This window comes from Chitinophaga oryziterrae (assembly GCF_009758125.1).
Taxonomy (GTDB): Bacteria; Bacteroidota; Bacteroidia; order Chitinophagales; family Chitinophagaceae; genus Chitinophaga; species Chitinophaga oryziterrae.
Genome location: NZ_WRXO01000008.1, coordinates 288,357 through 346,027 on the forward strand (window position 1 = coordinate 288,357; position 57,671 = coordinate 346,027).

Sequence of the window (57,671 nt, forward strand, 5' to 3'; positions counted from 1 at the left end):
GATTGTTCTTCTTAAGACGCAGATAGTCTGAGAACTGGGTGATAGCCGTGCGGTAATCACCTAGTATTTTAGAACGCTGTGCGGCAAAGAAAATACTGTCTGCCCTTTGTTCCAGGAGTGCCGGATCTTTGATGTAGATACGGGGCGGGGTAAAAGCGGTCGTTTTCCTGGGTGTGCGGCATGAAAAGAGAACGGTAAAAAGCAACAGGGGCATGGAAATACGCATCACGCATCTAAAGTATGACCTGGCTCTGTTGTTTCCCTCTATTCTCCTTATTCTCATATTTAAGATTTTCCTGTGTGTCCAAACCCGCCGGTGCCGCGTTCTGTATCGGTAAGCAGCTCTACTGTTTCCAGGCGGGCCTGCACAAATGGTGCGATGATCATCTGTGCAATTCTTTCTCCGGGTGCGATGGCCTGGGGTTCGTTGGACAAATTAATCATAATGATCTTGATCTCTCCCCTATAATCGGCATCAATTGTGCCAGGCGTATTCAAAAGGGTGAGTCCCTGTTTGATAGCCAGGCCACTGCGGGGTCTTATCTGCGCTTCATACCCCGAAGGCAGTTCTATGAATAAGCCGGTGGGTACCAATACTCTTTCGAGTGGTTGCAGCGAAATTGCTGTTTCCAGGTTGGCACGCAGGTCCATACCTGCCGCATCTGCCGTGGCATAAGCTGGCAGAGGATTAGCGGATTTATTGATGATTTTTACTGAAATAGCAGCCATGGGGCAAAGATATTCTAATTAGTTAATAGTGTATTTTTCCAGTAGTACGGTAGCATAGGCCACTACTCCCTCTTCCCGGCCAACAAAGCCCAGTTTTTCGGTGGTGGTCGCTTTGATGGAAACATCTTCTATAGTCAGACTAAGAATCCGGGCAATAGTTTCCTGCATCTGTGGCACGTAGGGTTTTATTTTAGGGGCCTCTAAACAAAGGGTACTATCAATATTCACTACCTGGTATCCTTTCTCACCTACCAGCTGCATTGTGCGTTGCAACAGGATTTTGCTGTCTATATCCTTATAAGTATTATCCGTATCTGGAAAATGTAACCCTATATCTCCCAGGGCAAGGGCGCCCAGCATGGCATCGCAGATAGCGTGCAGCAGAACATCTGCGTCACTATGGCCCAGGGCCCCTTTATGATGTGGAACTAAAACTCCCCCTAACCAAAAATCGCGGCCTTCTACCAGTTGATGAAAATCCACTCCCGACCCGATACGCAGTTTGCTCATGATATAATATGTCTATGAAAAATGAAGATAAGCTCTAAATTAAAAATCCTCCGGAAATATCCGGAGGATTTAAACATTTTAAAAAAATATTAACTATTTAATTTTCAGATGTATTACCAGGTAGCGCCACCATCACCCTCGTCCTGATGACCAAGATCGAAGATCAGCGTGAATCGCAGGGTATTGGACAGCGGATTACGCTGGATACCGTTTCCTGAAGGAACAAGGTAAGAGAAGTTCAGTCCGAACATGTTATACTTAACACCCACACCGGCAGTAGCGTATTTACGGTTGCCTTTGTTTTTGTTTTCGTAGAAATAACCGAGCCTGACAGCAAACATATCATTGTAGGTATATTCACCACCGGCAGATACGGTGAATTCCTCTAATTCTTCCTTAAAACCGCCCGGTGCATCACCAAAAGAGGAGAACATACCCTGTAAAGTACCTTTTTCGCGGTATTTACCGAGGCTGTCCGGAGTAGGCACCATCAGTTTATTCACATCGGCGGTGAGCATGATTTTGTTGGTTTCATCCAGACCGAAGGTATAGGCAGTACCTAAACCGAAGTTAGTAGGGATAAAATCTTTATTGGTAGCTGAAGAAGTATAAGAGATCTTGGTACCCATGTTGGTCAGTGCAAGACCTACGTTCCAGGTATTTACAGTCCCATTTTCTTTTTCGTATTCTTTCGTGTAGAAAAAGGAAACGTCTGCTGCAAAAGCAGTACCCGGTTTGATTACACGGCCCCCTACTTCACCACTGGCAAGGTTGGAATAAATGTAACGGCCAGCCAGCGCCAGAGAGAAGTTATCTGATAATTTACGGGAATAACCTGCATCGAATGCAAACTCGCGTGGGTGATAATCGTACGTAGGCTGACCAGAGATATCTGTGAAATTGATAGTACCGAGGGAGAAGTAACGCAGGGACCCGGATACGGCCTGCATTTCATCCATCTGGTAGTAACCAGCTATAGTAGCCAGGAATACGTCATTTACCAGTTCTTTCAGCCATGGGGTATAAGTAACGGACACCGCAGAACGGCTTTTTGCAAAAGGGATCTTGGCCTGGTTCCAGTAGATGGAGTTAGCGTCGGGCGAGGTGGCAACACCTGCATCCCCCATTGCACCTGCACGGGCATCCGGAGAAATACGCAGAAAAGGTACAGCCGTATTGATAGTATTGGTACGTCCATCAACGCTACCGCTGGTGATTTGAGCTACAGCAGAGAAACCAGTTGTAAGGCAACAAATAAGAAAAAGGTTTACAGTTACCTTTCGTATCATGCAATTGTACATGCAGTTGTATTTAGAACGAGATGTAAAAATAGTTCGATTTTTAATATATACAAGATCAGGGGCCTGGTAAGGGACGATGCGCGAAACTAATTTATTCTTTTGATGCATAGGTTATAATAGAATTACTTTTCCACCTAAAATTTGTGCTTTTCCATTCGCTTTTACCATTATGCTATAGATATAGATTCCAGGTGACATTATAGAACCCGCATCATTGGTGCCATCCCAATATGCCCCTAGATAACGGTTACCTGAAGCATTTATTGTATGACGAATAGTTTTTACTTGTTGTCCTTCTATTGTATAAATCCTGACTGTAACGTCCAGTTCCCGGCCTTGCTGATTGTGTGTAAACGTGAAATTTGTCTGATTATGAAAAGGATTGGGAAAGCAACCCGCATGCCAGACTACCATTTCATTGCCGTTTATTACCTTAAAATGCAGGGTGGCGGTTCCTGAATTATTATATGTATCCCAGGCTTTGATTGAAAGTGTATGCATTCCTGCAGGCAATCCATACAGGGGGAAATTCACTTTCCCCGCTTTATAACCATCCAGATCTGCTTCAAAAAAATTATTCAGGATGTAATACTGATCAGGGTCGTTATCCAGGGTTGCTACCATATCATGCCCGATCCCATACCCTGTAGTGTTAAGACCGTGATCATCATACAGATGTAATAACAATACAGGGTTCTCTCCTGTAATGTCTCCATCTCTAAAGTATTCATTGTCAAGGTATGCTTTAATATCCGGTCCCTGCGTATCTTCTGCGGCAGCAGCATCCGTTCCCCCCACCCTGAATGCTGAATATACTCCTCCCGCAGCTGTAACCCCATTGGTACCATAGTAGCTGATACTACCGGGTTCCCCTGCCTGGTAATTAATATCCGCAGGTACGACAAAGGTGAAAGTAAATTTACCTGCCGTGATGGTCTGAGATCCGCGGTAAAGGATATTTTGTTGCTGATAGAATCCTGTTTTATCACTCCCCGCATCGTTGGCCCGTGTATATTGTAAAGCAGGTGCATCATACACGGTAGGATATACGATACCATTATAGGTGTTCTGCGGCATACCCTGTTCGTCTTCCAGGTGACCTGAAACAGTGTACCGACCTAATGCCCTGAGCGTATCTCCGTTTATTGAATCAGTGACTATGTGATATTCAGGGAAGGCCAGTGTCAGCGCCGGGTCTCCGAGCAACTGGAACTTCCTGTTATTGGGAATATCGCTGTACGTGGCGTAAGTGAGGTTTTTCGACCTCATGGCCGCCTCTCCCAGGGTAGGCATACGACCATCTGCTCCCGGTGTCAATAATGCTTGCAGATAATTGGCATTCAGCACTTTATTAGAAGCCGCAAATACCGCGCGGGTGGTAGTCATTAAGGCAATGCCTCCGCCATTTTCCCTTAACAGTATTTGTTCCCCCAGGGAAGTGTAGGCAGGGTTGTCGAAAGGCGCAAAGTCGCAGGTAGCGGTAATGAACAAGGGCAGTTTAGTACCGTTCTTCCAGGTATCCAGCGAGCTTTCATCTAGGACGACTTCTTCCGCCAGGCGGGAATAGCTGCCATGACCTGTATAGTTCCAGATTAAAGTACCGTTGTAAATATCTTCTGCAATGGCGGTATTGACGGCCGGATAGCGGCTGCCACCGGCGTCGGATATTTTAGGATAGGCGTCCAGGTAGATTTTATTTACTCTAGCGGCAGGCCATTGCTGCTGTGCAATGTTGCTCATGTACTCCGCATCTTCCAGATGCAGGTTATTGTCCCCATCGTCTGCCACGAAGGTGATATGCTGTTGCCAGCGGCCGAAATTGGCCGCATCATAATAGTGAATGATCTTGTCTACCAGGATTTCCGCTTCGGAAGCTTTTTGTGCAGGCAGCCGGCCAATGCCAATTTTCAGCAGGTTCTGGCTCCCATTGTCATTGATATCATTATCAAAGAATCCGAAAAAATCATCTGAAGGGTAGGCATTGATAGGATCTGTGGAGATAGTGCTTTGCCAGGCAGGCACCATGTTGGTACTGTGTTTGTAATCATAGGAAGCATCTCCGAATAATAGTAAATACTGAAGGGCTCCTTTATCATAACACATTTTTGCGAAGTCTCTTATGGCGGTAGGGTCTGGTGATCCCGAGGCGAATTCGTTGTAAATATCATTGACAGTGACCACTTTCACGGCCAATCCATCATGCGCGGTATGCCATGCCGCCAGACGAGAGGCAGCTCCCATCAAAGCCGGCGTAGTGACAATCAGCATATTCACATTACTAATGTCGTGCAGGTCCTGGTTTGGTACCATGCCTATAAATGCAGGCTGCCCGAACCCCTGGTTGGAGAAGGCCACGTATTCGTGCAGAGAAGTATTACTGCGCGAGAAAGATAAGGAGTTGCCGTTAAGGCGGGTTTTTACGGCTACAGGCTGTAAAGGGTCGCTGAGGTCCCAGACCTGCGTTTGATCAGTGGCGTTGCTGAGGGTGAACTGAGCAGTTTGCCCGATGCTGCCGGCGTCCCTGAAGAATAGAGGATCCTGTGATATTTGCAGCGGGCAACGAGCCTGCACAGTGATATAGTCCAGCCATCCCTGGCCGTCGCTGTTGCCGGGTGTAAAGCGCAGGGTGACGGGGACATTATTGCCTGCAGGGGTAGCGGAAAAGCTGCCCGACGCAGTGGAGGCAAAGGATTCAAAGATGTTACCGCTAATGGGCGTTAAGGATAATTTCCCGACAGCATTGCCATTCGTTTCTATGGAAAAGCTGGCGGAACTGAGTCCCCTGGCGGCTACGCGGGAACCTATGCTGAGCGATGCGGGTACTGATGGCAGGGAGAAGCTGATGGTACGTACCGGTTGTACGCTACTGAATACTGTTCCCCACCATTGTTTACCACTGCTTAAAAAGTTGATGCTATCGTTTTCGTAGAAGGCGTGGTAATCGAATGTGTTCACGGAAGCTGTGGCAGCAGGTTCGCTGTTATCTGCCGTAATACGTTTTCCGGCAGCAGTACCTATGTTGAGGAAATAATAGGCAGTGTCGCTGTAAAGGTTGGCAGTGTGGGTATAGTTGCCTCCCTGATATGTCCAGCTATGTGGGCCCGGAGCGTAAAAAAGCAGGTAGTCTGCCCCATTTAGCACGCCATCTCCCCCATCTTCAATAATTATTCCTACTTCCGGTATATCATCATAGCGGGAAATTGCGTTATTCTCCGGTAGCATTTGTCCACCGGAGCCAAATAGTCTTATACCTGATGATTGAATGGCGCTGGTACTGATGCCCATGGCGGCTAACCGGGCAACATCTATTTTATAGATCCCCTGTTGGGTAACCGCCAGTTTATACCAGTTTCCTGATGCCAGTACGGAGTGAGGTTTGCCTGTACCATCCTTAGCTATTACCGGTAGTGTCCGGCAACAGATAAAGAGTAAGCAGTTGAGGCAAAAAATTTTCATACCGGCAATTTGAACAAACATAATAAATTTAAAGTATATTTATCTTCAGAAATCGACCAACTCTTTGATTACTTGTGTAAAAGGGGGTATAGGGGGACGAAATAAGTAATATTAACTTAATGTGTAGGCGACCAAAATCTTTTAGAGTTAAAACATTGATTCAAAACAATATACGTTTAATTAACAGGCAAACGCTTACAGATTAATTATTTTTACTATAAAATAAAATATCCTACATTTGCGTTTACCATAAAACATCAAATACTAAAGCTAATTCGCATGCATAGATTAACCTCTGTCTCAATGCTCATAGGCGCCAGTGTCATGTTGTCGATGACTGCCTGCAACAAAAGCGGCAGCGGTGGCAAAAAGGCAAAATCTTCGGCCACTGGCTGGAACTATAACGATCCCAAGATGGGAGGTTTTAGTGTAGCCAAGAGTAAAGATCAACAAACTGGTCCGGGTTTAGTTTTCGTGCAAGGTGGTACCTTTGCAATGGGAGCGACCGAACAAGACGTAATGGCTGACTGGAATAACATTCCAAGACGTATTACGGTATCTTCATTTTACATAGATGAAACGGAAGTTGCGAACGTGCACTATCGTGAATATCTGTACTGGCTCCGCAGAATGTATGGAGAATCTTTCCCTGATGTTTTCCGTAAAGCTTTACCGGATACCCTGGTTTGGCGTAGCGAGCTGGCTTATAACGAGCCTCTGGTAGAATATTACTTCCGTCACCCTGCTTACAATGATTATCCTGTAGTAGGTGTTAACTGGAAACAGGCAGTAGACTATTGTAAATGGCGTTCTAACCGTGTAAACGAAAAGATGCTGATCGACAAAGGTTTACTCGGAAAAACTGATATCAACAATCAGGCAGACGATAACACATTCGATACTAAGTCATATACTGCTGGTTTATACGAAGGTATTCCCGGTAAGATGAGCAAGGAAACCAAGGCACAGTTTAAGAATGCGGATGGTTCTCCCCGTACTGCTCAATTCGAAGATGGTGTAATGTTACCTAACTACCGTCTCCCAACAGAAGCTGAGTGGGAATACGCTGCACTGGGTTACATCGGCCAGAACCCTGGTCCTTCCAAGAAAGAAGGTAAACGTGGTGAAGAGTTGATCATGAACAAACAGGTTTACTCCTGGGGAACCAACACAAGTGGTCTGAGAGATATCCGTCGCGGAGCATGGCAGGGACAATTCCTGGCCAACTTCAAACGTGGTTCCGGTGATAACATGGGTATGGCTGGTGGTCTGAATGACCGTGCTTCCATCCCTGGTCCTATACAGTCTTACTTCCCGAACACTTTTGGTATCTATAACATGTCTGGTAACGTTAGCGAGTGGGTACTTGACGTATATCGTCCGCTGAACCCAATCGATGGTGATGACTTTAACTACTTCCGTGGTAACAAGTTCCAGACTACCTATATGAATGGCGAAAACGAACCTGAAAAGGATAGCCTGGGTCACCTGAAAATGCGTGATGTAACTGATGAAGAAAGTGCCAACCGTTTGAACTACCAGAAAGGTGATGTTATTAACTACTTAGATGGTGATACGCTTTCTATGGTTGAATATGGTTATGGTGTTACTTCACTGGTGAACGACAAATCACACGTTGTTAAAGGTGGTAGCTGGAATGACAGAGCTTACTGGCTGTCTCCTGGTGCACGTCGTTTCATGCAGGAAGATATGGCCACCAACACTGTAGGTTTCCGTTGTGCAATGGACCGTGTAGGTAGCCCTGAAGGTAACAAGTTCAAAACTGGTAACCTGTTCAAGAAACAACGTCAGAAGAGATAATTCACAACTGATTATAATAAAAAAAGGTCCCGGGATAATCCCGGGACCTTTTTTTATTATAATCAGTTGTGAGCAATTTTTTATGATGGAGCTTCGCTCCATCATAAAAAATTAAAGGGGTTTTACAGAGTGAAGCCCTGTAAAACCCCAAAATGCCCTTTTTATTATGACCAGATTTTGAGGATCTCTTCTGTGTGATTCTTTGTATCAGGCTTCTTAATGATCTTGTCTATAATTCCATTCTCATTGATCAGAAAAGTAGTGCGGTAAACGCCATTGTATGTTTTGCCCATCATCTGCTTTTCTCCGAACACACCATACTGGGTTACGATCTCTTTATTATCGTCTGCCAGTAAAGGAAAAGGAAGATCATATTTTTCTGCAAATTTCTGATGACTCTTTTCTCCGTCTACACTCACACCTACAACGGCATAACCTTTCTTCAGCAATGCATCATAGTTATCCCGCAGGTTACAGGCCTGCGCCGTACAACCTGGTGTCATATCCTTCGGATAGAAATACAGGATTACTTTCCTGCCTTTCAGGCTGGTGAGGGTTACGTCCTTTCCGGACTGGTCCTTTCCTTTGAAAACGGGTGCTTTATCTCCTTCTTTTAAATGTGTCATAACTATCTGGTAAAGGTGAATGTTTTGGTACCTGTGTTACCTGCAACATCTGTTACAGTGAGTTTGAGCGTATGAGCACCTGCAGGGCAATGTTCATCAAAAGTATACGTAATGACGTTACTCTTGCGGGAGAACATCAGCCAATGGCCGTCCAGCTCTGCCCTGTAACTTTTAATGCCGCTGTTATCGCTGATAGAGAATACCAGCTTCGCAGCCTTCGACAGGTTGACGCCATTCTTTAAAGCGCTTGTAATCTTAGGCGCAATGGTATCTGCTTCCAGGTGGAAGTTACCGAAATCGCGGAACTTAGCGATAAACCAGCCATTCTCGTAAGTGGTACCTGCAATATCCTCTCCAAGTCCTTCGCGCACCATCACGATCTGACGCTGCAAAGCAGCAGAAACAGGCTTGTTGGGCCTCATGCGCAGTGTAAAATAATTATGCACAGGAATTAACGGGGTATTGAGATGCAGGGTAGCAGAATAAGATTTAGGGGTAGATGGCAATTCTGCATAGTTAAAACAGATCTGATCATACAGGGCTGTTTCTTCCATGAAGAACTCTACCTGGTTGTTCTCAAATATATTGCGGGACTCTGCATACATGGTATTGGCGCACGCAGGCACCGCAGCAGGTTCTCCGCTATGTTGCAGAGAGAACTTCACTGTACTGGTATTTCCATAGGCATCCTTTACCAGCAGTTTTACCGGATGAGGCTTTCCATCGGAAAGGTCAAGCACACCATCTCCCTGCACATCTTTGTAGATATCCAGTTTATTGCCTGGCAGGGAGAACAGCAGTTGCAGGTACGGACCACCGCTCTTCTTTGTTTTATAGTCGATATGAGCATTGATATAACGGGAGTCTTCAAAGGCTATGTTATCCAGTTGGAAGCCACTGTTAGGCACGTCCCTGTCAAACAGTACTACTTCGTAGATACCATACGAGTTAGGCGCAACACCCATGCGGTCGACCGCGTTGATCCCCAGTCCGGCCTGTGCTGCCTTTACAGGGATTACCGCCTGCGTAGTCACATATTCCCCGTTCACCTTTTTCACAGGAACCATCTGCGGCGTCTGATCATAGAGGCTCTTATCCATATCATAGATAGCTATACGGTATACGTCCGGAGCACGGCTATCCGGTATGTCAAAGCCGAATAATAAGGGGTTCAGCGGTTTTTCTGATTCAGTACCCCTGATCTCGAAGTGTACATGCGGTCCCGCAGAACCACCGGTATTACCACTCCAGGCGACAAAGTCGCCCTTCTTTACAGGGAACTTGCCTGCAGGGATTTTTAGATCAGTGGCCCAGCTTTCAGCGGCATACTCCTGTTGTTTCACATATTCTTCCAGGGCCGGAAAAAACCTGTTCAGGTGTCCATACACAGTAGTATACCCATTAGGGTGGGTGATATACAGTACATTACCGTAGCCGACATGTGATACACCAATACGGCTTACATAACCGTCTGCGGCTGCATGCACCGGCAGATTCTCTTTTTGCTGGGTCTTAATATCTATACCTGCATGAAAATGATTGGGGCGAAGTTCCCCGAAATTACCAGCCAGCTGAATGGGGATGTTCAGTGGATTGCGGAAATATCCCTGTGGATAGTTCTTTCCCGGTAATTGTGCATGTAACAGCTGAGGTAATAAAAAGCATAACCCGAATATTCGCTTCATCATGCTGCAAATGTAAGAAGTGCTGGTAAAAAAGCCGATTTTGCCCTTACATTTGTAACAAATGATGAAGAGCAAATTAAGAGAAGTACTGATCCACATTGCCGGATGCGTGACTTTCCTGGCGCTTCCTATTGTTTTTTCACCGGATGCGAACAGTGTGGGCGACTTGTGGAAGTATGCTCCTGCGCTGAAAGATTTTCTGGTGTACCTCGCCCTGATCCTCTTCTTTTATTTCAACTTCTTCTACCTGATACCCGTCTTTTACTTCAAACGGAAATATACCGGGTTCTTCCTTATTTCCTTTTTATGCTTTGCGGTAATCATATTATTGCCCAATTCACTGGTAAACGAGGATAACGGCTTTCATGCCCAAAGATCATCTTACAGACCGGAGCCGCCACCTCCGCCGGATGAAAGATATCCCATGCCTCCCCCACCCCGTATGCCGGAGCAGCAGCAAACCTCAAGATCGATATTACTGGATGTAAGTCACCAGGTATTCCTTTTCCTTGCCGTATTCTTCTTTTCCCTGATCCTGAAAATCAGTAACCGCTGGCGACAATCAGAAAAGGAGAAACTGAATGCGGAGCTTTCTTATCTCAAAGCACAGATCAATCCTCATTTTTTATTCAATACGCTTAACAGCATCTATTCCCTGGCCATTGAGAAATCTGACCAGACACCGGCCGCAATTGTAAAGTTATCCGGCATGATGCGTTATGTCATCAGTGATTCCGGGCATCATCTTGTTTCTCTATCTAAAGAAATTGATTATATCCGAAATTATATTGAATTGCAGAAGATCCGTTTCGGCAATGCAGTGCCTTTATCTTTCAGGGTAAATGGGGTGTATGTGGGAGAACGGATTGCTCCGCTCATCCTTATCTCTTTTGTAGAAAATGCATTCAAACATGGCGTGAATGCCGCAGAAGATTCGGATATCCGGATAGAGATCAATATCACAACACATCAACTGCATTTTACTGCGTTCAATAATAAAGTGACCGTACAGGAAATGCCGGAAGATAAAGGCGGACTGGGGATAGAGAATACCAGGAAACGGCTGGAATTACTATACCCGGGCAGGCATACACTGGAGATCACAGATGATCCTCATTATTTCTCTGTTTCACTGTTATTGCAATTAACATGATGATACAAGCTATTGCGATAGATGATGAAGTACCGGCGCTGAAAGTATTAGAATCCTTTTGCGCAAGGGTGGATTTTATCCATCTGCAGCAAACATTTAATCAACCCGATAAAGCCTTGAAGTATCTCAGTAAATCTCCGGTGGATTTACTGTTCCTCGATATCAACATGCCTTCTATGACAGGTATTGATTTATACAGGTCTATAGGGCAAAAGGCAATGGTCATTTTTACCACTGCGCATAGTGAATATGCTGTGGAAGGATTTAATCTCAATGCGCTGGATTATTTGTTGAAGCCTTTTACTTTTGAACGTTTCCTGCAGGCTGTTGAAAAAGCAAAGTTGTTTCAGCCGCCGCCAACACCGCTTATTTTCAGGATAGATTATGGTTTGGTGAAAGTGAATCCTTCTGATATATTATTTATCGAGGGATTAGATGATTATCTCAAAATACATCTGTTGCAGCAATCCCCTTTAGTAGTGCGCATGACAATGAAGGGTATACTGGAAAAACTACCCGCCAGTGCATTTGTAAGAGTACACAGATCTTTTATTGTGCCGTTAGCACATATAGAGCAGGTGCGTAATAAAATTATTTTAATAGCGGGGAATGAGATACCTGTAGGAAGTAGTTATGAGGCGGGTTTTTTCAGTCAGTTTAAGTTATAAAAAAAGCCGGCTTCTGATGAAGCCGGCCAGGAAGAATTATTTTACTTCTCCTAATTTCTGTCTCTTGGGATAATTGAATAACCAGCTTGTTATTAATGGCACCAGGAAGATAGAAACAGTGAGAATGGACGTAGCCCAATCTGCTTCGTGACTTTCCAGGAATTTAGATGTAGCAGTTTCCGGATAGAAGTGTTCGTATAAAGACAACATCAGTTTTATACCTAATACACCAATTACCAGGAAGGCGGCTGTTTCCAGGAAAGGGAATTTTTCCATCAGTGTTACGAAGCCCTGTGCAACAAAACGCATCGCCAGGATACCAATGAATACGCCGGTCCAGATCAATACGATATTATCACTGAAAGCGACTGCTGCAAATACGTTATCGATAGAAAATGCAAGGTCCATCAGTTCTACCAGTGCTACGGTAGCCCAGAACTGGCCCATCCATCCTATTGTTGCTTTATATAACCAGTTACTGTTTTTATCTACAGCCTCCTCTTCTGATTCACCGGCTTCAGCAGCTTTTGCTTTGGCGGCTCTACCTTTAAAGTAATCAAAGGTGAGATATAAGAGGTATAAACCCCCGATTGGCTTCAACCACCATACTTTTATGAGGAACGATGCGAACAGCAGACAGATGCCACGGAAAAAGTAAGCACCAATGATACCATACTTTAATGCTTTGTTACGTCTCTCTTTAGGTAAGTCCATTACCATTGTTGCCAATACTGCAGCATTATCCACAGACAACAGGCTTTCAATAATGATCAGGTTCCCTACGATCAGTAAAGAGGGAATCGGGTTATTAATGATCTGTTGAATTAATTCGTTCATTTGCTGATATGTTTTTAGTTTTCGGTGTAAATCTAGCCTGTTTCCATCACCAATACAAGCTCAATTATTCTATATCAGCTGTAATTCAGGTTTTAAGACCAATTGCCAGGAGGGGACGGTTTTCTGCAGATGATTGAAAAGATAGATCGCATTCTCCCGGTATTCCTTCATCTGGTGATAGTTATTACCAAGGCAGCAGTCGCCCAGTTCCAATAGAAAAGCGGTTGACTGCAGGGACAACAGGTGTTCAAATTCCTGTGCCGGCGCATGCAGGATATACTTCACTACCCGGGTATTGAACCGGAAAGAGGGGCCTTTTAATATTTCTGCCAGGCTTGGCAGGGAGTTAACGGTATAATAATTCAGTTTGTTTTCGATGTTGGGATGGATATCCATATTATGCAACTGGGCATAATAGAGGAACCAGGCATCATTATCCAGCGCGTAGCCTTCCAGCAGGTTGCGGATAATCAGTTCATGGCTGCCCGTTATACGGATATCATCGGTAAAGATCAGTGTTTTATCCTGCAGGAATTCTTTATCGAGATGATACTTATCGTTGATGATAAGGGCTTTCCTGCTTTGCATGTCCAATGCACCGTAATCAATACTGTATGTTTTGAAACGGTGTATTTTGGAAGTTTCTGCCGGGCTACGGCCATTCATACAAAGAAAGCGGTTCAGTACTTTCGTAAAAGCAAGCGTCAGGAAATAAGACGCGGTGGGTATTGCAGTGTAAGGGCTGGGCAATATCACCAGTTGTTCGCTCTGTAACAGAGCGGTATCGTGCGTGGTGATGAATCCATTGGCAAGGGCTGTTCCAAATGCATCCGCAGCAATGCCATCTCCAAATTTAAAACGGCTGTAGGCAGCCGGATCAAATGAGAATTCACTGGCATCTACGATGCGATGTAGGGCAAATACATCTTTCATAAACAACTTGTTTAAGGGTTAATTAAAGGGCAGTTCCCTCCTGTATGCTTACTCCCGCCGCTGTTCAGTTCGCATATAAGTTACAGAATGCGGTCTCCGGTCTTTATTTAATAGGCATAGTTTTTAAGTATATCCATGAAACTATCTGTAGCCTGTGGATCTCCTATTGCTCTGAATTTCCAGGTACCATCTTTACGGTATACTTCTGCAAACACCATTGCGCACATATTATTATAAGCACTGTTTGCAGAGAGGTTGAACTTTGCAATTTCTTTTCCTTTACTGTCTACGGCACGTATGAATGCGTTTTCTACTCCACCGAAATGCTGATTACGCTGACGGCCCTGGTAGATCGTTACCATAAAGAGGATCTTATCGTATTTAGGATCGAGGCTCTCCAGCTTTACAACGATCTGTTCATCATCTCCATCACCTGCACCGGTACGGTTATCACCTGTGAGCCAGATATTACCGGAAGGGTGTTTCATGCTATTGAAAAATATCACATCGCTTCCGTACAAACCGATATTGCGCCCATCATTTGCTTTCACGGTTTTACCCAGGTCCGCCACTTTACCATTTTTATCCAGCAGAAAAGCTATTGCATCCAGATCGAATTCATCTTCTTTTGCACCACCCAGGAGTTTTCCCAGGAATCCGCCGCCACCGCTCTTTTTGCGGATGTCCCATCCCAGTCCTATTGTTACGGTAGACAGATCAAAACTTTCTCCTTTGTCGTTTTTACGCAGGTCGATAGTCTGACCTTTTACAAGATTTATTGCCATGTGTCTCAGATTTTATTTAATGATCTGCCCTTTGTAATATTTGGAGAGAAAATAAGCCAGTTCTTCTTTGTAGCCTATACCAGAGGCTTCGAAGCGCCATTTGCCATCGCGGGAATAGAGGCGGCCGAATTCAACGCCTGTTTCTATGGAGAAGTCTTCACCCAGTTCATACTTTGCAATTTCTTCTCCGTTGGCATCATTAACGATACGGATATACGAATCGCGTACCTGTCCGAAGTTTTGTCTTCTGCCGGTAGCTTCATGAATGGTCACTACGAACAGGATCTCTTTGATATCCCGGTTTACTTTAGAAAGATCTATTTTGATGATTTCATCATCTCCGCCTGCGCTGTTACCGCCGGTAGGATCATCGCCGGAATGGTGTAAGGCTTCATCCGGAGACGTAGTATTTCCGTAGAAAACGAAGTATCCTTCCAATGGTATCAAGCGGTTGGCATCTATCATGAAAGCAGATGCATCGAGATCAAAAGCACCTCCTGTACCCTCATTCGGATTCCATCCCAAACCTACACTAATATTGGAAAGTCCTATATCTATCTTTTGTCCCTTTTGTAAGTTAATTGCCATGAAAGTCAGATTTATGTTGTTACATCCGGTCAGCAAACAATAAAATTAAGTATTCAGGGGTGAATTTGAAGAAAAGTTTTTGTTATTAAAAACCATTTTTCAAAATGTTAATATCGTATTAATAATCATAACTATCCTACTGATAAGCAATGATCTTTTTCTACCTAAACAATAATTCCCCCTTATTATGCCCCTACAGGGAACGATTAAATTCCGTACTTTAGCCCCGCCAAAGCGGAAAAACCTTATGTCAATTACAGTTACACAGTTAAGCAAGGTATACGGGGAGCAGCGGGCGGTGGATGATATCTCCTTTTCTCTCAATAAGGGAGAAGTGGTAGGTTTCCTGGGACCAAATGGCGCCGGCAAAAGTACTACCATGAAGATGATCACGGGGTACCTGCCTCCCAGTGGCGGTCAGGCCAGTGTTTGCGGCTATGATGTGGTAACCCATCCTATGGAAGTAAGGCAACGCGTCGGTTATCTGCCGGAGGCAAATCCCCTGTATTCTGATATGTATATAAAGGAGTTCCTTGGCTTTATTGCCCGGGTACATAACCTGGGAGCGAACAGTGATAAACGTATTGCAGAGATCATTGCCCTCACCGGGTTGCTACCCGAAAGCAAAAAGAAGATAGGCGCCCTTTCAAAAGGTTATAAACAGCGTGTGGGACTGGCTCAGGCATTATTACACGATCCTGAAGTGCTGATCCTGGATGAACCCACATCTGGTTTAGATCCTAACCAGCTGGCAGATATCCGCCAGGTGATCAAAGACCTGGGGCAGAATAAGACAGTGGTACTGAGTACGCATATCATGCAGGAAGTAGAGGCGATGTGCAGCAGGGTGATCATTATCAACAAAGGGAAAATCATTGCGGATGATTCTTTACAGAACTTACAACAAGGTGGCTCCGAAAATGGTTATATACAGGTATCCTTTGGGGAACCACTTCCTTCATCATCAGATTTGCAGCAATTGGGAGGAGTAATACGTATTAAACAGCAGGATGCCCAGACGTGGCAGCTATTTGCTGCGAATATAGAAGAGGTGCAGAAAAACCTCTTACAATTTGCTTTGATAAATAACCGGAACATCCTTTCTTTGCAGAGCAATTCGCAAAGCCTGGAAGCAATATTCAGGCAGTTAACGACCGACAAGCCTCAGGCTACAAGGTAGCGACGCTTGCGTGTTGCAGCTTGAAGCTTATTTAAAATAATAAAACAACTTTACAAAGATGAGTATCATTTCAGAAATCCATGCCAGGCAAATCCTTGACAGCCGTGGAAATCCAACGGTAGAAGTAGATGTAACCACAGAAGACGGTCATTTTGGCCGTGCTGCCGTTCCTTCCGGTGCTTCTACAGGTAAACATGAGGCAGTTGAGCTGCGCGATAACGACAAATCCGTATACATGGGTAAAGGCGTTCTGCAGGCTGTTAACAATATCAACGATATCATTGCTGAGGAACTTATTGGATGGGATATTAAGGACCAGGCCGGTATTGACAAGTTTCTGATTGAACTGGATGGCACAGAAAACAAAGGTAAACTGGGCGCTAACGCTACCCTGGCAGTGAGCATGGCTGTTGCCAAAGCTGCTGCTGAAGAAGTGAACCTGCCCCTGTACCGTTACCTGGGTGGTGTAAACGCTACTACCCTGCCTGTTCCTTTGATGAACATCATCAATGGTGGTGCACATGCTGATAACAAAATCGACTTCCAGGAATTTATGATCGTTCCTTTTGGTGCACCTTCTTTCTCTGAAGGTCTGCGTTGGGGCGTTGAAATCTTCCATCACCTGAAATCTGTTCTGAAAAAGAAAGGTTACAGCACCAACGTAGGTGATGAAGGTGGTTTTGCTCCTGAAATCCAGAGCAATGAAGAAGCGATCGAAACAGTTCTGCAGGCTATCGAAGCGGCTGGTTACAAACCAGGTGAGCAGGTAGGTATTGCACTGGATGCTGCAAGCAGCGAAATGTACGATGATGCTACTAAAACTTACAAATTCTACAAAAGCTCACAGAAAGTAATCAGCAGTGATGAAATGGTTGCTTACTGGGCTGAGTGGTGCAGTAAATATCCTATCGTTTCTATTGAAGACGGTATGGCAGAAGATGATTGGGCCGGCTGGAAAAAGATGACCGAAGTTTTGGGCGATAAAATACAGCTGGTAGGTGATGACCTGTTCGTTACCAACGTAAAACGCCTGAAACAAGGTATTGATCAGAACATCGCTAACAGCATCCTGGTGAAAGTAAACCAGATCGGTACTGTTACTGAAACGATCGATGCAGTAAACATGGCTCACAAAGCTGGTTACACTTCTATCATGAGCCACCGTTCCGGTGAAACCGAAGACACTACTATTGCCGACCTGGCAGTAGCATTGAACTGCGGTCAGATCAAAACCGGTTCTGCTTCCCGTACGGACCGTATGGCTAAATACAACCAGTTACTCCGTATTGAAGAGGAATTGGGTGAAGTGGCTTTTTATCCGGGAAAAACCGTTAAATTTAGTAAGAAATAAACTTCAGATTGGATTTCGTGCATTTCCGGGATTTGATCTTTGATTGCCGATATTTTAATTAGTGGTCGATATTTCCGGGTTTTGAGTCACTTCAAAACCCGGATTTTTTTAAAACTCAATCATATGTCCAGACTTAAATCCATCAGGATACCCGCTTATATGAAAAACAAGTTTTTCATCGCTGCCGTGGCATTTGTAGTATGGTTGTCATCTATGGACCGTAATAACTTCCTTTCCCAGTACGAATTACAGTCTGAGGTAAACAAACTGGAAGATCAGAAGGCTTTTTTCCAGCAGGAAATAGACCAAACCCGCAAAGAACAGCAGGAATTACTCTCCAGCCCGGAGAAACTGGAAAAGTTTGCCCGGGAAAAGTACCTGATGAAAAAAGATAATGAAGACCTGTTCATTATCACAGAGAAAAAGTAATGTTAATCCGCATCCACTCCACTTTCCGTCTGTCCCGCTTATTTTTAGTTTCGAAATATTTCATTTATTTTGACAATACATTCTGCACAATCTCCGTTATACTGTTATGAATTAGTCTTTTACAAAAAAATACATTTGCATGGGGAATTCTACAAACCTTTTTTCTACTTTATACTCTGTAACTGATAGCGCCAATAAACTACACAAGATGAAAGATCAAGACCCGGAACTATCACGCGAAGAACAAATTTGTTTTAATCAAACCCGTAAAGCGCTTGATACAATTCGTTTTTCCCCAAGACCTGAAACATTGCAGGCAATCTCCGATTACGCTAAAAAGACGCAACCGGTAAAATAAGTGACTGTTTGACAGGTATAATTGCTCCCATTTTGCCCTACCTTTGCGCGGTATGACAAAGAAAGAACGCTTTGCCTTTGTTCTCAGCTACTTCGAAGAACATGCTCCCAATGCAGAAACGGAGCTGATCTATGACAATCCCTACCAGTTACTGGTAGCCGTGATCCTGTCTGCCCAATGTACAGATAAGCGTGTTAATATGACCACGCCTGCTATCTTTAAAAATTACCCGGATGTGGAAGCACTCAGCACCGCCACATTTGAGGATCTCTTCCCTCTTATACGCAGTATCAGTTATCCAAACAATAAGACCAAACACCTGATAGGTATGGCCCGGATGGTTGTGGAAAATTTTCATGGAGAGATCCCCTCTACTGTGGAAGAACTCATTACCCTGCCGGGTGTTGGCCGTAAAACGGCCAATGTGATCACCTCCGTGGTACATCATCAGCCCAATATGGCCGTAGATACACATGTATTCCGTGTATCAGCGCGGATTGGGCTTACGACCAATGCCACTACCCCTCTTCAGACAGAAAAGCAACTCCTGAAATATATACCGGAAGAAAAGGTACATATTGCCCATCACTGGCTAATTTTGCACGGCCGTTATATTTGCGTGGCCCGTACGCCTAAATGCGGTGAATGCGGACTCCGGCCGGTGTGTAAATACTATCATTCCCTTGTAAAAGGTAATTAATATGGCCCAACCCTTCCTTACCGCTGAGTGGCGTAACCTGCTCATGATCAACTTTGAAGCCGATCCTGCTATATTACAGCCATTTGTACCACATCATACCGAACTGGATACCTGGAATAATACCCATTATGCCAGCCTGGTAGGCTTCCTTTTTACCAATACCAGGGTAATGGGGCTCTCCCTTCCCTTCCACCGTCATTTTGAAGAGGTGAATCTCCGGTTTTATGTACGGTATAAGGAAGATGGTATCTGGAAACGAGGCGTTGTATTTGTAAAAGAAGTGGTGCCTAAAAGGATGATCACCTTTGTAGCCAACACCATATATAAAGAGAAGTACGCTACCCATCCGATGCGCCATTCCTGGAAACATACAGATGAACAACTGGAAGTGGCCTATGAATGGAAAGTAGGACAACACTGGAATTATCTCAAAGCTACTGCCTCCGGAGAAGCACTTCCTATTACAGAAGGCAGTGAGGCCTCCTTTATTACAGATCATTACTGGGGCTATACACATATGGGTACCGCCCATAGCGGCGAATACCAGGTGACTCACCCCCAGTGGAGAGTACACCCTGTTGCTGGCTTCAGTTATCAATGTGATACAGCGGCACTGTATGGGGAACAATTTGTTCCGATGCTGCAGCAAACACCTCTCTCTGCACTGCTTGCAGAAGGTTCTGCTATTACAGTTATGCCGAAAAAAATATTATAATACCCGCCACTGGTACCTCTAATTTGGAAATTCGATAATATTTTACTTATCTTTTAGCGCTAAACTATTAAGACTAAAAATCGTTATGAAATCAGGTACCCGAATTCAATTGTCGTTTATGATGTTCCTGGAGTTTTTTATCTGGGGGTCATGGTTTGTTACGTTGGGAACATTTCTGGGGGCAAATCTCCATGCTGATGGAAAGGAAACAGCCAGTGTATTTTCTACTCAGTCTTACGGTGCCATTGTAGCACCATTCATTATCGGGCTGATAGCTGATAAATATTTTAATGCAGAAAAGATCCTGGGAGTGCTGCACCTGATTGGCGCAGGGTTGATGTTCCTGATGTTCCGTGCAGATAATATCAGTACTTTCTTCCCTTATGTATTTGGTTATATGGTGGGTTATATGCCTACGCTGGCCCTGGTAAACTCTGTATCCTTCCGTCAGATGACGAATCCTGAAAAAGAGTTCTCTTCTATCCGTATCTGGGGTACTATAGGCTGGATCGTGGCTGGTCTGCTAATCAGTTATGTATTTCATTGGGATGGAAAACCAGGCATAGAAGCAGGTCAATTGAAAAATACTTTTGCAATGGGCAGCGCGGCTTCACTTATCCTTGGCCTGTTCAGCTTTACCCTTCCTAAAACACCTCCAATTAAAAATAAAAATGAGAAAGATAGTATCGGATCTCTCCTTGGACTGGATGCTATTAAACTGCTGAAGAACTGGAACTTCCTCGTGTTCTTCATCTCTTCCATACTCATTTGTATACCACTGGCATTTTACTATCAGAACGCACATCGGTTCATAGAGCAGACAGGCATAGAAAATGTTACCGCTAAAATGGCTATTGGCCAGGTTTCTGAAACATTGTTCCTGTTACTGATACCTGTATTCTTCAGCAAGTTCGGTTTTAAGAAAACCATTCTGGTGGGTATGCTGGCATGGGCTGTTCGTTATGCGCTCTTTGCATATGGTAACGGAACTGACCTCTCCTTCATGCTGCTGATAGGGATCGCATTACATGGTATATGTTACGACTTCTTCTTCGTATCCGGACAAATCTACACAGATGCACAGGCAGGTGAAAAATACAAAAGTGCGGCACAGGGTTTAATTACACTGGCTACTTATGGTTTTGGTATGCTGATCGGTTTCTGGGTTGCAGGTTTCATTACCGATTACTATACGACTCATCCTGTTGAGAATTTCTGGCGTCAGATATGGCTGATACCTGCAGGTATTGCCCTGGTAGTATTCCTGTTGTTCCTGGCATTATTCCGCGACGGCAAAAAACAAGTAGCGTAATAAACAGTTATTTTAAATATCGCTCCGCAGTGAAGTATTTTACTGCGGAGTTCTCATTTTAAATCAGAAATTATGCAACGTATTTCCATGTTAGGCTCCGGCTTTATTGGTCGTTTCTATGCAGATTCTCTGCAGGGACAAAGAAGCCGGGATAAGATTGTCAGTATTTATTCCCGCAGGGAAGAGAGTGCGAAGAAGTTCGCCGCAGATTATTCCGTTGATCACTGGACACTGGATATGGAAGAATCTATTGCTCATCCGGATGTGGATATCGTTTGTATCGCTTTGCCCAACAACCTGCACGAAGCAGCAGTGGCGCTTTGCTGTAAGCATAAGAAGGGCGTCATTTGTACCAAACCACTGGGGCGTAATGCAGAAGAGGCAAAACGCATGCTGGAAGCGGTAGAGAAAGCAGGCATCTTTAATGGTTACCTGGAAGACCTGGTGTATACACCTAAATTTCTGAAGGCGCTGGACAGCGTACAGCATGGTGCACTGGGACGTATACTCTGGGCTAAATCCCGTGAAACACATCCTGGCCCTCATAGTGAATGGTTCTGGGATAAGGAACAGGCAGGGGGCGGATGTATCCTGGACCTGGGTTGTCATTGTGTGGAGATTGCACGCAGTTTTATTGGCAAGGATATTAAACCGGTAGAGGTGATGTGCTGGGCGGATACGCAGGTAAAACCGATTGATGCGGAGGACCATGCGATCGGCCTTGTGAAATACGAGAATGGCGCGATAGGACAGTTTGAAGTAAGCTGGACTTTCCGCGGCGGACTTGATCTTCGTGATGAAGTAATGGGAACAGAAGGGACCATATGGCTGAATAGCTTTTTACGCACAGGGTTTGATATGTTTACTACCGGTAAGGGTGCAGATTATGTTGCAGAGAAAGCAGAGAGTAACAGTGGCTGGTTATTCCCGGTGGGTGACGAGTTGAATGAGCTGGGATATAATCACATGTTTGCGGACATGTTCCATGCAAAAGAAGGGAACCGTCCGGCAAGAGAAACATTCTATGACGGGTATGTAGTGAACGCTATTTTAGATGCTGCTTACCGCAGTGCGGCTACCAAATTATGGGAACCTGTGAAACTGGATATATGGCGTGGTAAGAGTGGTTTAAGCAAACATATTACACTCGTGGAATATGATGCGCAGTATTACCTGGTGAAAGAAGAGATGACACACTTTGGCGCGAAGAAATTAATCTTGAAAGATAAAGCGAGCGGACAGATTATAGAGAGAGTGATTGAATAAAATATAAACAGAGAAGGGTTGATTAATCCTTCTCTGTTTTACGATACTCTGATGATATATGCCTTCCCAAAAGTCTGGCTCACTTCTACCTGCATCAATACCCCTTTTTCGTATTTATAGATGTTCTTTTTACCTTCCGGCAGGGTAAGCTCATATAACCCGTTACCCAGCGTTTTCAGGCTTAAAAACGTCCCTATTGATTCAGAAAAAATACGGGTGATCTGATGGGGTTCCATAAAATATAACTCAGATACAGAGTGTGCGATCTCCGGATTGTTCAGGATGGACTTCTCCCCATTCTGTACTATGGTATAGATCTTTCCATCCTTTTGAATCGTAATAGATTTGCTATCCCCCTCTTTTCCTGAATCTTTAATCACTTTGGACCTTACCATCACACTGTTGTCAAATTCGCAGGAGATGTCGAGGCTGAACCTGGTAAGAGGCCGCATATCTACTTTGCTTTGTATAGAGATGTTCTTAGCAGTGCCGTTCTGTTTACAATGAGCGCTCACATTACCAATAACACGGTTCGCAAAACGGATCTCATACTCGTGATTCTGTCCATATAGCCAGTTCCCAGAGAGGAGAAAAAAAATAATCAATAGGTTGATACCCTTCATAATCGAGAATTTGGCTAAGAATATGCTACTATATAGCTAACGTACAGTTGTTCCTTTTGTTATAATGTACTAATTATATTGTCAACATATAAGGTTATTAAAAATACAAAATCCTGCCCACGTGGGCAGGATTTTGTTATTAATATGATAACGTCTTGTTATTGAAGCATTTCCCTGATCTTAATCACCAGTTCCCCTTTTGTAATAGGAACACCCATAATTTTATGATAACCCTGGGCATCAATCAGGAACTGATCGCGGATAATTTTGATCAGCTGACCGTTATTGATCTCAGGAATCAGGATCTTATCATAATTGTGCAGGATCTCTTCCAGGTTTTTAGGGAAAGGACGCATGTACCTGATATGTGCATGTGCTACTTCATGACCTTCTGACAACAGATCCAGTACTGCACTCTTGATAGCGCCATAAGTAGAACCCCATCCCAAAACCAGTACCTTCCCTTTTTCAGGGCCTAATTCTATTGTCTGAGGCGGAATATGATCAGCGATCTTATCAATCTTCTCCTGGCGGATTTTCACCATTACCTGGTGGTTTTCCGGATCGTAACTCACGTTACCGGTGACGTTCTGCTTTTCCAGACCACCGATACGATGCTCCAGTCCGGGAGTACCGGGTACTGCCCATGGACGTACCAGTTTCTCATCCCGGTGATAAGGCAGGAACTGCTCCTCTCCTTCTTCCAGTCCTTTTTTGAACTTCACAGCTATTTCCGGCAGATCTGCACTCTGCGGGAAGCGCCAGGGTTCAGCACCGTTGGCGATATATCCATCACTCAGGAATATTACCGGTGTCATGTGCTGTACAGCGATGCGGAAGGCTTCGAACACTGCGTTGAAACAGTCTGAAGGTGTAGAGGCCGATACGATCGGCATAGGGCATTCGCCATTACGACCGTAATAAGCCTGCAACAGGTCCGATTGCTCTGTTTTGGTTGGCAAGCCCGTAGAAGGACCACCACGCTGAATATTGATGATGAGCAAAGGTATTTCCAGCATTACTGCCAGTCCCATTGCTTCACCTTTTAACGCCATACCCGGACCGGAAGTAGTGGTAATACCCATATGTCCACCATAGGAAGCGCCGATGGCGGAGGTGATACCGGCTATTTCATCTTCGGCCTGGAAAGTGCGTATATTAAAGTTTTTATAACGGCTCAGTTCATGCAGAATGTCCGAAGCAGGTGTAATAGGATAAGTCCCCAGGAACAACGGCAGGTTCGACTTCTGACCGGCAGCTATCAACCCGTAGGAAAGGGCGGTATTACCCGTGATGCTACGGTAGGTACCAGGCTCCATGCGGGCCTTTTCCACGTGGTAGCGGGTAGTGAACGCTTCTACGGTATCCCCGTAATTATATCCGGCCTGTAGTACTTTCAGGTTGCTTTCCAGGATATCTGGTTTCTTACCGAACTTCTCGTTCAGGAAGGTCTGTGTGCTTTCCAGTGTACGATCGTACATCCAGTATACGAAACCCAGCACGAACATGTTTTTCGCGCGGTCTTTCTCTTTCATACCCAGCGTACTGTCTTTCAACGCTTCGCGTGTCAGTTTGGTAACATCTATGGTATGGAGCTGATAGTTAGCCAGGGAGCCATCTTCCAGCGGGTTTACCCCTTCCGGATAGTTCGCGAGGCGAAGGTTCTTTGCATCGAAACCATCTGTGCTGGCGATGATGATCCCTCCTTTTTTAAGTCCCTTGAGGTTTGCTTTCAGTGCAGCAGCATTCATAGCTACCAGCACGTCACAGGCATCTCCCGGGGTAAATATGCGGTTAGATGAAAAGTGTAACTGGAAACCACTCACCCCGGGCAGAGTGCCTATCGGGGCACGTATTTCTGCGGGGAAGTCCGGGAAAGTACTAAGATCATTCCCGAACAGGGCCGTGTTATTCGAAAACTGGGTACCTGTCAACTGCATACCATCACCACTGTCCCCTGCAAACTTGATCACTACATCCTCTATGTTTTGAATCGAACTATTTGACATTTATTAGCTTATTTAACTGACCGATATTTTTCAGGCTGTAAATTTAACAATTCGGGAGCTAGTATCCATTGTATAATTATATGCTTTTCAAAGCGGTCATTATTACAAAAGTACACAAAGTGAATAGACTTTTATGCTGACGTACGTCATAGCTAAAAGTTATGCGGTATAACTTTAAGTGATAGGGATGCGAAGACGTGTATCTGTTATCAATTCAGAATCGTAAATTTGCAGGATAAATTTTTAATATCATGGCATTATTCGAATCCAATAACCCTGTCCTGAAGGAGAAAACGTTCCAGTCTGTTGCTGCCGACCATTCCAATGGTGTAATGACCATTAATGGAACAGTGGCTAAAATGGGCTTTCTGCTATTGATGGTAATGGCTGCTGCCATTTATTCCTGGGGGGCTGAAGCAAGACTACAAAATACCATGCCTTTCCTGCTGGTAGGTGGCATAGGCGGTTTTATACTGGCAGTTATTATTGTAATTAAGAAAGAGTGGGCTCCTTACCTGGCCCCGGCTTATGCATTGGCAGAAGGCCTGTTCCTGGGGGTTCTTTCAGCTATGTACAGCGGACTGTATGATGGTATCGTTTTACAGGCGGTAGGCCTTACTTTCGGTACTTTCATAGCAATGCTGATCCTCTACAGGACCCGTATCATCCGTGCTACTGAGAAGTTCAGAGCGGTTGTACTGACTGCTACTGCCGGTATTGCTATCTTTTACCTGCTGGCAATGGTGCTGCATATGTTCAATATCAACATGCCTTTCCTCCACGACAGCAGTATGATCGGTGTGATTTTCTCCCTGGTGGTCGTAGTTGTTGCTGCACTGAACCTGATCCTGGACTTCGATATGATCGAAACCGGGGCTGCACAGGGTGCACCTAAATACTTTGAGTGGTATGCGTCTTTCGGACTCCTGGTAACCCTGATATGGTTATATCTGGAAATCCTGCGTTTACTAAGTAAACTGAACAGAAGATAATATCTCTTTATAAGTAATTAAGCCCCCTTCAATCGTTGATTGAAGGGGGCTTTTTGTTGCGCCAAAGGGGCAGAGTGTAGTAGTGTTCCCCACCAGGAAATAGTTAAAAGTGTGCAATTTGTTAAAGCATAACCTGTTTACTGTTAAAGGATTCGTAAATGAATGTTAAAAACTGTATCATAAATTTATTAGGGTCCTGTGGCATGGTAATTGTCCTTTCTACTATGTAGTTCTTTAAAAAATGCTTACGCCATTTCATTCATTTTAACCTTTAAAACTCATTAACATGAAAAAGATATTCGTAAGCATATTTACGCTGGCAGTGATTGGAACATTTGCATTTAAGAATGCGGATACCGGATCAATCTCCGGTAAAGTAACACCGGCAGATGCTGCTTCACAGGTATGGGCCTTCCAGGGATCAGATACACTGAGATCTCCTGTTACAGACGGGATTTTCACTATCAAAGGTGCCAAAGCAGGTTCTTATACAGTGATTATAGGCGCTAAAAGTCCTTTTAAAGATGTGACAGTGACAAATGTGAAAGTAGAGGATGACAGAACTACAGATCTCGGAGAGATCAAATTAGCTGAATAATAAATAATAGCAATAGTTGGTTTTCATAGGGGTTAATCAAAAAGCCGGTCATATTTCAATACGATCGGCTCTCTTTTTTTATCTATTCCATAGGGGTATTTCTTCTTCACCCCGTTATAACTGTATAACATAAATCTCCCCCATTATGTATACAGCTAAAAAACAGGTCATTATCGTTTATAGCAGTCTTGGTATAGGATGGTTGTTGCTGATGATCGTCATATTCAGCTTCATATTATCCGGTTGTAACAAGGAAGTACTTGGCGGATCTGGTCTTATAGTAACAGAAAAACGCCAGACTGGTAATTTTACGGATGTAGCGGTGGACGGCCCTTTTTATGTACACCTGAAACAAGCGGCAGATACACATGTAGAGATAAGTGCAGAGGATAATTTAATGCGTGTGATAGATACATATGTAAGTGGCACCACACTGCATGTCACTTTAAAAAAAGGGGTAAGACTGAATTTTTATAAAGACATTCAGGTATACCTGCAAAGTGCACATTACCATGTTGTCAGTTTCTCCGGTTCAGGTAGTATTGATAATACGGATACACTGCGCACAGATAATTTTGATTATACGGTGAATGGCAGTGGCAATGCACGTTTTACAGTAGTAACCCCCAAACTGGGAACGCTGGTGAATGGTAGCGGAGATGTTACGCTGTATGGCAGTGCGGGTGTTTACAACAGCGATGTTAATGGCAGCGGAGATATCAGCGCGCTGGGCCTTGCCTGTACAGATGCAGGGATCAGTGTAAAGGGTTCCGGCGAACAAACACTCAGTGTTTCACACGCGCTGGATGTGAGCATATGGGGCAGTGGAAATGTGCGGTATAAAGGAAGTCCCGCTGTGAATACAGATATACAGGGATCAGGAAGAGTTATAAAATTATAAGTACGAAAGCGTCACACACATGCAAGCTATGCCTATGGTAGCATATTCTGGTCAGTCAAATAACGATGTCAGCAGGAACAGCGACAAATCTTATTTTTGCACCATGCCGGAGAATGCCGAATTACAAAAGCTTTTACAGGAGGATGAAGAGCAGTTTATGGAAACGCTTTTCAGGAACTGGTTCCCTTTTGTCTGTAAAACCATCTATCGGATTGTGCAGGATACTGCTACAGCAGAGGATCTTGCGCAGGATGTATTCATAAAGATCTGGAACCGTCGGGCCGCCCTGAAGGACGTATATTTCAAAGCATACCTGCACCGGGCAGCAATTAATATGGCATTGGATCATTTGGACAAGAATAAACGCCGTGGCATGCATATGTCACTGGAAGATCACATGGAACCAATACAGGCGGCACCGTCCAGCCTGGGATTGAAACAAACGACGCAGCATATTCAACAGGCGATTGACCGTTTGCCGGAGAAGTGCCGGGAGATTTTCATTCTCAGTCGTTATGAAGAACTATCATACCGGGAAATAGCTACTACGCTGAGTATCTCTATTAAAACAGTGGAGAACCAGATGATGACAGCATTAAAAAAATTACGGGTGTCTTTGCAGGATTATCTGCACACGATCATCCTCATTATTGCATTACTCTTACAATTTTAACGGTATGCCTAACACCTTTGATATAGAAACGTTGATCGTCCGTGCGATGGAAAACAGCCTCAGTAAAGAGGAACATGCGTCTCTGCAGGCCTGGCTGGAAGAAGATACGGCTAATAGCCGGTATTATGATGAGATAAAAAAGACCTGGGACCTGGCAGCTACGGCGGATACTGATTTTGTTCCTGATACAGCGCGTAACTGGGAACGATTTCAGCGGCAGATACGGCCGGTGAAACGTATCTCTCCTTACCGGAATGCATTCCGTATAGCGGCAGCCTTCCTGGTACTGGCAGGGGCCGGTACAGCGTATTTCCTGCTGAATCCCCGTGAGATAACCGTACAGACGGCAGCTATGGAAAAGAAAGAAGTCGTATTACCGGATGGCAGCAAGGTATTCATGAATCAGAACAGCAGACTTCATTATGCCAGCAACCTTGCCGGTGCAGAACGTGCGGTATACCTGGAAGGGGAAGCATTTTTTGATGTAGCGCATGAACAGGCCCGGCCTTTTGTAGTGTATGCGAATCATACGCAAACGCAGGTGCTGGGCACTACTTTCGATATTAAAGCGTATGACTCACAACCTGTTGAAGTAGCAGTACTCACTGGTAAAGTAGCGGTTTCCCTTAAAACGGAAGAAAAGTCTGCCAGCAGACTGGTACTGACCAGCGGCAGAAAAGCCATCTTTAAAACAGATAAGCAGTTAGAAGAGATTGCTATCTCTGATCCTAACCTGATGGCATGGAAAGAGAATGTACTTCGCTTTAATAATATTCAGATAAAAGATGTGATCAGCACACTGGAATCGTACTACAATGTGAAGATCGTGATTGAGGACAGTACAGTAGCACACCTGGATTACAGAGGAGATTTCTTCGATAACCCAAAACTGGAAAATGTGCTGGACGTAGTTGCAAGCACAGCAGAAACCACCTGGACGAAAGAGCAGGGAGTTTACCACTTAAAGAAAAAGAACTCATAGCAGGTTGCAGGTATAATAGACGAGGCCGGGTAATTACCCGGCCTTTTTTTATTTTAAAAAGTAATATAAATATTACCTTAAAAGTAATAAATTAATTACCTTAGATATAGAATATTAAAGCAACCTCAAAATGAAATGCTCTGAACTGAAGAGACAATTGTTGCGGGCCGGATGGACAATGCTCAGACAAGGCAAGGGCAGCCATATATCATAGTGCATCCCAATAAACCGGGACTAGAAATCGTTTTCCCAGACCACGGCAGTGACGAAATAGGTAAGGGGTTGGAGTCAAAAATTTTAAAACTTGCAGGTCTTAGATAATAACCCTTATATAAATTAATAAGTATGAAAAAGTATTTATTTAGAGTAGAAAAAACTGGTACTGGTTTTTCTGCTTTTGCTGAAGACGATAAACTCTTCGTAAGTACAACAGGTAAAGACATGATGGAGTTGAAACAAAACATTTTTGATGCGATGAATTTATACAGGGACCATAAAGGATTAAAACCTGTATCAGAATCAGACATTTCAATTCGTCTTGATGTTAAACAATTTTTTGAATACTACAATGTAATTAATGCGAAAGCGCTTGGAGAGCGGATTGGAATGAGTCAGTCATTACTGTCGCAATATGCAAATGGCATTAAGGTTCCATCAGAAAAACAGACTCAAAAAATATTAGGTGGGATAAAGGATTTGGGGAAAGAATTGACCGAACTTGACTTTAAATAAACCATTACCACAAAAAATAAGAGGGAGCCTGTATTACAGGCTCCCTCTTTATGTTTTGATGTTCCTTTTTTATCAGGCTCCTCCGAGTTTGCATTTCTGCAGAACTTCCCAGGATTTACCGTTATGACGAAGGAAGTACAGATTATTTACTTTGAAAGTAGCTTTGTACTCTTTGTTTTCGTATTCCGGCCATGCCTTATCGAACTGAGCATCTTCAAGATCTTTGAACGCTACTGTTACGTGCGGTGTGAAACCGGTACGTGCCAGCATGGTACTGAAACCAAACTCCTTGCGGAGGAAGTTGATCAGTTGCCTGTGAAGGGCGGCCATTGTTTCGCTCTTTTCAACGTTGATGAACAGTACACGATTCTGCTTGTTAGGGAAAGTACCAAAACCGTTCAGGGAAACCTCGAAAGGCGCCTGTGTCTTAGCAAATTCAGCCAGTTCATCGCAGAAGGATTTTTCCAGTGCAGGGTCTGCAGTGAAAGGTACCTGAAGCGTGATATGCGGTAAAACTTTCAGCGCATATACCGGACCGAACTTTTCAGCAAAATCCTGTTTTATTTTGATGATCTCCTTACCTACTTCAGCAGTAGGGAGTAAGGCGATAAAGTAGATCTTGTTATCAGGTTTCGGAGTGAAAGGACGTCTTTGTCCGCCGAAGCTTGGACGACTTCCGCCGCCGCCGCCACCGCCACGATAGCCGCCGCCACCACCGCCTCCGCGATTGTAGCCACCGCCACCACCGCCACGGTTATAGCCGCCACCACCGCCTCCGCGATCGTAACCACCACCACCGCCACGGTCGTAACCGCCGCCACCACCGCCTTCACGGTTGTAGCCACCGCCGCCGCCACGATTGTAGCCGCCACCACCGCCACCGCGATCGTAACCACCACCGCCGCCGCCATAGCCGCCGCCGCCTTCACGTGGACGATATCCACCGCCGCCGCCACCATCACGGTCGCCGCCACGATTATATCCACCGCCACCGCCATCACGGTCACCGCCACGGTTGTAGCCGCCACCACCGCCATCACGATTGTAACCACCACCGCCGCCATAGCCACCGCCATTGTCGCGTGGACGATATCCACCGCCGCCACCGCCATCACGGTCGCCGCCACGATTATATCCACCACCGCCTTCACCACGGTCTCTGTTATAGTTTGTTGGAGGTCTGTCATTACCTTCCCGGTTGTATCCACCGGGTCTGCCTTCCCTTTCGTTATTAAAATCGGGTTTGTAGTAACCGCCTGGTCTCTCCTTATTGGGATCTTGGTCTTTATCTGCACCAGGAGGAGAGTAGGGCCTGCGGGGGCGTTCGTTTCTCTCAAAAGTCATCTTACCTTAATTAAGCGTTTGAATCAATATTAGCTATTATTTCATAAAAATGAAATACGTCTCCATAAGAGTTATACAAGGGTGCCGGTGATATCCGTATTACTCCGGGTTCGCGCCAGTCGACAATTAAACCAGCTTCCGTCATCTTTTGTTGGATATCTTTACCTCTGTCATGGAATAACAAAGATAACTGTGCACCACGTTCCTTACAATTTTTAGGCGTAATTATTTCAAAATTTATGTTTTCTATCTGTTTTAACAGGAATTCAAGATAATTGGTGAGTTTAATGCTCTTATCTCTTAAAGCGGCCATACCAGCGGACTCAAATAGTTCCAATGAGGCTTTTAGTGCTACCATGTTAAATACTTGTGCCGTGCTCAATTGCCAGCCTTCTGCACGGCCTTTGGGTTCAAAACCCTTCTCCATTTTAAAACGGGTGGCTTCTTCGTTGCCCCACCAGCCGCCTAAGCGCTGCTGGTTTCGGTTTCGGGCGTGTTTTTCATGTACAAATGCTCCACCTACAGCTCCGGGGCCTCCATTTAAATACTTATACGAGCACCACACGGCAAAATCAACTTTCCAGTCGTGTAACTTCACAGGTACGTTTCCTACTACGTGTGCCAGGTCGAACCCGACTAAGGCTCCTGCTTTATGAGCCACGTCCGTAATGGACTGCATATTAAACAATTGGCCGGTATAATAGTTTATTCCCCCCAATAATATAAGTGCTAAGCTACTACTTTCTTCTTCAATTATCCTAAAAATATCTTCCTCCCGGATCAAATGTTCCCCCTGTCGCGGTGATACTTCTATGATCGCCTCAGCAGGGTCTAACCCATGCAGTTTTACCTGTGTTTCAACAGCATACTGATCACTGGGGAATGCCCCCGCTTCCATTAACACTTTAAATCGCTGTTTTGTTGGCCGGTAAAAGCTAATCATCATTAAATGAAGATTAACCGTGAGCGTATTCATCACTGACAACTCATCCTGACCTGCTCCTACTATCTCCGTAAGTGGACGGCTGCAATATTGCTGATAATATAACCAGGGATTCTTTGCTCCCCAATATCCCTCTACAGCACATTGCTGCCAATCATATAATTCCTGATCTATAGCTGCTTTTACATTCTTTGGCTGCAAACCCAAAGAGTTACCGCAAAAATATGTAGCATTCTTTCCATTCCGCTGAGGAAAATAAAACTGCTCCCTAAATGGGGCTAAAATGTCTTTCTGATCCTGTTCCTCAGCAAATGCCTTTGATACCTCAAACATAACTGTCTCTATTCTGGTTCTGCCTATCCGGTTTCTCTACCTACTCACATCTTTACGGGTTAACGTCTAATGGCCGGTTCGTTTATCAAAAATAAGTAATTGAGACAGCAGTTAATTGTTAAAGTTTGTTAAGGCTAAAAAAAAACCGCTCCGAGGAATCGGAGCGGTATCTGTTTAAACCTACAACTGTTACACTGTACGTGTATCGACTAAAATATTTCTGTTATAACATTTAATGTGTTTCCTCCTCTTCATCTTCAAAGAAACTGTATGGCTTTGGAGATATATAAGCAGGGTCATGGAGCTTCTTCACATTTTCCTTACTCATCGTGATCTTCAATATCAATACCAGGAAGGGTACATATTTCAGCTTACGAGACCACTTGAACTCGTCCAGAACATCGATAGACCGCTTGTTCATAGCATACATCACCGGCACCAGGATCAGCGTCAGGAAGGTTGCAAAAACTAACCCGTATACCATTGTCCATGCCAGTGGCCCCCAGAATGCTACGTTATCTCCACCAAAGTAAATATGTGGCTGGAAGGAAGAGAATAATCCGGCGAAGTCAATGTTAAAGCCTACTGCCAGCGGTATCAGACCAAGAATGGCAGCAATCGCGGTTAACAATACCGGGGTCATACGTGTTCTTCCGGCTTCTACAACAGCTTCGTATACAGGTGTCTTTTGTTTTACCAGCAGGTCCGTAAACTCTACCAGTACAATACCGTTACGTACCACAATACCAGCCAGGGCCATGATCCCCACCCCTGTCATTACAATAGAAATATCCATACCGAAGATGGAGAACCCGAGGAATACCCCAATGATACTGAACAATATTTCCATGAAAATGATAAGCGGCCTTCCGATAGAATTGAACTGGGTTACCATGATCATCAGGATCAGACCAAAAGCTCCTACCATCGCCATCAGCAGGAAGTTCGATGTTTCTGCCTGGTCTTCCTGCTCTCCCGTCATCTTGATAGACGTTCCCGGAGGTTTAGGAAAATCCTGCATGGCTGCCTGAATCTGGGCAACTACTTCATTTGCATTGTAACCCGTGAGTACATTGGAATAAAGCGTAATAACACGTTTCTGATCTATACGTTTGATACTTGCATAGGTGTTGGAATATTTAATATCTGCTACTGCTGACAACGGTACCTGGCGTATAGCACCGCCCATCGTCATATCGCGGTAAACAAGATTCAGGTTCATCAGCGTATTGATATTGTTCCGTTCATTTTCCTTAAAACGGACCATCACCGGGTAATCATCTTCCGGATCTCGGAACTTGGAAACTTCCTGACCGTACAATGCGGTACGTAATGCCATACCGATAGTAGTGGTAGAAATACCTTCACGGTTAGCTCTTTCCCTGTCTATGTTCACCAGGATCTCCGGTTTATTACTCTGAAAATCTGTTTTTAATTCTTCCACACCTGCTATCTGTAAAGAATCCAGGTAACGTTTCAGCTTATCCGCTCCTGATGTCAGCTCTTCAAATTCATCACCGGAAATTTCTATATTGATAGGCTTACCTGTCGGAGGACCTCCCTTTTCCTGTTCAACAGTAATATCTGCACCAGGAATTCCTTTTGCAGCCGCCCTGATCTTGTCCAGGTACTGTTTGGAAGAAACACCATTACGTTTGCCGAATTCCACAAAGGCTACTGTTACCTTTCCTTTATGCGGCTGCACACTCATATCCATCTGCGAGGGATCCCCTGCACCTACGGCTACGTTAGAGATAATAGATTCCACGATAGGATTATTTTCTCCCATCACTTTGGTAATCCTTTGTTCTATAATATGTGTAACAGAATCTGTGTATTTCTGGTCCGTACCCATTGGCAACTCTATGTAAGTATAGATGAAGTTAGGATCAGCCTCAGGGAAGAATACCACCTTCGGATTACGGATCACAGTCAACATGATACTAAAGATGAGCAGACAGAATGTACCTAACACTATCCATACGGGACGCCATCCTATCAGACACCATTTCAATACGCGCTTGTAACGCTCCTGTACTCTTGGCCACAGGTTACTCTGGAAGCGGCGGGCGACACCACCTAACCAGAAACGCTCCAGCACTATCATGAGATAAACAAATACAACGAAGTTACCTGTTCCTGCACCACCCAAAATATATCCTAATAATGTAACGAAGATAAATACGGCGGTGAGGTAGGCAAATTTCCTGTCGAACCTTGGTTTCGGATGAGCTTCTCCTTCATGACGGTCCATAAAGTCTACCGCAAACACCGGGTTGATAATATATGCTACAATCAGTGAGGCGCCCAGTGTAGTGATCAACGTTACTGGCAGGAAGAACATAAAACTACCAATGATACCAGGCCAGAAAAGCAACGGTACGAATGGGGCCAGTACCGTCAGTGTACCGGAGAACACCGGTAAGAACACCTCTCCTGCCGCCATCTTGGCGGCTTTGACAATACCAAGATCTTTACGCGAATAAAATATCCTGTGCACGTTTTCTATCACCACAATCGCATCATCCACTACTATTCCCAATGCTAACAAGAAGGAGAACAGTACCATCATATTCAATGTGAAACCATAGGCCGGCATCAGCAGGAATGCGATGAACATAGAGATTGGTACGGACAATGCAACGAAGATCGCATTGATAGCTCCCATGAAGAACATCAGAATTAATGTTACTAAAAGGAACCCGATGATAATGGTATTGATCAGATCATGTAATGTTACACGTGTTTTATCCGACTGATCCGCTGTGATTTTTACATCCAGTCCGGCAGGCAGATAATCCTTCTGCATATCAGTAATGATCTTACGGATCTTATCAGAGGCATCGATCAGGTTCTTACCACTTTGTTTAATGACATTCAGGGTGATTACATTCTTACCATTCAAACGTGCATAACTCTCCTGTTCTTCAAAACCATCCACTACATCTGCGATATCACGCAGATATACGATAGCGCCTGATTGTCCGCGGATCACAATGTTCTTTATCTTGGAGGCATCTTTATACTCACCCTTCACGCTCAGTGTACGCTTCTGACCATCCATAGATACAAGGCCACCGGAGATCGTTCTATTCTCCGCAGCAATGGCATTTCCGATATCATCAAAGCTCACCTGTGCAGCTTCCATCTTATACTTATCAACATTGATCTGTATTTCACGGTCCAATGCACCCACAATATCCACGCGGGTAATTTCAGTCAATGCCTCTATACGGTCCTGCATCTCATCTGCATACTTTTTCAGTGTTTGCAGATCAAAGTCACCCGACAGGTTCACGTTCATAATAGGTATCTGCGATACATCTATCTTAATGATCTGTGGTTCCTGTGTAAGATTATCCGGCAAATCTTTTTTAGCATCATCCACCTTCTGCCTTACCTCCTGCCGTGCGGCATCCATGTTCTCACTGGCTTCAAATTCTATGGTGATGGCAGAGTAATCCTGCATGGAAGTACTTTTGATAGACTTCACACCGGAAATACCACCCAATTGTTTTTCTATAGGTTTTGTTACCAGCGTTTCCATGTCTTCCGGAGAAGTACCATTATAGATAGTGCTGATATAAAACTGAGGGAACACTACTTCCGGAAACTGTTCCTTCGGCAGGCTCTGATATGACATGATACCTGCAAATGCGATGATAATAGTAGCGACATAAATACTCACCTTATTATCGATCGACCAGCTGGTAGGTTTAAATTCTTTATTCAGATTATCTTGCATAAACCTTGTTTTAATTATTATTGCTGGATCAGGTCATTATCATTCAATCCCTGGTAACCTATTGTTACAATGTTTTCACCTGGCTGTAAGCCACTCTTGATTTCTGCTTTATCATTGTAAGTACGTCCCAGTACTATTTCTCTTCTTTTTGCCATACCGTTTTGTGCAACGATCACATAAGGTTTACCTAAAGAATACTGGATTACATTCACTGGTATTACAATTGCTTTTGGCGCACTGTAATCGATAATCTTAATCTGAGCCATCATGTTAGGACGCAGTGCCGGATCTGGTTGCAGCGGTACTTCTACTTTAATGGTACGGCTTAACGGATCAATTACTCTTGCAGCAAATCCTATTTTAGTACGGATCTGTTTATCGATATCAGGGAAGTTCAGCACTACCACATCTCCTGTTTTTACTTTACCGGAATAAGCTTCTGCTATATTGGCAAGTATTCTCAGGTTAGAGTTATTTACCACACGGAAAGAGGTTGTACCAGGAGCTGCATTGTCTCCCAGTTTAGAGATCACGGCATCTACAGTACCGTTGATAGGGGAAATGATCCTGGCCTGTCCCATCTGGTCCTGCAGGGTAGACATTTTCCTTTCCAGGTTTTCCTTTTGATTTTTAGCATTCAGGTATTGTACTTCAGAACCTATTTTCTGGTTCCATAAATTTTGCTGTTTCTGGAACATGGTGTTAGCCAGATCAAGTTGTGTACGCAGTTCTGCCTGGTTAGCTCTCAGGATCTGATCATCTACCTGCGCCAGTGTCTGACCTTTACTTACAGTCTGTCCTTCTTTTACAAAGATGCCGGTGATAACACCAGGGATACGGGAAGAAACGTTTACGTTCTCACGGGCATCTACATTCCCCTGTACATCTATGTAATGTTCGAATACGGTATCCTGCACGGCAGTAATGACTACTGTTTTCTTTTTCTTCAGTGTATCGCCTTTGCTGGTTTCTTTTTCCAGCACCGTAATCTGTGCGTCCAGTTTAGCCTTCTCCTGTTTCAGTTTTTTCAGTTGATCTTCTTTGCTGGGATCTGCACAGGCCAGGAAGAGTATAGTGATGAGCAGAGCAGGGAAATATCTTTTTAACATATAGTTCTAGTTAAGGATGATCGATGTTAGTTTACAGTTTGCCGTTTGCTTTCAGGTAATCCACTTTTGCAACAACAGCATTATACAAGGCAGAGAAATAGTTGTTCTGAGCGGTCAGCAGGTCATTTTCTGCCGTACTCATTTCCAGACTGGAACCTACGCCTTCTCTGTATTTGATCTGCGTCATGTTGTATACTTCCTGCGCCAGTTTCATATTACTTTCCTGTGCGTCCAGTGTAAGGATGTTATTACGCAGATTGGAAGAAGACTGGGAACGTTCCAGGTCTATACCCAGTTTCGCATCTTCTATCTTTACTTCTGCTTTTTTTACTTCCAGGAAGGCCTGATCTACTTTACGTCTGCGCTGGGAACCTGCATAGATAGGCAATGACAGGTTTACCCCATAACCTACGTATCCGTACCAGGTAGCAGAGTTGAAGTAATTAAATACATCGCTGGCGCGGCTCATTCCACCTGTACCAAACAGGGACAGTGTTGGATATGCATTATATTTATATCTTTTCAGATCAAATTCGTATGCCCGTTTCTGTGTTTCCAGTAACTGGTATTCTATACGCTGGGAATAGTCGAAATTTTCTACTGCTACAGCTGATTTTATTTCTTGCGTAGATAACGTATCAGTGAGTTCGATCTCCTGCTGCATAGACATGCCCATCTGATATTTGAGGGCAGCAACACCTACTTCGTTCAGGTTACGGAGTTTGGTTTGTTCTGTCTGCAGATTGGTTAATTGTACCATTAATCTGTCCACATCCAGTTTTTCTACCAGTCCGTTTTTATACGTTTCTTTCGTATCACTCAGCAGTTTTTCCAACGTTGCAATATTCCCGGTAAGGAACTGCAATGCCTTGCGGGCAGAGAGTACATTGTAGTAAGATTTGTACACGCTCACCTTTACATCTATCTCTGCTTTCTGAACAGTGCGGGTAGAAAGGTCTTCCAGGGTTTTACGTGCCTGCAGCGCTACGAGAACGCTGGGGTCGAATAATACCTGGTTTACTTTTATTTCTCCTATTGCATTGAATTTTAGTCCGAATGCAAAAGGGACCAGTGTTCCTTTGGGAACACTATCAGAAAAGTTGGAGGCGTCGATCAGTTGTTTCTGAACGATAGGATTGTGCTGGAAGGTACCATTACCCGTTACACTGGGCAGGGCGAGGCCGCTTACTTCCCTGTTTTTAGCCAGTTGGATCAGTTGGTCAAGTTTAGCAGTGCGCACGGTTGCCTGGTTGGCCAGTGCATAGTCCACAGCCTGTTTGGCAGATAGTGGCAGCACCTCCTGCTTCGCAGGAATGACAGGCTGCTGGGCCATCACGTGTAGGTTGAGCATCAACAGTAAGACTGTGATTTTTAGTCGCATAAAGGTCATTTATTAGCAGTGGTTGTTTTTCTGTATTCTCCGATACGTTTATATCCTTCCTCAGAGACTATTCCATACAGGTAATGTTCCAGCAACAGGAGCTGCACCTTACCCATTTCATATTTTGCCGCAGGAAATGCATCTGGCTGAAAGCAGAGCATGGTAGCTGCTACCCGGTATTGTGTCATCACATCTACATCCAGTTCCGGACGGTATAGTCCTTCGCTGATCCCCCTTTCCAGGTTTTGCCTGATGGTGAGTTGCAGCGGGCCGTTCTTATAGTCCTGAAATACCTGGAATGCACGGGGGTGAAAGCGTTGCAGATCAAACAGCACAATAGGGTTCATATACCGGAAACATTCGTCCAGCATCTGCATTACCCGGAACATTTCATCAATCGCATCACCAGCCTGCTGCTGGTTTTCATTGGATTGTGTATCCATCTGGCTCAGATAACGGGCTATTGCATGTACTACCAGTTCGTCTTTATCAGCGAAATGGGCGTAGAGCGTCTTTTTAGACGCTCCCATTTTCTGGGCGATATCATCCATGGTAATGGACCTTGTTCCATATTGCCGGAACAAGCCAAATGAGGTCTCAAGAATCCGTTCCTGCATTTCCATTTTTAGCGTATAAGATAGTTTTTCAGTACCGGCTCATTTCCAGTCTATTGGACGGTTTTATAGGTTTCCAGTTTGGCGGTTTTCCAAATTTGCTATGCTCGGGGCAAAACTATGGAAACTTTTTAAACTACAAAAGTTTCCAATACATTTTTCTTTAATGTGCTTATCAAGATAGCGGTAGTGGATCAGTTTGATTTATTAACCCCACCCGCCATACAAACCAGTGTCTTCGGAGAGCGTTCGGGGAGTCTCTATGTCTTGAACATACGTTGAACACCCCTTGGTCACCTGTTGAACACCCTTACGGCACGTGGATGAGTCGAGAGTATCTCCCAGGTCTGTTCAACCTATGTTCAAGACATAGAGACTCCCCGAACTCACTGTTAATTTGTATAAGTCCTGAATAGTACGGAGAGGGAAGCCATTATATCACGGTATATTATTTCAAATAGGGTCAAACAGGGCAGATAAAATAAAGGGTGTAACTTTATGCTGTCATTACCGGGCACTGGTCCGGGACACACTTACACATAAAAACTATATGTCTCCAAAAATCAGATTGAAGCGCCTGGCAGCCCGCATCTTGCAGTATTTCTTCCAGGGACTCATCATTCTTGCTCCTGTTGGGATAACAGCATTGACCCTTTACTGGGCATTCATGACAATTGATAATATCATTCCAAAAGAACTGATCCCTATTGACACCCCGCTGAAATATCTCCGTTATAAGGGGGTAGGCTTTGTACTGGTAATTGTACTGGTAGTGGTAGTGGGATACCTGAGTTCTTCCTTTATACTAAGCAGGTTATTTTCCTTATTTGATCATTTACTGGAAAGGACCCCTTTTATTAAATATATCTATACTTCGGTAAAAGATGTATTTGATGCCTTTGTAGGAGAAAAGAAGAAATTCGATCATCCTGTACTGGTACAGATTTACGGGGTCGATGTATGGGAAATGGGATTCATTACCCAGCCCAATGTAGACAGCCTTGGCCTGGAAGACCATATGGCGGTATATGTTCCTCATGCATATGCTATTACCGGGAAGGTTTTTATCGTACCCAATGAACGGGTAAAACCTCTTACAAACATTTCTGCAGGAGAAGCGATGAAGTTTGCCGTGAGTGGCGGGGTGACCAGTCTTGATGGCCATCATAAATAAAAATCTTAACTTGGAAATAGTTCTGATAAGCTTCTGATAAGCTTCTGAACAGGATCATCCTCCGTTTATCCTCCGTTAAAAGACGGAGGATAAACGGAGGATAATCCTGTTCAGAAGCTGTTTTGAACCTGTTCTAAACTATAACAGAAATATACCAGGGATAAGATTACCATATCTCTACTATAATATTCAGCACACGTTTGTTAACAATTTCACCCAATGCATTACAGATTCTTAGCGATCGTTCTGATCGTATTCATTCCTCTTTCTACCAAAGGATGGGGCTTTTTTGCCCATCAGCGTATTAATCGTCTGGCAGTATTCCTATTACCTCCGGAGATGATGGTATTATATAAATCCCAGCTGGAATACCTCACTACCCACGCCACAGATGCCGATAAGCGCCGCTACATAGTGCCCGCTGAAGGGCCCAGACATTATATAGATCTTGATCATTACAAACCCAATGACCTTCCCAGGAAATGGATCTACGCCGTTACAAAGTTTGGTGAGGATTCCCTGAACGCCTACGGTATTCTCCCCTGGCACATATCTGTAATGATGGAACGCCTCACCAAAGCGTTCATGGAAAGAGACAGTAAACAGATCATAAAACTAAGCGCAGACCTGGGGCATTATATTGCAGATGCCCACGTTCCCCTGCATGCCTGTTCTAACCATAACGGACAATTTACCGGGCAACAGGGTATTCACGGACTATGGGAATCGAGGATCCCTGAATTACTGGCCGACCAGACCTTCAACTATTTTGCAGGAAAACCCGTATATATAACAGACATCTCTGCTACCACCTGGCAGATAGTGACAGAAAGCGGATTGGCAGCAGATACCGTACTAAGAAAGGAAAGGACTTTACAAGTGCCGCCAGACCAGCGTTACGCCTGGGAAAACAGGAAAGGCAAACTGGTAAGGACCTATTCAACCGCCTATACCAGGGCTTATCAGGCAGCCCTTGGGAACATGGTAGAGCGCCGGATGACCGGCGCAGTGCATATGGTAGCAAGTTATTGGTACACCGCCTGGGTAAATGCCGGTATGCCCCCTTTAGGCAAGGAAGAAGCGAGAATTTTCTTGAAGGAAAGGGTACTCCCTGTGAAAGGCAGGATGATAGGCAGACAAGAAGAATAAAGGGCTTTTTTCAATTAATTTCGATTTTAAAAAATAATAATTTATCTTTGTTCTTACTATCTTTTTTTTAGCCTTATCCTACACGCTATACAGCACCATTTTGAAATGCCATACATTTTTTAATCCATTCCTCTGAACAAACCAAGCAACGTGGAACAAGCTAACAATGTATTTAACTTAGATCGACCTATGAAGGTGCACAATTTTAACGCAGGGCCTTCTGTATTGCCAAATGAGGTGCTATATAAGGCCAGCAAAGCTTTGATTGACTTTGAGGGTTCAGGGATGTCTATTCTGGAAATAGGACACAGGACCCCGCTGTTTCAGGCGGTTTTGGATGAGGCACGCAATCTCTTAAGGGAGTTGATGCAATTGGATGATGATTTTGAGATTCTCTACTTACATGGAGGAGCTACCACCCAATTTCTTCAGGTACCTATGAATTTGCTTGAAAATGATGGAACGGCTTCTTACATCGATACAGGTGTATGGAGCAATAAGGCTATTAAAGAGGCAAAACAATTTGGATTTGTAGATGTAGCTGCCAGCTCTAAAGAAAGCAACTACAATCATATTCCCAAACAGTTTACCATTCAGCCAAAGTCCACCTACCTTCATATTACCACCAATAATACCATCTATGGTACGCAGTGGCAGAAGATCCCGGAAACGGATGTTCCCCTGGTAGCAGACATGAGTAGTGATATATTAAGCCGTCAGCTTGACTTTAACAAGTTTACGCTTATATACGCAGGCGTACAGAAGAACATGGGAGCAGCAGGTACCACCATGGTAGCTGTGCGTAAGAGCGCACTCGGTAAAGTGACCCGCAAAATACCGACCATCCTGGATTACCGCAATCATATAGAAAACGGTTCCATGTTAAATACCCCTCCCGTATTTGCTATCTATATATCCATGCTTACACTCCGCTGGTTAAAGGACCAGGGCGGTGCAGCCGGTATAGAGAAGATTAATGAGAAGAAAGCGGCTCTCTTATATAATGAGATCGATCATAACCCCCTGTTCCGTGGTACTGTTGCCAAAGAAGACCGCAGTCGCATGAACGTGTGTTATATCATGGATAAACCTGAACTGGAAGAAGAATTCCTGAAATTCTGTAAGAAAGAAGATATTATCGGTATCAAAGGTCATCGTAGTGTAGGCGGTTTCCGCGCTTCCCTTTACAACGCCCTTCCATACGACAGTGTAGAAGTGCTTGTAGAAGCAATGAAATATTTCAGCCTGAAAAAAGCATAAACGATTTTCTTTGCGCCATAACACAAAGGGCTCCATATGGAGCCCTTTGTGTTATGTATTAGTGCATTAATTAATTACTTTTGCGGCTTAACAACTATAAATCATGGCAATCATCAGACCCTTCAAAGGTTTAAGACCTACTCCCGAACTGGCTGAAAAAGTAGCGGCACGCCCTTACGATGTGTTGAGCGCAGCAGAAGCAAAGGTGGAAGCAACCGGTAATCCGTATGCTTTTTACCATGTTTCCAAATCGGAAATAGACCTGCCCGAAGGCACAGATGTGTATAGTCAGGCCGTATATGACAAAGCCGCAGAAAATCTGCAACGCTTTATACAGGACGGAACGCTCTTCCAGGATAACACCCCCTGCTATTACATATACAAGCTGGTCATGAACGGCCGTACACAAACAGGATTGGTTTGCGCTTCTTCCGTATCAGACTATAACAGCGGCATCATCAAGAAACATGAATTTACGCGTCCTGATAAAGAAAAGGACCGTATCAACAATATCAAAACCACCCGCGCGCAGACAGGCAACGTGTTCCTCGCATATAATGATGTACCGGAAGTAAACTTCCTGATAGAACACTGGATGACCGACCACGCCCCTGCTTACGACTTTACCGCAGCAGATGGTATTCAACACAGCGTTTGGGTGGTAGATGAACCTGCCGCCGTACAGAATATCACTACCCTCTTCGAGAAAAAAGTACCCTTCACATATATCGCAGATGGCCATCACCGTGCAGCTTCTGCATCCCTGGTACAGAAAGAGTTCGAAGAAAAACAGCTGATCTCCGCTGATGATCCGGCGAATTTCTTCCTCACCACCATTTTCCCCGCCAGCCAACTGGTGATCCTGGATTATAACCGTGTGGTGAAAGACCTCAACGGCCTTTCCAAAGAGGCCCTCCTGTCCCAGCTGGAGTACGATTTCAGTGTAGTGCCTATCGGCCATATGCCCCAGGCACCAACTATGCTGCACGAATTCAGTATGTACCTGGATGGTACCTGGTATCGCCTGCTGGCTGAAGAAGGTACCTACACCACCGATCCTATCGGTATCCTCGATGTCACCATCCTTTCCAATAATATCCTGGATAAAATCCTGGGCATTAAAGACCAGCGTACAGATAAGCGCATCGACTTTGTTGGCGGTATCCGCGGACTGAATGAACTGGTAAAAAGAGTGGACAGCGGCGAAATGAAAGTAGCCTTTGCCCTTTATCCTGTAACTATTCAGCAGTTATTTGATATTGCAGACAGTGGTAATGTGATGCCACCGAAGAGTACCTGGTTTGAACCTAAACTGAGAGATGGCCTGATCAGTCACCTGATCTGATCATAAAATTAACTGATATATCCGGCCCGGACCAACCTGTACTTCCTGTTGGTCCGGGCTTTTTAATTGGGGTTAACAATGGATGGCACATTTTTTTCTTTATTTTTACAACAAACGTTCAGACAGGCATGAATATGTTGAAATCAGTGTTATTTGCAGCGCTATTGTTCTCGTCAGTAATAGCATCAGGGCAGGATTCAAAAGAATTATACAATACAGCAACCGGCTTCATTCGTGGGGGAGATTACGCCAATGCCATACTGGTATTGAATCAGGCATTGCAAATGGAACCTGATAACGTAGAATTCCGCAAGCAACTGGGATTTTCTTATTTCCTGCAAGGCGATATGAACAAAGCAAAAAGCATCATAGAACCCCTTTTGAATAAAAAAGAGGCAGATGCGCAGCTATACCAGATTGCCGGAAATATCTACCAGGCACGCCAGGAATTTAAAACGGCCCAGAAATTATACGAAAAAGGACTGAAAAAATTCCCTGAAAGCGGTGAATTGTATAATGACAACGGACAACTACTCATGTTCCTGAAAGTATACGAAGGCGGGATGGGAAGCTGGCTGAAAGGAATTGAGAAAGATCCCAATTTCCCGGGTAACTATTACAATGCCGCCCGCGCCTACTCTTATACAAAGAATGTATTATGGATCATCATCTACGGAGAAATCTTTGTAAACCTGGAAAGCTATACGGACCGTACGGCTGAAATCAGGAACCTGCTGATAGATGCCTATAAAAAATTATATAACGATCCTTCTATCCTGAGCAAAGCCGTTGAGGCCCAGCAACAGGTGGATAAAAAAAGTAAACGCCCCTCTGCCGCAGAATTCCAAAGGGATTACCTGGCCGCTATGGGCAAACAGGTTGGCGTGGTAATGACAGGGATAGATCCTGAAACACTGATCATGGTGCGTACCCGCTTCCTGCTCGACTGGTATACATTTTCCGGGGTTAAATACCCATATGCACTATTCGATTTTCAACGTACGATGCTGAAAGAAGGAATGTTCGAAGCCTATAACCAATGGGTATTCGGACCAGTAGCCAACCAGGCAGCCTTCAAGACATGGACTACCCTTCATAAAACCGATTACGACAGCTTTCTGCAATTCCAGCGAAATCACCCACTGAAGATGAGGCCGGATGAATATTATAACGATAATGAGTTCTCGCTGCCAAGATAAGGATTGATCAATTTACAAATTCCACATATGCTCACGATCAAACACCAAAACACGATTGATAATGCCGTGAAGGCTAATCATGAACGCGCATTTTATTCTCAGTACCCTGAACATCCTAAAGCCTATGGCGAAAATGCGATGGAACAGGGCGCGGAAAAGTACCAGCAGTTGTTAAACAAGCCTTACAAACAACTGTTGCAAACGAATGAAATTTCATGGGCCGGAGAAGAATTATCTCCTTATTCCATGGAACCCCTCGGCGTTACCTACCCTATTTTTGATGCAAATACCCTGGTAGAAAAAGCGGCAGCCGCAGCTCCGCAATGGCGCAATACGATCGTATCCGTACGTGCGGATATTTTGGTAGAAACCCTTGAAGCTATTAAAGACCGCTTCTTTGAGATTGCTTACGCTACCATGCATACCACCGGTCAGAGTTTCATGATGAGTTTCCAGGCATCTGGCCCGCATGCCAATGACAGGGCACTGGAAGCCATTGCCATGGGATATCATGAGGGAACCCGTTACCCGGCTACCCTCCTGTGGGAAAAGCCAATGGGCAAAACGTCCCTGGTGCTGAAAAAGGAATTCCGGGCTATCCCTAAAGGGACCGGCATTGTAATAGGCTGTTCTACTTTTCCGGTATGGAACTCATTACCCGGCATCTTTGCAGACCTGGTTACCGGTAATCCTGTTATCGTAAAACCTCATCCAAAAGCGATATTACCAATTGCGATTGCTGTAAGTGCTATCCAGCAGGTATTACAGGAAAAAGGATTCAGTCCTAACCTCTGCCAGCTGGCTGCCGATACTTCCGCAGCGCCTATTTCAAAAACGCTGTGCGAACATCCGGGCGTTCAGCTGATCGACTATACAGGTGGCAGCCAATTTGGCAACTATGTAGAGTCACTGACAGGAAAAACTGTCTTTACTGAAAAGGCTGGTGTTAATTCTGTAATAATTGATAGTGTCACTGATATAGATGCTGTGCTACAGAATCTGGCATTCTCAGTGTCTCTTTACTCCGGACAAATGTGTACCGCGCCACAGAATTTCTTCATTCCACAAACCGGTGTAACCACTACCAGTGGCCATCTGAGCTTTGATGAAGTGGTACAGAAATTTAAAGATGCGATACTGTCGCTGGTGAATAATCCCAAAATGGGAGCCGGTACACTGGGAGCCCTACAGAATGATACTACCTTACAACGCGCGCATAATGCTAACAAGCTGGGCGCCAAAGTGATACTGGAAGGACAACCAATAGCCAGCGAAGAATTTACACATCTGAGAGGTTATACACCTACCCTGCTGGAAGTAAACAGCAGCGATAAGAAGATCTTTGAACAGGAATTATTTGGCCCGGTTTTGTTATTGATCAAAACCAGGGATACAAATGAATCCATTCAACTGGCCAGGCAGATGGCACAGCAACACGGGGCCATCACCTGTGCAGCATATGCTACCAACCCTGAAGTGAAAGAAAAGATCACTGAGGCGATGAATAGCGTTTTTACACCTGTATCTTTTAACTTTACCGGGTTCATTTGGGTAAACCAACACGCTGCTTTTTCAGATTTTCATGTGACGGGAGGCAATCCTGCGGGGAATGCAAGTTTCACCAATCCTGAATTTATCCTGAGGAGGTTTGTATGGGTTGGCAACCGGGAAGTGACCGGCAGCTGATAGAATAATATGTTTATGAAATATATACTACCTCTTATTTTTCTTGCTTTACTGACGGCCTGCGAGCAGGCGCCGAAAGCAGATAAGGCGACAACAACCGAGGCTCAGTCCGTAAAGGAAGGAGAAGGCAGTGCGTATCGTCTGGACACGACCATCAGTGAATTGCAATGGATAGGGACCAAACCTACCGGCAAACACACCGGCCGTTTCCTGATACACAAGGGAAAGCTCTACGTAAAAGATACAGCCATTACAGGTGGTAGTATAGAGATCAATATGGGTTCACTGAAAGATATGGATCTGTCTTACACTGACACTTCCCTGCAACGTAAGCTGGAAACAGAACTGAAAGGCCCTCTGTTCTTTGACGTCGAAAAATATCCTATTGCCCGGTTCGAGATTACCGGCGCCCGTGATTTTCGCCCGTCTGTAGGGAATGATGTAATGATGAAAGATGCAAACTATATGATTCAGGGTAATCTGACCATCAAGAACATTACCAAGAACATCTCTTTTCCGGCCTGTATCAAGATACGCGATGGGATATTAACTGCGGATGCCGTCTTTAATATAGACCGCACCCTCTGGGGAATGACCTACCGGGCAGATAAGTCCATGCAGGATAAGCTGATCAACTCCCAGGTGAACATACAACTGAAGATAAAAGCTTCAAAGTAGTGATAGCTTTAAAAGCAGACTCCGTCGCCGGGCAACCAGCGACGGAGTCGTTATTTCAGATAGCTTATACCGCAACAGCCTTGTCCTCGTATATCAGACTTGAAAACTCACACAACTGCTCCAGCAATTTGCATAACTCTACTCCATGTTCCGTTAACGCATATGTTACCTTAGGTGGCATTCCCTGGTATTGATGCCTGCTGATAAGACCATTCTTTTCCAGCGTTTTAAGGCGATCTGACAGGATATGGTCCGTTATGTAGGTAAGCTCTTCCCTGATAGCAGAGAATCTATTCTTACCCTCTTCAATGCAAAATAAAACGTCTGTCGTCCAACGGCGACTCATAGAGAATAAGAGTTCGTTCAAAGGGCATTTATTCTCTAAAAATGATTGATTCTGATAATTTGACGAGTTCGTCTTTCTTTCCGGCATAATCTTCCTTGTTCAAATAGTTTACGAAATTATGGGTTTTCTATAAGGCCAGCTATTGAAAAGGTAAGGCTATTGTCTAAAATAACCAACAGTAATTGATGGATGGACAGACCTCCAAAAAGCAGCTTCATTTTTAAAGCCGGATGATACACGGTTCATTCATATCTTTATGCATAAGGAATATGCCTGCTTATATGATCCGTTTAGTATTAATTATCATTCTCTTATCAATTTCCCTGCTGGCGATATTCAAAGCGCCTACCTATCACCTCTGGTTGCTGGCTATTGGGGTTGCTGAATTTGCCTGGATATTTACAGCCGTTACACTGGTATTATTACTGAGTGGTTTCTTTGGTGGAAAGTATCAACTGGCAGGTACTATCTTAGGTATTATTGCACTGATCATTTTCCTGACCCCTATCTTACGGGCATGGTCAGAAGGCCGGCAACTGGCTGCTGCTGTTGATGATACATTCGGGAATGATCCATCCCCTAAACCCTTAGCGCCTTTTAGCCTGATGACCATGATTACAGGTAATCGTCTGAAAGAAGTGCCCTGTAAAACATTTAACTACCATTCTTCATTACACCTGGATTATTACCCTTCACGATCCGAAGGATTACGTCCTTGTATAATAGTGATTCATGGCGGTTCATGGAGCAGCGGCGACAGCAAACAATTACCTGAGCTGAATACCTGCCTGGCCAACACAGGTTATCACGTAGCGGCCATTAATTACAGGCTGGCGCCTGCATTCCAGTCCCCGCTTCCTGTAGAAGATGTCTATGCTGCCATGGAGTACCTCAAAGTACATGCTACCGAATTAAAGATAGATCCTGCCAACTTTGTATTACTGGGACGTTCTGCAGGTGCACAGATAGCTTTACTGGCTGCTTACCGGCAACCTGTTCCGGGATTAAAAGGCGTGATAGATTTTTATGGCCCTGCGGATATGATATGGGGATATTCCCTTCCTGCCAATCCCTGGGTAATGGATTCACGTAAGGTGCTGGAGAATTACCTGGGCGGCTCTTATACGGCCGTCCCTAAAAATTACGAGGCCAGTTCTCCGATTGAATTCGTCAACAAAAACACAGTTCCTACACTTATTATACATGGAGAACGTGATGTACTGGTAGCACATGAACATAGTACGCGGCTAACTAAAAAACTCACCGCTAATGGTATCAAGCATTTCTTCCTTTCACTACCCTGGGCTACGCATGGTTTTGATTATAACCTGAATGGGCCCGGCGGCCAACTGTCCACCTACACCGTAAAAAGATTCTTACACTACGTAACACAGTAAACCGCGATAATCATACAACAGGCTCCACAATGGAGCCTGTTCTTTTATTTTGCAATGAAGTTAATCGAAGCTTCGTCTTTGAAAGCTACATACACCCTGTTCCAGGGCTGATCATCTATCAGTTTCCACTTATGCCCTGTTCCTGTAGTATCCAACGCTATCAGTATGTCTCCCGGTCTTAAAGTAAATGTCTCCCCCAGGAAGGTTTCGAACAACAAGGTCCCGGATAGGGTAATGACATATTGGGTAGCAGGCGCCGGATGCCAGTCGTACGACGAATGTGGTGCCGTTTCATTAAACATCACTGACTCCGTCTCTCTCAACTCCTTGTTGGCAACGGTCCCTTCTATTACATGCGAATGACCATCTTCTCCTGTAAATAATTTATACGCCCTGATCATAATCTATTTAAACATTTTTCTAAAGGTTTCTGCTATTCTTACATGGAAAGGTTTGGCACGGGTGAAAGCCTTTTCCGCTAACCTGCATTCTTCCCTTATCTCGTCTGTAATATGTTTATCCAGTTTTATAAAACGGCCGATACGCCTGATAAAACGTACCCGTTTTCTTCTGGCATGTACCAGCAGGTGCAATTCGTTTTCTTCAATCAATCCGTTCATCTCTTTACGCAACATATCAGAAACGGGATCAATCCCCTCCATTATCCTGTTGATCTTCTGAATGTATTCAAATCCTACCTGCTGCCCCTGATGCAGACGGTATTTAATTAACGGTTCATCTATAAATCCTAATGCATGATAATGTGCTGCAACAACAGCAATCCAGCCGTCATGCCATAGCTTATGCATTAAACGGAAAGGAAGTATTTTATCCAGGAAGTCTTTTTTTATGGCAACAGTAGCCCCTGTAACTATCTTACCGTATTTAAGCAGGTAACGTAATAGATTATCTTTATCTGCGGCGTACTGTACGATCTCCTTTGTAAAAACATTCACATCCCATAATGAAGAGGATAAAGGCAGGTCATTATCATCTATGAAACTCGCATTCGTAAAGACTACTTTATCTTCCTCATGATGATTAAAATGCGCGATTACTTTTTCTACTTTCTGAGGATACCAGCTATCATCCTGATCACTGACGAAAATGATATCTCCTTTGCACAGGTATAATGCCTTTTCAAAGTTCTTTCTGGCTCCTATGTTCTTTTCGTTTCTGACGATATTGAATATGCCGGGATATTTTGCAGCGTAGGCGCTGAGAAGGGCAATGGTATTGTCTGTAGAAACATCATCTACAACAACTATTTCATTTACAGGGACAGTCTGATTAAAGATACTATCCAGTTGTTCGTGCAGGTATTTCTCACCGTTGTACGTACATAATGCAACAGATATTGTATATATTTTTTCCACGCCCTAAGATAATATTTTTAACGGTTTCAGCGCATTTTTAAGAGTTCGGGTGAGAAGCGGTAAGCATCTCCGGGCCATCGGGCTGATAAATAATTCCTGTCCCTGACTGTAAATCCTTTTTCTATATCATTGATACGGTCCCTGAAAAGAGGTTTCCTACACTTCTACTTCATTCCCCTTTATCTTCGCCTGTAATTCTTTTACGGTCATATTGTACAATACGCTGTGGCGATTCTGAACACGCTGAACAAGATGTACATGTGCTATAAAATTCTGCACAATAGCAATCTTATCACTGGGAGTAACCACCAGTAACTGTAAATGCAACTGTTTACAAAGCTCCATCAGATAAGTTGCTTTTTCTTCATCCTGATTACTGAAGCTTTCATCTACGGCAATAAAGCGAAGGCTTTTACTGTTCTTCCCTTCTCTTGTTATTCCGAACTGGTAGGCAATAGCGCTACACAATATGGTATATGTTAACTGAGCCTTTTCCCCTCCGGAAAGCTGCCCCATCTGACGGTAAGTCTTTTTAATCTCGTTTGTCTGCCTGAAGCACTCATCTGCCCAGAATTCCGACCAGTTCCTTGCATCCATCACACGATTACGATAAGCTTCACTTTCATCTAATGCACTGATCAGTGGTTGCACTTTCTCCCTGAAATGCGATGCTTTTTCTTCAAAGCTGCTTTGTTGCCAGTTCGCGGCCTGTGGTAAAGCTTCCAGCAAACGTCCGCGGAATTCTTTTATTTCAGTACCAGTGGATACAGGCCTTCTGCCCAATTGTATATAAGTATCAGGAAGCCTGTTAAAATTAATTCCTATTAAAGATTCATTCAGTTTCCGGATCGTATTACTGATATCTCTCTCCCACTTTTCCATCTCTTCATTCAATCCACCTATCTTATAAGTGATGGTAACATTGATAAAGCTTTCAAAGTCCTTTTTAAATTTAGGCAGATTATCTTCTGTCAATTTACCCATCCATTCAATATACTCTTCAGCGAATGCAGCATCATCAGAGAATCCTTTTACGTCTGAAATCCAGTCGGGGAATTTCTGTAATAATTCAGCAGATGGATTTTTTACGCGGTTGATACTCCTGCCCAATTGAACTTCTTCTCTGTGACTGGCATCATCAGCCTTTTTGAAATTGGCTTCTTTGGTTTCCCGTAATGAGTTGTAAACGGTAGTAATATTCTCCAGCGTTACTTCACTCAGGATATTACTATGTTGTTGCTGGAACTGTAACAGTTCATCCTTATCTTCTTCAGTGATATGTTGCAGTATAGGCAGCAATTGTTTTATCTCACTCTCCATCAGGGAGATCTCGTGCTGATCCAGCGCCTCTTTCCGGATTAATCCATCCTGGTAATGCTGGTTATCCAGTTTCTGTCTTTCTATATCCAGTAACTCAACCTTCAGCGCATCCAGTTCTTTGTTCTCTTCACGCAGGGATGCGATCTGCTCCTCTGTTTTGCGAACACTTTTATTGATCTTAACAAGATTGATCTCATCGTATCCTTTATGTTCCTTTATTCTGCTGGCAGCACTAAACTGCTTTTGTAAACGATTAGATCTGTTCTTACAGGTCTGCAAAACCTCATTAGAAGAAGAGATGATATCGTTCAGTTTATTCCTCCTTGTGATCAGTGCTTCTTTTTTCTTTTCGTTATTCCAACCCATCACATAACCGGAAGCACCACCTTTACCGGGGCGGTCATCTTTTTCATGTCTTTCCCGGCTCTTGATCAACCCTTCCATGGTAATAGCCATATCATACCGTTGTAAAGATTTCTCATCTTTTACACAGATATAATTATATCGTTGAATGATTTGCTGTTGTACCCATTTGCTCAATTTATGTTCCGGATGAAATTCCAGTTTATGATAAACGGTATCATCATCAGGATATAAATCCAGTGCCGCATCTTTAATATGATGATACACCAGGCGTGAGCGCATATTGTTATTATTTACGTATGCAGTTACCTTTTTATAATGTTTATCCGGAATCAGTAATCTAAGAGAAAATGAATGCAGCAATTTTTCAATTGCAGGCTGCCAGTCGGTCTCGCTCATTCTTACCTGTGCCAGTTCACCTGCAAAAGGTATGTCGTTTGGATCTATCTTAAGATCGTTACACATTTCCTTACGCACCTGTATAAGATGAGAAGGAATATTGTTTTTAGACTGATGCAGTAATTCGATTTCCTTTTCTAATCCAGACTTCTCTTTCTCTGCATCATCTTTTTCTCTTTTAGCACTGTACTCATCTTCCTCATTTAAACGATGTTCGTTCTCGAGTTTTAATACAGACCTGCCTACTTCTTTTAGTATGCGCTGGTAGGTAGCTTCATCCGGGATGTCTTCTTCTTTCAGATTCAGATCATTACACCATTCCAGCAATTGCCTGAGGTTCTCATCTGCCTGCAGCTTTTTCTTCCTTAACTCCTGTATCTCATTTTCCAGTTGCTGTAAACGTTGTCCCGCTTTATTCTGATCTAATAAATTTCTTGTAACCCTTTCCTTTTCCTGTAACTCACTTTGCAATAATTTTGCTTCCTCTATTTTCTTTAATAGTAAACTGACCTGTTGACGACGCTCCTCTAAAGTCTGGGAAAGCAATTGGTGTTTGGTGAATTTGTTCCATATAGCGGAAATGTCCAACTCCTGTTGCAGTTGCTTTTTCTCTATTTTCAGTTTGGAGAAATTCTTGTAATGTTCAGCTAAAGGTTCGAGCAACAATATCTGCTGTTCTGCTTTTTCTATGTTCCGCTGTGCATCCAGTAAGGTTGTTAAATGCTTCTTTAACTCCTGAAACTGCTCTTCCATATTGCGGGGTTCCAGCATATGCATCCGGATAAAATCATCCAGGTTGCCTAATACTTTAATACCTACCGTCTGGTTAAACAACTGCAATGCCTGAATACTTTGCATCCCCAATGCATCTACCATACGCAGGGCGTATTTACTGGCAGAGTCGAACCATTCTACCATTTTACGGTTACCCTTATTGTAGCTCTGGTCTAAACGACGTTTCCAGTTTCCGCCGAGATCGAATGGTTTAAAGTCATCTTCAATGTGCAGGGACTTATGCGCAATACCAAACACCTTCTTCATGTCCCCGTTAGAGAAATATCTTACCTGGAACAGTGTTACTGCCTGGTCTGCTTCATTTTCAAAATTGGCCAGCAGGATACTATAGGCTTCTTCCTTATTCTCTCTGAGGTATAAAGTTTTGGTGGCGCCACTTACCTCACTGTTGATCATACCATAACCACCCATTACATAGGAGTCTTCTGTACGGTCTCCTTTCTTTTCACTGCCACTACTCTGATTATAAAAACGGTATTTCTTCTCTGGCACTATCAATGTCAGCAGTGCATCGATGAAGGTTGTTTTACCACTACCATTAGCGCCGGTAAGCAAACTGGTTTCCCCACATGGCTTGATGCTGTGTATATGTTTATCAAATGTTCCCCAGTTAAATATTTCTAAATATTGTAAACGGAAACCACTCTTATGACTATCTGTATTAAAAACGTCTAATTGCATCTGTAGGCTACGGATTTGAATGTGCTGTTAATTGCTGATGAAAGTTCTCCAATACTTCGCTATCAACCTTAGCTTTTATTATTTTCCTGATCCTGAACTTCTGTTCATCAGCTACCTCATGGTTTTCTGTTTTTTGCAGAAAACCATTCTCTTCCATTTTATCAATCAGTCTGTCTATTTCTTTTAAAAATTTTATACGACTTGCACCTTCTTTAAAATGCAGTTCTGCATATTCTTTTATTTCACGTCGTTTCTTTATCAGCTCGCGCGTGGTGGCTTCACCTATCTCAAATTCTGCCATCATCTCCCGGAGTAATACCAGCATAATACTTTCTTCATAAGTATATGATCTTCTCTGCACCCAGCTCACATAGGCATCATCATCTTCCGAAAGGGAATGTTTTACAAATGCAAATCCATCCTGTTCGTCCAGTACCAGCATAAGACCTAACTGCATCAGGAATCCAGTCAGCTCTACTTTATACTGTATCAGTTTTTCCCAGATATTTCTATCTACGTATTCCACAGGTCCCTTCAGCAGTTTAACTACCACTACCGCATAAGGCAATATTTTATCAGGAGCGCTCATCTCATTGTAGTTTAGTAAACAATAAATAGGGTACTTCCACGAACTTAGTCTGTTCCGCATTGAGAGGGATCAGTTCGTAGGTATTCTGCACCGTCAGTGCCTGTTTAGATTTTTCACGGAGAAAATCATAATATCCTATCACCTCTGCCAATCCATGTTCCAGCGGTGAATGATCCAATACTTCTTTCAGTGTAGCAGTATCTTTCCCTTTTAAAGCCTCTTCCACTTTTGCCCATAACTGCTTTTTATTGACATAACTCATATTCAGCAAGCGGCCGAACCTTACCATATCCTCTATTTTCTCAGTAGTAGCGACAGGCTGTACAACTTCCGCAACACCTTTCTTCTGTTCCAGTGCTACCTTTCTCTCCATCACCATCTTTATCTCTGCACTGTCTTCCAATGTAATACCGGCACTTACATCCCCATTATCTATCAGGCCAAATACCAATTCTTTAATACCATTGATCTGTTTGCGTAAACGTCTGTGCCGTGCTATTTCTTTTTCGGAGATAATACGGCTCAGTTTTTCTGCCATTTTATCATTGGCACTATACACTGTTTTCCCTTGTTCCAGTAACAGCGACTTGATATTCTGCAGGAAATATTCGTCGTTCTCTATTTTCCTGTCTTCCAGTAACTGTGCTAATTGAACAGTTAATTCCCGCCAGTCTTCATTTCCTTCACGAGACATAAGAAAGTCCCAGAAAGCATAGAAACTCTTACCCTGATTACTGTTACGTAATGTATCATATGCATCAAATGCGAACCCCAGGATAGCGCCTTTGTTTTGTTCTGCTTTGGTATGCTGCTCTACGATGGAACGGTGGATATTTTTGAAGTTGTCCTCTACCTCGCGGAAATCACTGATCAGTTCATAACATAATCTTGTAAAGAGTTCCAGTCGTTCCTGCACCTGCGCATTGCTGTAGCGTTCAGGTCCACGTCCCATTTCAATCGCCTTGATCTCTTTCTCTATTTCCGATTTTTTATTCTTTAATATTTCCAGTCGCTTCGTCCTGTCATCTTCTGTATTCTCAACGATATCCCTTAATGAGTTGAACAATAATTTAAAGCGGCTTTCCGTACCAACGTGCTGGCGTAGTTGGAGGTTTTGCATCCACTGGAAGACTTTCTCTGTATGCGCGCTTAACTGGTATTGGGTGTTCCCTTCTGCATCCGGCAAATCTTGCAAGATTCTTTTCTGTACCCAACTGAGGATATATTTACGGCTACGGGTCTCTTCATCCTCCCCAAAATTGATCTTTGCCTCTTCCAGATCTTCCTCCACATCCTCATGAGAACCCAGCTCTTCCGCTAATAGTATTATCAGCCTGGTTTCCGGAATGGAAAACATGTTCTCCTCCTTGAAAATGTTATATAGAAATGGCAATATCCAGTTCGCATTTCTCAGGCGCAACATCTGTATGGCCGGAGATGTGGATATTAACCCATGAAGGTCCTTTTTATTCATACAGGCTGTAATTTGGAGAAAAAACCGGAGAATTGGGCCTACCTGTGGATAAGTGCCGCATATATGTTAGCACGTCCGTAAAGAGAGGGGTGGGTCTGTAATTTAGTTATGCGGGTATATCCCTGGCTCTCAAAGAATTGCTGAAGGGATTTATAACTTAAAGGATAAGGCACCCAGGTAGGGACTGGCTGGTCCGTATCATACTCTACTATCAGTAAACTACCGCCTGGTTTCAGTGCGAAGTTTATTTTACGCATGAAGTTTGGCCTGTCCTTTACATAATGCAATGCATTCGCCATTACAAAACCATCTAAGTCATTGAAAAAGAACGGATCATTCACAAAATCGGCTTCCTCTATTTTGACATTTACGCCTGCTTTTACGGATTTAATGGAGGCTGGAGGTCTGTAATCTATTGCGTGAATAGTACTTCCTGGCAGCAAAAAATGTGACAAAGCAGCGGTAAATAAGCCGGAGCCGCAACCCAGGTCTGCCCATTGCGTGATCTGTGAGGAAGAAAGCTGATCATTCTGAATCAGTTGTATCGCATCGTTTAATTCCATTCTCTTAGAGACTGTTTGTATTCAGCATGGATTTAAGAATATTGGCCTGCACATCAAAGTTGGTAATATTCTGTAAAAAATTCACATCGTCAATCTTGTCGTAGTATTCTTTCAGCAAGGTTTTAATTTCATCGGGGATCGTGCTTTTAGTAATGTTTGCCGCACTTTGCAACTGATCATTTCTATCCATCAGTTCCTGCCGGAGTTTTGTTTTTTTGGACAAAGTGTTTGACCAATCGATCCCGGAGATCTTACTAATATCACAAAACAGGAATAAGTTCCTGGAAGGCAGAAACAGGAAATGGCGCTCATCTCCTGCTATCTTATATATTTCCAGCACTAAATGACCGGATGTAAGTCCGCAGAAGAATTCACTTTTAAAATCTGTTTTATTCAGGATACCCATCAGTTTCCGTTGAATGATAGCGTATGTATTCCTGTATACTTCTGCTGGATTAAATGTAGTAAGCTCTTCAAACAACGACCATGGGATGT

The 57,671-nt window shown here is 43.9% G+C and carries 53 protein-coding genes (2 of these 53 cut by a window edge); 26 read left to right on the forward strand and 27 right to left on the reverse strand.

All coding sequences use genetic code 11. The features are described from left to right. The 5 genes from GO495_RS24165 to porU all read right to left on the reverse strand — a co-directional run. Window positions 1–283: the 5' end (the start) of a tetratricopeptide repeat protein gene (locus GO495_RS24165; protein WP_157302520.1), read on the reverse strand. 1,523 nt of this gene lie to the left of the window's left edge; the window shows 283 of its 1,806 coding nt (coding positions 1–283); the start codon lies at window positions 281–283; the stop codon falls past the left edge of the window. A gap of 2 nt (window positions 284–285) precedes the next feature. Continuing rightward, complete coding sequence (gene dut, locus GO495_RS24170) at window positions 286–729, reverse strand: dUTP diphosphatase (protein WP_157302521.1); 444 nt, start codon at window positions 727–729, stop codon at window positions 286–288. A gap of 18 nt (window positions 730–747) precedes the next feature. Next, window positions 748–1,239, reverse strand: a complete 492-nt coding sequence (ispF, locus tag GO495_RS24175; RefSeq protein ID WP_157302522.1) for a 2-C-methyl-D-erythritol 2,4-cyclodiphosphate synthase — start codon at window positions 1,237–1,239, stop codon at window positions 748–750. A gap of 113 nt (window positions 1,240–1,352) precedes the next feature. Further along, on the reverse strand, window positions 1,353–2,540 hold the full coding sequence (gene porV, locus GO495_RS24180) for a type IX secretion system outer membrane channel protein PorV (RefSeq protein WP_157302523.1): 1,188 nt from the start codon (window positions 2,538–2,540) through the stop codon (window positions 1,353–1,355). Between the two features lie 111 nt (window positions 2,541–2,651). Continuing rightward, complete coding sequence (gene porU, locus GO495_RS24185; RefSeq protein WP_157302524.1) at window positions 2,652–5,996, reverse strand: type IX secretion system sortase PorU; 3,345 nt, start codon at window positions 5,994–5,996, stop codon at window positions 2,652–2,654. Between the two features lie 279 nt (window positions 5,997–6,275). Between porU and GO495_RS24190 the strand changes: the two genes are divergently transcribed. After that, window positions 6,276–7,817 carry an SUMF1/EgtB/PvdO family nonheme iron enzyme gene (locus GO495_RS24190; protein ID WP_089782103.1) on the forward strand — a complete coding sequence of 514 codons (1,542 nt, stop codon included), beginning with the start codon at window positions 6,276–6,278 and terminating at the stop codon, window positions 7,815–7,817. Between the two features lie 164 nt (window positions 7,818–7,981). Here the strand turns inward: GO495_RS24190 and bcp are convergent, their stop codons facing one another. Beyond that, window positions 7,982–8,443: a thioredoxin-dependent thiol peroxidase gene (gene bcp / locus GO495_RS24195; RefSeq protein ID WP_157302525.1), complete on the reverse strand. Its 462-nt coding sequence runs from the start codon at window positions 8,441–8,443 to the stop codon at window positions 7,982–7,984. A gap of 2 nt (window positions 8,444–8,445) precedes the next feature. Then, a complete protein-coding gene (locus GO495_RS24200) occupies window positions 8,446–10,131 on the reverse strand; it encodes a peptidoglycan DD-metalloendopeptidase family protein (protein WP_170302717.1) in 1,686 nt (561 codons plus the stop codon). A 58-nt stretch (window positions 10,132–10,189) separates the two neighbouring features. Here GO495_RS24200 and GO495_RS24205 point away from each other — a divergent pair, with 58 nt between their 5' ends. Continuing rightward, the gene (locus GO495_RS24205; RefSeq protein ID WP_157302527.1) at window positions 10,190–11,281 is read left to right on the forward strand and encodes a sensor histidine kinase; all 1,092 of its coding nucleotides are present in this window, start codon (window positions 10,190–10,192) and stop codon (window positions 11,279–11,281) included. Beyond that, window positions 11,278–11,949 (forward strand): LytR/AlgR family response regulator transcription factor, encoded by a 672-nt coding sequence (locus GO495_RS24210; RefSeq protein WP_157302528.1) that lies wholly within the window; start codon window positions 11,278–11,280, stop codon window positions 11,947–11,949. The genes GO495_RS24205 and GO495_RS24210 overlap by 4 nt, the downstream gene beginning before the upstream one ends. A gap of 36 nt (window positions 11,950–11,985) precedes the next feature. Here GO495_RS24210 and GO495_RS24215 read toward each other — a convergent pair whose 3' ends face one another. The 4 genes from GO495_RS24215 to GO495_RS24230 all read right to left on the reverse strand — a co-directional run bounded on the left by GO495_RS24215 (window position 11,986) and on the right by GO495_RS24230 (window position 15,092). Next, on the reverse strand, window positions 11,986–12,786 hold the full coding sequence (locus GO495_RS24215) for a TerC family protein (RefSeq protein WP_157302529.1): 801 nt from the start codon (window positions 12,784–12,786) through the stop codon (window positions 11,986–11,988). Between the two features lie 69 nt (window positions 12,787–12,855). Continuing rightward, a complete protein-coding gene (locus tag GO495_RS24220; protein ID WP_157302530.1) occupies window positions 12,856–13,719 on the reverse strand; it encodes a phosphoribosyltransferase family protein in 864 nt (287 codons plus the stop codon). A gap of 107 nt (window positions 13,720–13,826) precedes the next feature. Further along, on the reverse strand, window positions 13,827–14,504 hold the full coding sequence (locus tag GO495_RS24225) for a TerD family protein (RefSeq protein WP_157302531.1): 678 nt from the start codon (window positions 14,502–14,504) through the stop codon (window positions 13,827–13,829). A 12-nt stretch (window positions 14,505–14,516) separates the two neighbouring features. After that, on the reverse strand, window positions 14,517–15,092 hold the full coding sequence (locus tag GO495_RS24230; RefSeq protein WP_157302532.1) for a TerD family protein: 576 nt from the start codon (window positions 15,090–15,092) through the stop codon (window positions 14,517–14,519). Between the two features lie 247 nt (window positions 15,093–15,339). On the opposite strand from GO495_RS24230, the gene gldA reads away from it, so the two are divergent. The 8 genes from gldA to GO495_RS24270 all read left to right on the forward strand — a co-directional run bounded on the left by gldA (window position 15,340) and on the right by GO495_RS24270 (window position 22,403). Next, window positions 15,340–16,272, forward strand: a complete 933-nt coding sequence (gene gldA / locus GO495_RS24235) for a gliding motility-associated ABC transporter ATP-binding subunit GldA (protein ID WP_157302533.1) — start codon at window positions 15,340–15,342, stop codon at window positions 16,270–16,272. A 58-nt stretch (window positions 16,273–16,330) separates the two neighbouring features. After that, on the forward strand, window positions 16,331–17,623 hold the full coding sequence (gene eno, locus GO495_RS24240; protein WP_157302534.1) for a phosphopyruvate hydratase: 1,293 nt from the start codon (window positions 16,331–16,333) through the stop codon (window positions 17,621–17,623). A 123-nt stretch (window positions 17,624–17,746) separates the two neighbouring features. Next, on the forward strand, window positions 17,747–18,052 hold the full coding sequence (locus GO495_RS24245; protein ID WP_157302535.1) for an FtsB family cell division protein: 306 nt from the start codon (window positions 17,747–17,749) through the stop codon (window positions 18,050–18,052). Between the two features lie 208 nt (window positions 18,053–18,260). Beyond that, entirely contained in the window at window positions 18,261–18,410 is a 150-nt protein-coding gene (locus tag GO495_RS24250; protein ID WP_157302536.1) for a hypothetical protein, read from the forward strand. A 52-nt stretch (window positions 18,411–18,462) separates the two neighbouring features. Further along, complete coding sequence (gene nth / locus GO495_RS24255; RefSeq protein ID WP_157302537.1) at window positions 18,463–19,110, forward strand: endonuclease III; 648 nt, start codon at window positions 18,463–18,465, stop codon at window positions 19,108–19,110. 1 nt (window position 19,111) lies between these two features. Further along, window positions 19,112–19,825 (forward strand): YqjF family protein, encoded by a 714-nt coding sequence (locus GO495_RS24260; protein WP_157302538.1) that lies wholly within the window; start codon window positions 19,112–19,114, stop codon window positions 19,823–19,825. Window positions 19,826–19,910: 85 nt separating this feature from the next. Beyond that, complete coding sequence (locus GO495_RS24265) at window positions 19,911–21,137, forward strand: nucleoside permease (RefSeq protein ID WP_157302539.1); 1,227 nt, start codon at window positions 19,911–19,913, stop codon at window positions 21,135–21,137. A 72-nt stretch (window positions 21,138–21,209) separates the two neighbouring features. After that, complete coding sequence (locus tag GO495_RS24270) at window positions 21,210–22,403, forward strand: Gfo/Idh/MocA family protein (protein WP_157302540.1); 1,194 nt, start codon at window positions 21,210–21,212, stop codon at window positions 22,401–22,403. Window positions 22,404–22,441: 38 nt separating this feature from the next. Here GO495_RS24270 and GO495_RS24275 read toward each other — a convergent pair whose 3' ends face one another. Together GO495_RS24275 and GO495_RS24280 are read right to left on the reverse strand one after the other, a co-directional pair. Beyond that, window positions 22,442–23,026, reverse strand: coding sequence for a DUF6134 family protein (locus GO495_RS24275; RefSeq protein ID WP_157302541.1), 585 nt, complete (start codon window positions 23,024–23,026; stop codon window positions 22,442–22,444). Between the two features lie 158 nt (window positions 23,027–23,184). Then, window positions 23,185–25,035: a 2-oxoacid:acceptor oxidoreductase subunit alpha gene (locus GO495_RS24280; RefSeq protein ID WP_157302542.1), complete on the reverse strand. Its 1,851-nt coding sequence runs from the start codon at window positions 25,033–25,035 to the stop codon at window positions 23,185–23,187. Between the two features lie 251 nt (window positions 25,036–25,286). Here GO495_RS24280 and GO495_RS24285 point away from each other — a divergent pair, with 251 nt between their 5' ends. The 7 genes from GO495_RS24285 to GO495_RS24315 all read left to right on the forward strand — a co-directional run bounded on the left by GO495_RS24285 (window position 25,287) and on the right by GO495_RS24315 (window position 29,913). After that, a complete protein-coding gene (locus tag GO495_RS24285) occupies window positions 25,287–26,027 on the forward strand; it encodes a Bax inhibitor-1/YccA family protein (RefSeq protein ID WP_157302543.1) in 741 nt (246 codons plus the stop codon). 286 nt (window positions 26,028–26,313) lie between these two features. Next, window positions 26,314–26,625 (forward strand): peptidase associated/transthyretin-like domain-containing protein, encoded by a 312-nt coding sequence (locus tag GO495_RS24290; protein WP_157302544.1) that lies wholly within the window; start codon window positions 26,314–26,316, stop codon window positions 26,623–26,625. 145 nt (window positions 26,626–26,770) lie between these two features. Then, the gene (locus GO495_RS24295) at window positions 26,771–27,526 is read left to right on the forward strand and encodes a head GIN domain-containing protein (protein ID WP_157302545.1); all 756 of its coding nucleotides are present in this window, start codon (window positions 26,771–26,773) and stop codon (window positions 27,524–27,526) included. A gap of 34 nt (window positions 27,527–27,560) precedes the next feature. Next, a complete protein-coding gene (locus tag GO495_RS24300; protein WP_157302546.1) occupies window positions 27,561–28,199 on the forward strand; it encodes an RNA polymerase sigma factor in 639 nt (212 codons plus the stop codon). A 4-nt stretch (window positions 28,200–28,203) separates the two neighbouring features. After that, the gene (locus GO495_RS24305; protein WP_157302547.1) at window positions 28,204–29,181 is read left to right on the forward strand and encodes a FecR domain-containing protein; all 978 of its coding nucleotides are present in this window, start codon (window positions 28,204–28,206) and stop codon (window positions 29,179–29,181) included. A gap of 171 nt (window positions 29,182–29,352) precedes the next feature. After that, window positions 29,353–29,502, forward strand: coding sequence for a type II toxin-antitoxin system HicA family toxin (locus tag GO495_RS32765; RefSeq protein ID WP_205691318.1), 150 nt, complete (start codon window positions 29,353–29,355; stop codon window positions 29,500–29,502). 24 nt (window positions 29,503–29,526) lie between these two features. After that, entirely contained in the window at window positions 29,527–29,913 is a 387-nt protein-coding gene (locus GO495_RS24315) for a helix-turn-helix domain-containing protein (RefSeq protein ID WP_157302548.1), read from the forward strand. 72 nt (window positions 29,914–29,985) lie between these two features. Here GO495_RS24315 and GO495_RS32260 read toward each other — a convergent pair whose 3' ends face one another. The 6 genes from GO495_RS32260 to GO495_RS24350 all read right to left on the reverse strand — a co-directional run bounded on the left by GO495_RS32260 (window position 29,986) and on the right by GO495_RS24350 (window position 39,391). Beyond that, window positions 29,986–31,257, reverse strand: coding sequence for a 2'-5' RNA ligase family protein (locus tag GO495_RS32260; protein ID WP_240915314.1), 1,272 nt, complete (start codon window positions 31,255–31,257; stop codon window positions 29,986–29,988). A 10-nt stretch (window positions 31,258–31,267) separates the two neighbouring features. Beyond that, the gene (kynU, locus tag GO495_RS24330) at window positions 31,268–32,533 is read right to left on the reverse strand and encodes a kynureninase (RefSeq protein ID WP_157302549.1); all 1,266 of its coding nucleotides are present in this window, start codon (window positions 32,531–32,533) and stop codon (window positions 31,268–31,270) included. A gap of 232 nt (window positions 32,534–32,765) precedes the next feature. Next, complete coding sequence (locus tag GO495_RS24335; protein ID WP_157302550.1) at window positions 32,766–36,278, reverse strand: efflux RND transporter permease subunit; 3,513 nt, start codon at window positions 36,276–36,278, stop codon at window positions 32,766–32,768. A gap of 17 nt (window positions 36,279–36,295) precedes the next feature. Continuing rightward, entirely contained in the window at window positions 36,296–37,387 is a 1,092-nt protein-coding gene (locus GO495_RS24340; RefSeq protein ID WP_157302551.1) for an efflux RND transporter periplasmic adaptor subunit, read from the reverse strand. A gap of 31 nt (window positions 37,388–37,418) precedes the next feature. Further along, entirely contained in the window at window positions 37,419–38,768 is a 1,350-nt protein-coding gene (locus GO495_RS24345) for a TolC family protein (RefSeq protein ID WP_170302718.1), read from the reverse strand. Window positions 38,769–38,773: 5 nt separating this feature from the next. Next, complete coding sequence (locus GO495_RS24350; protein WP_170302719.1) at window positions 38,774–39,391, reverse strand: TetR/AcrR family transcriptional regulator; 618 nt, start codon at window positions 39,389–39,391, stop codon at window positions 38,774–38,776. A 541-nt stretch (window positions 39,392–39,932) separates the two neighbouring features. Here GO495_RS24350 and GO495_RS24355 point away from each other — a divergent pair. The 7 genes from GO495_RS24355 (at window position 39,933) to GO495_RS24385 (ending at window position 47,873) form a co-directional block, all read left to right on the forward strand. After that, entirely contained in the window at window positions 39,933–40,556 is a 624-nt protein-coding gene (locus GO495_RS24355; RefSeq protein ID WP_157302554.1) for a DUF502 domain-containing protein, read from the forward strand. Between the two features lie 219 nt (window positions 40,557–40,775). Continuing rightward, window positions 40,776–41,705 (forward strand): zinc dependent phospholipase C family protein, encoded by a 930-nt coding sequence (locus GO495_RS24360; protein ID WP_157302555.1) that lies wholly within the window; start codon window positions 40,776–40,778, stop codon window positions 41,703–41,705. A 189-nt stretch (window positions 41,706–41,894) separates the two neighbouring features. Beyond that, on the forward strand, window positions 41,895–42,965 hold the full coding sequence (serC, locus tag GO495_RS24365; RefSeq protein WP_157302556.1) for a 3-phosphoserine/phosphohydroxythreonine transaminase: 1,071 nt from the start codon (window positions 41,895–41,897) through the stop codon (window positions 42,963–42,965). Window positions 42,966–43,068: 103 nt separating this feature from the next. Then, a complete protein-coding gene (locus GO495_RS24370) occupies window positions 43,069–44,310 on the forward strand; it encodes a DUF1015 domain-containing protein (RefSeq protein ID WP_157302557.1) in 1,242 nt (413 codons plus the stop codon). Window positions 44,311–44,438: 128 nt separating this feature from the next. After that, window positions 44,439–45,509 (forward strand): tetratricopeptide repeat protein, encoded by a 1,071-nt coding sequence (locus tag GO495_RS24375; protein ID WP_157302558.1) that lies wholly within the window; start codon window positions 44,439–44,441, stop codon window positions 45,507–45,509. A gap of 27 nt (window positions 45,510–45,536) precedes the next feature. Then, entirely contained in the window at window positions 45,537–47,195 is a 1,659-nt protein-coding gene (gene paaN, locus GO495_RS24380) for a phenylacetic acid degradation protein PaaN (protein ID WP_157302559.1), read from the forward strand. A gap of 15 nt (window positions 47,196–47,210) precedes the next feature. Beyond that, a complete protein-coding gene (locus tag GO495_RS24385) occupies window positions 47,211–47,873 on the forward strand; it encodes a YceI family protein (RefSeq protein WP_157302560.1) in 663 nt (220 codons plus the stop codon). Window positions 47,874–47,937: 64 nt separating this feature from the next. Here GO495_RS24385 and GO495_RS24390 read toward each other — a convergent pair whose 3' ends face one another. Next, the gene (locus GO495_RS24390; protein WP_240915315.1) at window positions 47,938–48,219 is read right to left on the reverse strand and encodes a winged helix-turn-helix transcriptional regulator; all 282 of its coding nucleotides are present in this window, start codon (window positions 48,217–48,219) and stop codon (window positions 47,938–47,940) included. Window positions 48,220–48,500: 281 nt separating this feature from the next. Between GO495_RS24390 and GO495_RS24395 the strand changes: the two genes are divergently transcribed. Continuing rightward, window positions 48,501–49,616, forward strand: a complete 1,116-nt coding sequence (locus GO495_RS24395) for an alpha/beta hydrolase (protein WP_157302562.1) — start codon at window positions 48,501–48,503, stop codon at window positions 49,614–49,616. A 44-nt stretch (window positions 49,617–49,660) separates the two neighbouring features. Here the strand turns inward: GO495_RS24395 and GO495_RS24400 are convergent, their stop codons facing one another. The 7 genes from GO495_RS24400 to GO495_RS24430 form a co-directional block, all read right to left on the reverse strand. Then, window positions 49,661–50,017 (reverse strand): cupin domain-containing protein, encoded by a 357-nt coding sequence (locus tag GO495_RS24400; RefSeq protein WP_157302563.1) that lies wholly within the window; start codon window positions 50,015–50,017, stop codon window positions 49,661–49,663. Between the two features lie 3 nt (window positions 50,018–50,020). Further along, the gene (locus GO495_RS24405) at window positions 50,021–50,992 is read right to left on the reverse strand and encodes a glycosyltransferase (RefSeq protein WP_157302564.1); all 972 of its coding nucleotides are present in this window, start codon (window positions 50,990–50,992) and stop codon (window positions 50,021–50,023) included. A gap of 156 nt (window positions 50,993–51,148) precedes the next feature. Further along, window positions 51,149–54,550, reverse strand: coding sequence for an ATP-binding protein (locus tag GO495_RS24410; RefSeq protein WP_157302565.1), 3,402 nt, complete (start codon window positions 54,548–54,550; stop codon window positions 51,149–51,151). A gap of 7 nt (window positions 54,551–54,557) precedes the next feature. Beyond that, entirely contained in the window at window positions 54,558–55,139 is a 582-nt protein-coding gene (locus GO495_RS24415) for a DUF4194 domain-containing protein (RefSeq protein WP_089782063.1), read from the reverse strand. A gap of 1 nt (window position 55,140) precedes the next feature. Beyond that, window positions 55,141–56,613: a DUF3375 domain-containing protein gene (locus tag GO495_RS24420; protein WP_157302566.1), complete on the reverse strand. Its 1,473-nt coding sequence runs from the start codon at window positions 56,611–56,613 to the stop codon at window positions 55,141–55,143. 38 nt (window positions 56,614–56,651) lie between these two features. Continuing rightward, complete coding sequence (locus GO495_RS24425) at window positions 56,652–57,176, reverse strand: class I SAM-dependent methyltransferase (RefSeq protein WP_157302567.1); 525 nt, start codon at window positions 57,174–57,176, stop codon at window positions 56,652–56,654. Window positions 57,177–57,180: 4 nt separating this feature from the next. After that, window positions 57,181–57,671 carry the 3' portion of a hypothetical protein gene (locus GO495_RS24430; protein WP_205691320.1) on the reverse strand. Its footprint extends 430 nt past the window's final position, so the window shows 491 of its 921 coding nt (coding positions 431–921); its start codon lies off the right edge, out of view; its stop codon occupies window positions 57,181–57,183.

What these genes read in the sequence shown, in the direction of transcription:
- dut (WP_157302521.1), bottom strand. Translation starts at nt 729, where the DNA reads ATGGCTGCTATTTCAGTAAAAATCATCAATAAATCCGCTAATCCTCTG.
- ispF (WP_157302522.1), bottom strand. Translation starts at nt 1,239, where the DNA reads ATGAGCAAACTGCGTATCGGGTCGGGAGTGGATTTTCATCAACTGGTA.
- porV (WP_157302523.1), bottom strand. Translation starts at nt 2,540, where the DNA reads ATGTACAATTGCATGATACGAAAGGTAACTGTAAACCTTTTTCTTATT.
- porU (WP_157302524.1), bottom strand. Translation starts at nt 5,996, where the DNA reads ATGAAAATTTTTTGCCTCAACTGCTTACTCTTTATCTGTTGCCGGACA.
- GO495_RS24190 (WP_089782103.1), top strand. Translation starts at nt 6,276, where the DNA reads ATGCATAGATTAACCTCTGTCTCAATGCTCATAGGCGCCAGTGTCATG.
- bcp (WP_157302525.1), bottom strand. Translation starts at nt 8,443, where the DNA reads ATGACACATTTAAAAGAAGGAGATAAAGCACCCGTTTTCAAAGGAAAG.
- GO495_RS24200 (WP_170302717.1), bottom strand. Translation starts at nt 10,131, where the DNA reads ATGATGAAGCGAATATTCGGGTTATGCTTTTTATTACCTCAGCTGTTA.
- GO495_RS24205 (WP_157302527.1), top strand. Translation starts at nt 10,190, where the DNA reads ATGATGAAGAGCAAATTAAGAGAAGTACTGATCCACATTGCCGGATGC.
- GO495_RS24210 (WP_157302528.1), top strand. Translation starts at nt 11,278, where the DNA reads ATGATGATACAAGCTATTGCGATAGATGATGAAGTACCGGCGCTGAAA.
- GO495_RS24215 (WP_157302529.1), bottom strand. Translation starts at nt 12,786, where the DNA reads ATGAACGAATTAATTCAACAGATCATTAATAACCCGATTCCCTCTTTA.
- GO495_RS24220 (WP_157302530.1), bottom strand. Translation starts at nt 13,719, where the DNA reads ATGAAAGATGTATTTGCCCTACATCGCATCGTAGATGCCAGTGAATTC.
- GO495_RS24225 (WP_157302531.1), bottom strand. Translation starts at nt 14,504, where the DNA reads ATGGCAATAAATCTTGTAAAAGGTCAGACTATCGACCTGCGTAAAAAC.
- GO495_RS24230 (WP_157302532.1), bottom strand. Translation starts at nt 15,092, where the DNA reads ATGGCAATTAACTTACAAAAGGGACAAAAGATAGATATAGGACTTTCC.
- gldA (WP_157302533.1), top strand. Translation starts at nt 15,340, where the DNA reads ATGTCAATTACAGTTACACAGTTAAGCAAGGTATACGGGGAGCAGCGG.
- eno (WP_157302534.1), top strand. Translation starts at nt 16,331, where the DNA reads ATGAGTATCATTTCAGAAATCCATGCCAGGCAAATCCTTGACAGCCGT.
- GO495_RS24245 (WP_157302535.1), top strand. Translation starts at nt 17,747, where the DNA reads ATGTCCAGACTTAAATCCATCAGGATACCCGCTTATATGAAAAACAAG.
- GO495_RS24250 (WP_157302536.1), top strand. Translation starts at nt 18,261, where the DNA reads ATGAAAGATCAAGACCCGGAACTATCACGCGAAGAACAAATTTGTTTT.
- nth (WP_157302537.1), top strand. Translation starts at nt 18,463, where the DNA reads ATGACAAAGAAAGAACGCTTTGCCTTTGTTCTCAGCTACTTCGAAGAA.
- GO495_RS24260 (WP_157302538.1), top strand. Translation starts at nt 19,112, where the DNA reads ATGGCCCAACCCTTCCTTACCGCTGAGTGGCGTAACCTGCTCATGATC.
- GO495_RS24265 (WP_157302539.1), top strand. Translation starts at nt 19,911, where the DNA reads ATGAAATCAGGTACCCGAATTCAATTGTCGTTTATGATGTTCCTGGAG.
- GO495_RS24270 (WP_157302540.1), top strand. Translation starts at nt 21,210, where the DNA reads ATGCAACGTATTTCCATGTTAGGCTCCGGCTTTATTGGTCGTTTCTAT.
- GO495_RS24275 (WP_157302541.1), bottom strand. Translation starts at nt 23,026, where the DNA reads ATGAAGGGTATCAACCTATTGATTATTTTTTTTCTCCTCTCTGGGAAC.
- GO495_RS24280 (WP_157302542.1), bottom strand. Translation starts at nt 25,035, where the DNA reads ATGTCAAATAGTTCGATTCAAAACATAGAGGATGTAGTGATCAAGTTT.
- GO495_RS24285 (WP_157302543.1), top strand. Translation starts at nt 25,287, where the DNA reads ATGGCATTATTCGAATCCAATAACCCTGTCCTGAAGGAGAAAACGTTC.
- GO495_RS24290 (WP_157302544.1), top strand. Translation starts at nt 26,314, where the DNA reads ATGAAAAAGATATTCGTAAGCATATTTACGCTGGCAGTGATTGGAACA.
- GO495_RS24295 (WP_157302545.1), top strand. Translation starts at nt 26,771, where the DNA reads ATGTATACAGCTAAAAAACAGGTCATTATCGTTTATAGCAGTCTTGGT.
- GO495_RS24300 (WP_157302546.1), top strand. Translation starts at nt 27,561, where the DNA reads ATGGTAGCATATTCTGGTCAGTCAAATAACGATGTCAGCAGGAACAGC.
- GO495_RS24305 (WP_157302547.1), top strand. Translation starts at nt 28,204, where the DNA reads ATGCCTAACACCTTTGATATAGAAACGTTGATCGTCCGTGCGATGGAA.
- GO495_RS32765 (WP_205691318.1), top strand. Translation starts at nt 29,353, where the DNA reads ATGGACAATGCTCAGACAAGGCAAGGGCAGCCATATATCATAGTGCAT.
- GO495_RS24315 (WP_157302548.1), top strand. Translation starts at nt 29,527, where the DNA reads ATGAAAAAGTATTTATTTAGAGTAGAAAAAACTGGTACTGGTTTTTCT.
- GO495_RS32260 (WP_240915314.1), bottom strand. Translation starts at nt 31,257, where the DNA reads ATGACTTTTGAGAGAAACGAACGCCCCCGCAGGCCCTACTCTCCTCCT.
- kynU (WP_157302549.1), bottom strand. Translation starts at nt 32,533, where the DNA reads ATGTTTGAGGTATCAAAGGCATTTGCTGAGGAACAGGATCAGAAAGAC.
- GO495_RS24335 (WP_157302550.1), bottom strand. Translation starts at nt 36,278, where the DNA reads ATGCAAGATAATCTGAATAAAGAATTTAAACCTACCAGCTGGTCGATC.
- GO495_RS24340 (WP_157302551.1), bottom strand. Translation starts at nt 37,387, where the DNA reads ATGTTAAAAAGATATTTCCCTGCTCTGCTCATCACTATACTCTTCCTG.
- GO495_RS24345 (WP_170302718.1), bottom strand. Translation starts at nt 38,768, where the DNA reads ATGCGACTAAAAATCACAGTCTTACTGTTGATGCTCAACCTACACGTG.
- GO495_RS24350 (WP_170302719.1), bottom strand. Translation starts at nt 39,391, where the DNA reads ATGGAAATGCAGGAACGGATTCTTGAGACCTCATTTGGCTTGTTCCGG.
- GO495_RS24355 (WP_157302554.1), top strand. Translation starts at nt 39,933, where the DNA reads ATGTCTCCAAAAATCAGATTGAAGCGCCTGGCAGCCCGCATCTTGCAG.
- GO495_RS24360 (WP_157302555.1), top strand. Translation starts at nt 40,776, where the DNA reads ATGCATTACAGATTCTTAGCGATCGTTCTGATCGTATTCATTCCTCTT.
- serC (WP_157302556.1), top strand. Translation starts at nt 41,895, where the DNA reads ATGAAGGTGCACAATTTTAACGCAGGGCCTTCTGTATTGCCAAATGAG.
- GO495_RS24370 (WP_157302557.1), top strand. Translation starts at nt 43,069, where the DNA reads ATGGCAATCATCAGACCCTTCAAAGGTTTAAGACCTACTCCCGAACTG.
- GO495_RS24375 (WP_157302558.1), top strand. Translation starts at nt 44,439, where the DNA reads ATGAATATGTTGAAATCAGTGTTATTTGCAGCGCTATTGTTCTCGTCA.
- paaN (WP_157302559.1), top strand. Translation starts at nt 45,537, where the DNA reads ATGCTCACGATCAAACACCAAAACACGATTGATAATGCCGTGAAGGCT.
- GO495_RS24385 (WP_157302560.1), top strand. Translation starts at nt 47,211, where the DNA reads ATGAAATATATACTACCTCTTATTTTTCTTGCTTTACTGACGGCCTGC.
- GO495_RS24390 (WP_240915315.1), bottom strand. Translation starts at nt 48,219, where the DNA reads ATGAGTCGCCGTTGGACGACAGACGTTTTATTTTGCATTGAAGAGGGT.
- GO495_RS24395 (WP_157302562.1), top strand. Translation starts at nt 48,501, where the DNA reads ATGATCCGTTTAGTATTAATTATCATTCTCTTATCAATTTCCCTGCTG.
- GO495_RS24400 (WP_157302563.1), bottom strand. Translation starts at nt 50,017, where the DNA reads ATGATCAGGGCGTATAAATTATTTACAGGAGAAGATGGTCATTCGCAT.
- GO495_RS24410 (WP_157302565.1), bottom strand. Translation starts at nt 54,550, where the DNA reads ATGCAATTAGACGTTTTTAATACAGATAGTCATAAGAGTGGTTTCCGT.
- GO495_RS24415 (WP_089782063.1), bottom strand. Translation starts at nt 55,139, where the DNA reads ATGAGCGCTCCTGATAAAATATTGCCTTATGCGGTAGTGGTAGTTAAA.
- GO495_RS24420 (WP_157302566.1), bottom strand. Translation starts at nt 56,613, where the DNA reads ATGAATAAAAAGGACCTTCATGGGTTAATATCCACATCTCCGGCCATA.
- GO495_RS24425 (WP_157302567.1), bottom strand. Translation starts at nt 57,176, where the DNA reads ATGGAATTAAACGATGCGATACAACTGATTCAGAATGATCAGCTTTCT.